At 37.4% G+C, this 57,671-nt stretch carries 49 protein-coding genes (1 of these 49 running past the window's edge); 22 read left to right on the forward strand and 27 right to left on the reverse strand.

Annotated features, from left to right (window positions below; translation table 11 throughout):
- Window positions 1–752 (forward strand): transposase (locus B5440_RS09020; protein ID WP_143533299.1); only part of this gene is annotated, 752 nt, incomplete at its 5' end.
- 313 nt (window positions 753–1,065) lie between these two features.
- On the opposite strand, the gene mqo is transcribed toward B5440_RS09020, so the two are convergent.
- The 8 genes from mqo to B5440_RS09060 all read right to left on the reverse strand — a co-directional run bounded on the left by mqo (window position 1,066) and on the right by B5440_RS09060 (window position 9,142).
- Window positions 1,066–2,577, reverse strand: a complete 1,512-nt coding sequence (gene mqo / locus B5440_RS09025; protein WP_394330408.1) for a malate dehydrogenase (quinone) — start codon at window positions 2,575–2,577, stop codon at window positions 1,066–1,068.
- A gap of 86 nt (window positions 2,578–2,663) precedes the next feature.
- Complete coding sequence (locus B5440_RS09030; RefSeq protein WP_070053307.1) at window positions 2,664–3,941, reverse strand: L-lactate MFS transporter; 1,278 nt, start codon at window positions 3,939–3,941, stop codon at window positions 2,664–2,666.
- A gap of 169 nt (window positions 3,942–4,110) precedes the next feature.
- Entirely contained in the window at window positions 4,111–4,872 is a 762-nt protein-coding gene (locus B5440_RS09035) for a DUF4369 domain-containing protein (protein ID WP_070053308.1), read from the reverse strand.
- A 143-nt stretch (window positions 4,873–5,015) separates the two neighbouring features.
- Window positions 5,016–6,281 carry a DUF819 family protein gene (locus tag B5440_RS09040; RefSeq protein ID WP_070053309.1) on the reverse strand — a complete coding sequence of 422 codons (1,266 nt, stop codon included), beginning with the start codon at window positions 6,279–6,281 and terminating at the stop codon, window positions 5,016–5,018.
- Window positions 6,282–6,342: 61 nt separating this feature from the next.
- Window positions 6,343–7,164: an HAD family hydrolase gene (locus tag B5440_RS09045; RefSeq protein ID WP_070053310.1), complete on the reverse strand. Its 822-nt coding sequence runs from the start codon at window positions 7,162–7,164 to the stop codon at window positions 6,343–6,345.
- Window positions 7,164–7,331, reverse strand: a complete 168-nt coding sequence (locus tag B5440_RS09050; RefSeq protein ID WP_070053311.1) for a type II toxin-antitoxin system antitoxin — start codon at window positions 7,329–7,331, stop codon at window positions 7,164–7,166. Before B5440_RS09050 ends, B5440_RS09045 begins: the two co-directional genes overlap by 1 nt.
- A gap of 1 nt (window position 7,332) precedes the next feature.
- Window positions 7,333–8,271 (reverse strand): alpha/beta hydrolase family protein, encoded by a 939-nt coding sequence (locus B5440_RS09055; RefSeq protein WP_070053312.1) that lies wholly within the window; start codon window positions 8,269–8,271, stop codon window positions 7,333–7,335.
- 10 nt (window positions 8,272–8,281) lie between these two features.
- Window positions 8,282–9,142 carry an SPFH domain-containing protein gene (locus B5440_RS09060; protein WP_070053313.1) on the reverse strand — a complete coding sequence of 287 codons (861 nt, stop codon included), beginning with the start codon at window positions 9,140–9,142 and terminating at the stop codon, window positions 8,282–8,284.
- A gap of 162 nt (window positions 9,143–9,304) precedes the next feature.
- Between B5440_RS09060 and B5440_RS09065 the strand changes: the two genes are divergently transcribed.
- Window positions 9,305–10,087 (forward strand): S1/P1 nuclease, encoded by a 783-nt coding sequence (locus tag B5440_RS09065; protein ID WP_070053314.1) that lies wholly within the window; start codon window positions 9,305–9,307, stop codon window positions 10,085–10,087.
- A 56-nt stretch (window positions 10,088–10,143) separates the two neighbouring features.
- Here B5440_RS09065 and B5440_RS09070 read toward each other — a convergent pair whose 3' ends face one another.
- Window positions 10,144–10,728, reverse strand: coding sequence for an alpha-ketoglutarate-dependent dioxygenase AlkB family protein (locus B5440_RS09070; RefSeq protein ID WP_070053315.1), 585 nt, complete (start codon window positions 10,726–10,728; stop codon window positions 10,144–10,146).
- Between the two features lie 3 nt (window positions 10,729–10,731).
- The gene (locus B5440_RS09075) at window positions 10,732–11,091 is read right to left on the reverse strand and encodes a DoxX family protein (protein WP_070053316.1); all 360 of its coding nucleotides are present in this window, start codon (window positions 11,089–11,091) and stop codon (window positions 10,732–10,734) included.
- Window positions 11,092–11,229: 138 nt separating this feature from the next.
- Here B5440_RS09075 and B5440_RS09080 point away from each other — a divergent pair, with 138 nt between their 5' ends.
- On the forward strand, window positions 11,230–13,443 hold the full coding sequence (locus B5440_RS09080; RefSeq protein WP_232755978.1) for a tetratricopeptide repeat-containing hybrid sensor histidine kinase/response regulator: 2,214 nt from the start codon (window positions 11,230–11,232) through the stop codon (window positions 13,441–13,443).
- A 197-nt stretch (window positions 13,444–13,640) separates the two neighbouring features.
- On the opposite strand, the gene htpG is transcribed toward B5440_RS09080, so the two are convergent.
- Window positions 13,641–15,527 (reverse strand): molecular chaperone HtpG, encoded by a 1,887-nt coding sequence (htpG, locus tag B5440_RS09085; protein ID WP_070053369.1) that lies wholly within the window; start codon window positions 15,525–15,527, stop codon window positions 13,641–13,643.
- A gap of 222 nt (window positions 15,528–15,749) precedes the next feature.
- Here htpG and B5440_RS09090 point away from each other — a divergent pair, with 222 nt between their 5' ends.
- Both B5440_RS09090 and B5440_RS09095 read left to right on the forward strand, forming a co-directional pair.
- The gene (locus B5440_RS09090; RefSeq protein ID WP_070053318.1) at window positions 15,750–16,418 is read left to right on the forward strand and encodes a TetR family transcriptional regulator C-terminal domain-containing protein; all 669 of its coding nucleotides are present in this window, start codon (window positions 15,750–15,752) and stop codon (window positions 16,416–16,418) included.
- Window positions 16,419–16,439: 21 nt separating this feature from the next.
- Window positions 16,440–17,750, forward strand: coding sequence for an ABC1 kinase family protein (locus B5440_RS09095; RefSeq protein WP_070053319.1), 1,311 nt, complete (start codon window positions 16,440–16,442; stop codon window positions 17,748–17,750).
- Window positions 17,751–18,067: 317 nt separating this feature from the next.
- Here the strand turns inward: B5440_RS09095 and B5440_RS09100 are convergent, their stop codons facing one another.
- Window positions 18,068–20,527 carry a S9 family peptidase gene (locus B5440_RS09100; protein ID WP_070053320.1) on the reverse strand — a complete coding sequence of 820 codons (2,460 nt, stop codon included), beginning with the start codon at window positions 20,525–20,527 and terminating at the stop codon, window positions 18,068–18,070.
- A 138-nt stretch (window positions 20,528–20,665) separates the two neighbouring features.
- Between B5440_RS09100 and B5440_RS09105 the strand changes: the two genes are divergently transcribed.
- Window positions 20,666–21,676, forward strand: a complete 1,011-nt coding sequence (locus B5440_RS09105) for a 3-oxoacyl-ACP synthase III family protein (protein ID WP_070053321.1) — start codon at window positions 20,666–20,668, stop codon at window positions 21,674–21,676.
- An 82-nt stretch (window positions 21,677–21,758) separates the two neighbouring features.
- Here the strand turns inward: B5440_RS09105 and B5440_RS09110 are convergent, their stop codons facing one another.
- The 3 genes from B5440_RS09110 to B5440_RS09120 form a co-directional block, all read right to left on the reverse strand.
- Window positions 21,759–21,950, reverse strand: a complete 192-nt coding sequence (locus B5440_RS09110) for a hypothetical protein (protein WP_070053322.1) — start codon at window positions 21,948–21,950, stop codon at window positions 21,759–21,761.
- Window positions 21,943–22,188 (reverse strand): putative signal transducing protein, encoded by a 246-nt coding sequence (locus B5440_RS09115; protein ID WP_057482023.1) that lies wholly within the window; start codon window positions 22,186–22,188, stop codon window positions 21,943–21,945. The genes B5440_RS09110 and B5440_RS09115 overlap by 8 nt, the downstream gene beginning before the upstream one ends.
- A gap of 77 nt (window positions 22,189–22,265) precedes the next feature.
- Window positions 22,266–22,994, reverse strand: coding sequence for a hypothetical protein (locus B5440_RS09120; RefSeq protein WP_232755979.1), 729 nt, complete (start codon window positions 22,992–22,994; stop codon window positions 22,266–22,268).
- Window positions 22,995–23,247: 253 nt separating this feature from the next.
- Between B5440_RS09120 and B5440_RS09125 the strand changes: the two genes are divergently transcribed.
- Together B5440_RS09125 and B5440_RS09130 are read left to right on the forward strand one after the other, a co-directional pair.
- Entirely contained in the window at window positions 23,248–23,802 is a 555-nt protein-coding gene (locus B5440_RS09125) for a fasciclin domain-containing protein (protein WP_070053324.1), read from the forward strand.
- 130 nt (window positions 23,803–23,932) lie between these two features.
- A complete protein-coding gene (locus tag B5440_RS09130; RefSeq protein ID WP_232755980.1) occupies window positions 23,933–24,520 on the forward strand; it encodes a DUF4136 domain-containing protein in 588 nt (195 codons plus the stop codon).
- A 161-nt stretch (window positions 24,521–24,681) separates the two neighbouring features.
- Here B5440_RS09130 and pheT read toward each other — a convergent pair whose 3' ends face one another.
- The 3 genes from pheT to recG form a co-directional block, all read right to left on the reverse strand.
- Window positions 24,682–27,108, reverse strand: coding sequence for a phenylalanine--tRNA ligase subunit beta (pheT, locus tag B5440_RS09135; RefSeq protein ID WP_070053326.1), 2,427 nt, complete (start codon window positions 27,106–27,108; stop codon window positions 24,682–24,684).
- Window positions 27,109–27,263: 155 nt separating this feature from the next.
- Window positions 27,264–28,178 (reverse strand): tetratricopeptide repeat protein, encoded by a 915-nt coding sequence (locus tag B5440_RS09140; protein WP_070053327.1) that lies wholly within the window; start codon window positions 28,176–28,178, stop codon window positions 27,264–27,266.
- Window positions 28,179–28,405: 227 nt separating this feature from the next.
- Window positions 28,406–30,505 carry an ATP-dependent DNA helicase RecG gene (gene recG / locus B5440_RS09145; RefSeq protein ID WP_070053328.1) on the reverse strand — a complete coding sequence of 700 codons (2,100 nt, stop codon included), beginning with the start codon at window positions 30,503–30,505 and terminating at the stop codon, window positions 28,406–28,408.
- A 119-nt stretch (window positions 30,506–30,624) separates the two neighbouring features.
- Here recG and B5440_RS09150 point away from each other — a divergent pair, with 119 nt between their 5' ends.
- The 3 genes from B5440_RS09150 to B5440_RS09160 are packed head-to-tail and all read left to right on the forward strand — an operon-like array spanning window position 30,625 to window position 34,568.
- Window positions 30,625–32,739, forward strand: coding sequence for a M1 family metallopeptidase (locus tag B5440_RS09150; protein ID WP_070053329.1), 2,115 nt, complete (start codon window positions 30,625–30,627; stop codon window positions 32,737–32,739).
- 3 nt (window positions 32,740–32,742) lie between these two features.
- Window positions 32,743–33,645 carry a patatin-like phospholipase family protein gene (locus B5440_RS09155; RefSeq protein WP_070053330.1) on the forward strand — a complete coding sequence of 301 codons (903 nt, stop codon included), beginning with the start codon at window positions 32,743–32,745 and terminating at the stop codon, window positions 33,643–33,645.
- The gene (locus tag B5440_RS09160) at window positions 33,645–34,568 is read left to right on the forward strand and encodes a patatin-like phospholipase family protein (protein WP_057482015.1); all 924 of its coding nucleotides are present in this window, start codon (window positions 33,645–33,647) and stop codon (window positions 34,566–34,568) included. Before B5440_RS09155 ends, B5440_RS09160 begins: the two co-directional genes overlap by 1 nt.
- On the opposite strand, the gene B5440_RS09165 is transcribed toward B5440_RS09160, so the two are convergent.
- Genes B5440_RS09165 through B5440_RS09175 form a run of 3 tightly spaced genes read right to left on the reverse strand, consistent with a single transcriptional unit; the run spans window position 34,565 to window position 37,988 of the window.
- Window positions 34,565–35,086, reverse strand: coding sequence for a DUF7935 family protein (locus tag B5440_RS09165; RefSeq protein ID WP_070053331.1), 522 nt, complete (start codon window positions 35,084–35,086; stop codon window positions 34,565–34,567). The genes B5440_RS09160 and B5440_RS09165 overlap by 4 nt on opposite strands.
- On the reverse strand, window positions 35,083–36,705 hold the full coding sequence (locus tag B5440_RS09170; protein WP_070053332.1) for an FMN-binding glutamate synthase family protein: 1,623 nt from the start codon (window positions 36,703–36,705) through the stop codon (window positions 35,083–35,085). Before B5440_RS09170 ends, B5440_RS09165 begins: the two co-directional genes overlap by 4 nt.
- A 2-nt stretch (window positions 36,706–36,707) precedes the next feature.
- On the reverse strand, window positions 36,708–37,988 hold the full coding sequence (locus B5440_RS09175; protein ID WP_070053333.1) for an amidohydrolase: 1,281 nt from the start codon (window positions 37,986–37,988) through the stop codon (window positions 36,708–36,710).
- A gap of 161 nt (window positions 37,989–38,149) precedes the next feature.
- Between B5440_RS09175 and B5440_RS09180 the strand changes: the two genes are divergently transcribed.
- The 4 genes from B5440_RS09180 (at window position 38,150) to B5440_RS09195 (ending at window position 42,374) form a co-directional block, all read left to right on the forward strand.
- Window positions 38,150–40,471: an ATP-dependent helicase gene (locus B5440_RS09180; RefSeq protein WP_070053334.1), complete on the forward strand. Its 2,322-nt coding sequence runs from the start codon at window positions 38,150–38,152 to the stop codon at window positions 40,469–40,471.
- 66 nt (window positions 40,472–40,537) lie between these two features.
- Complete coding sequence (locus B5440_RS09185; RefSeq protein ID WP_070053335.1) at window positions 40,538–40,750, forward strand: hypervirulence associated TUDOR domain-containing protein; 213 nt, start codon at window positions 40,538–40,540, stop codon at window positions 40,748–40,750.
- A gap of 65 nt (window positions 40,751–40,815) precedes the next feature.
- Window positions 40,816–41,436, forward strand: a complete 621-nt coding sequence (locus tag B5440_RS09190) for an L-threonylcarbamoyladenylate synthase (RefSeq protein WP_070053336.1) — start codon at window positions 40,816–40,818, stop codon at window positions 41,434–41,436.
- A 101-nt stretch (window positions 41,437–41,537) separates the two neighbouring features.
- Window positions 41,538–42,374 (forward strand): alpha/beta fold hydrolase, encoded by an 837-nt coding sequence (locus tag B5440_RS09195; protein WP_070053337.1) that lies wholly within the window; start codon window positions 41,538–41,540, stop codon window positions 42,372–42,374.
- A 72-nt stretch (window positions 42,375–42,446) separates the two neighbouring features.
- On the opposite strand, the gene B5440_RS09200 is transcribed toward B5440_RS09195, so the two are convergent.
- The 3 genes from B5440_RS09200 to B5440_RS09210 all read right to left on the reverse strand — a co-directional run bounded on the left by B5440_RS09200 (window position 42,447) and on the right by B5440_RS09210 (window position 44,831).
- Window positions 42,447–43,280 (reverse strand): OmpA/MotB family protein, encoded by an 834-nt coding sequence (locus B5440_RS09200; protein WP_070053338.1) that lies wholly within the window; start codon window positions 43,278–43,280, stop codon window positions 42,447–42,449.
- Between the two features lie 91 nt (window positions 43,281–43,371).
- Window positions 43,372–44,367, reverse strand: coding sequence for a glycosyltransferase family 2 protein (locus B5440_RS09205; protein ID WP_070053339.1), 996 nt, complete (start codon window positions 44,365–44,367; stop codon window positions 43,372–43,374).
- Complete coding sequence (locus B5440_RS09210) at window positions 44,364–44,831, reverse strand: type I restriction enzyme HsdR N-terminal domain-containing protein (protein WP_070053340.1); 468 nt, start codon at window positions 44,829–44,831, stop codon at window positions 44,364–44,366. The genes B5440_RS09205 and B5440_RS09210 overlap by 4 nt, the downstream gene beginning before the upstream one ends.
- Before the next feature lie 75 nt (window positions 44,832–44,906).
- Between B5440_RS09210 and holA the strand changes: the two genes are divergently transcribed.
- The 7 genes from holA to B5440_RS09245 all read left to right on the forward strand — a co-directional run bounded on the left by holA (window position 44,907) and on the right by B5440_RS09245 (window position 52,204).
- Window positions 44,907–45,911, forward strand: a complete 1,005-nt coding sequence (holA, locus tag B5440_RS09215) for a DNA polymerase III subunit delta (protein WP_070053341.1) — start codon at window positions 44,907–44,909, stop codon at window positions 45,909–45,911.
- Window position 45,912: 1 nt separating this feature from the next.
- On the forward strand, window positions 45,913–46,815 hold the full coding sequence (locus tag B5440_RS09220; protein ID WP_070053342.1) for a 1,4-dihydroxy-2-naphthoate polyprenyltransferase: 903 nt from the start codon (window positions 45,913–45,915) through the stop codon (window positions 46,813–46,815).
- 178 nt (window positions 46,816–46,993) lie between these two features.
- Complete coding sequence (locus B5440_RS09225; protein ID WP_070053343.1) at window positions 46,994–47,674, forward strand: metal-dependent hydrolase; 681 nt, start codon at window positions 46,994–46,996, stop codon at window positions 47,672–47,674.
- Window positions 47,675–47,701: 27 nt separating this feature from the next.
- On the forward strand, window positions 47,702–48,736 hold the full coding sequence (locus B5440_RS09230) for an o-succinylbenzoate synthase (protein ID WP_070053344.1): 1,035 nt from the start codon (window positions 47,702–47,704) through the stop codon (window positions 48,734–48,736).
- A 3-nt stretch (window positions 48,737–48,739) separates the two neighbouring features.
- Window positions 48,740–49,681 (forward strand): CPBP family intramembrane glutamic endopeptidase, encoded by a 942-nt coding sequence (locus B5440_RS09235; RefSeq protein ID WP_070053345.1) that lies wholly within the window; start codon window positions 48,740–48,742, stop codon window positions 49,679–49,681.
- A 61-nt stretch (window positions 49,682–49,742) separates the two neighbouring features.
- On the forward strand, window positions 49,743–50,840 hold the full coding sequence (locus tag B5440_RS09240; protein WP_070053346.1) for an AMP-binding protein: 1,098 nt from the start codon (window positions 49,743–49,745) through the stop codon (window positions 50,838–50,840).
- 11 nt (window positions 50,841–50,851) lie between these two features.
- Window positions 50,852–52,204, forward strand: a complete 1,353-nt coding sequence (locus B5440_RS09245) for a M24 family metallopeptidase (protein ID WP_079711112.1) — start codon at window positions 50,852–50,854, stop codon at window positions 52,202–52,204.
- Window positions 52,205–52,298: 94 nt separating this feature from the next.
- On the opposite strand, the gene B5440_RS09250 is transcribed toward B5440_RS09245, so the two are convergent.
- From B5440_RS09250 to ppsA, 3 genes are all read right to left on the reverse strand, one after another.
- Complete coding sequence (locus B5440_RS09250; RefSeq protein ID WP_070053371.1) at window positions 52,299–53,288, reverse strand: 2-hydroxyacid dehydrogenase; 990 nt, start codon at window positions 53,286–53,288, stop codon at window positions 52,299–52,301.
- Between the two features lie 10 nt (window positions 53,289–53,298).
- Window positions 53,299–56,217 (reverse strand): cation-translocating P-type ATPase, encoded by a 2,919-nt coding sequence (locus B5440_RS09255; RefSeq protein ID WP_070053347.1) that lies wholly within the window; start codon window positions 56,215–56,217, stop codon window positions 53,299–53,301.
- A gap of 73 nt (window positions 56,218–56,290) precedes the next feature.
- Window positions 56,291–57,671, reverse strand: the 3' portion of a protein-coding gene (gene ppsA, locus B5440_RS09260; protein ID WP_070053348.1) for a phosphoenolpyruvate synthase. It continues 1,001 nt past the right edge of the window; only the last 1,381 of its 2,382 coding nucleotides appear in the window; its start codon lies off the right edge, out of view; its stop codon occupies window positions 56,291–56,293.

The raw sequence follows: 57,671 nt of genomic DNA on the forward strand, positions 1-57,671 counted from the left end.
ACGCTACTTTTATGCGGATGAAAGATGATTATATGCAAAATGGGCAATTAAAACCCGGGTATAACCTTCAGGCCTCCACCAATAATCAGTTCATCACCAATTATACCTTAGCCCAAACCACCGCCGATACCACTACCTTAAAAGACCACTTGCAAGATCACATAAACTCCTACGATCAAACACCTCAAAGCCTTACCGCAGATGCCGGCTATGGCAGTGAAGAGAATTATACCGATTTAGAAGAAAAGCAAATTACTGCTTATGTGAAATACAACTACTTCCACAAAGAGCAACGCGATAAAAAGCACCGAGAAAACCTATTTCATCCAGACAATCTGTTCTATAATAAAGAAACCGATACGTATTATTGCCCGATGGGCCAGGCGATGAAGAAAGTAAAAAGTTATAAGAGTGAAACCACTACCGGTTTTAAGCAGCAGATCCATCGTTACCAGGCCGCCAACTGCAAGGGGTGCCCTTTGCGGGGCAGCTGCCATAAAGCTAAAGGGAACAGGACTATCGAACGTAATCACAACCTGATTCGCCACAAGGAAAAGGCCAGGAACCTACTACTAAGTGAAGCGGGAATAGCACATCGCAAAAGAAGGTGTTGGGATGTAGAAGCTGTGTTTGGAAACATCAAGCAAAACATGGGCTTTAAGCGGTTTATGTTGCGGGGAATGGATAAAGTAACTACTGAAATAGGATTAATAGCTATGGCGCACAACTTAAGAAAATTCAGTATAGCATAAGAGATGGGGGCTCATTGCCTTTTTTCATCAGAAAGAAAATTTACAAAAAGAAGAAGTGCTTCATCTCACAAAACTTTTATCAATAAAAAAAGGCCATCTAAATACTTTTTAGACAGCCTCTTTTTCATGGAATCCTTTAAACGTCATCCTGAATTTATTTCAGAGCTTGCCCCGATTTTTATATCGGGGATCTAAGTTGTAGCTAATCAAAACATGTTAGAAGCTGAAACAAGTTCAGCTTTACGGGTAGCTAGACTTTTATTATAGCTTCTTTTATATTGAAATATTCTGGTTGAAATTGCGTTGTGCCTATCTAATGCAAAACATCTAACTCCAGTTTTTCGGAAGAATTAGCCTGCACTTTTTTAAATTCAGCTTCATTACCTTCAATATTCTTATTCCAGAAAGGAATCATTTTTGAAAGTTTTTGTTGCCATTCATTAGATTTTACTTGTTCCGGAAAAGCAGTATTAATAACTTCCAGCATAATAGAAACCGCTACAGAAGCTCCCGGAGACGCACCAAGTAAAGCGGTAATAGAGCCATCTTTGCTATGTACTACATCGGTGCCAAATTCTAAAACGCCTCCTTGCTCTTCATCTTTCTTGATGATTTGAACTCTTTTACCGGCTACTTTCAACTCCCAATCTTCTGCCTTTGCGTCTTTTATAAATTTTCTAAGGTCGTCCATCCTGTCTGAATGATCCATGGTTACTTGTTTCATTAAATATTGGGTGAGTGGTAAGTTGTGCCAGAAAACACCCCACATAGAAGAAATATTATCTTTATTTATGCTTAAAGGAAGATCTAGTTTAGAACCTTCTTTTAGAAATTTAGTGGTAAATCCTGCAAATGGTCCAAAAAGCAACTCTTGTTTTCCATTTATATATCTTGTGTCTAAATGCGGTGTAGACATTGGTGGAGCGTCTGGTCCCGCTTTACTGTAAACTTTGCCTAAATGTTTTTCTATTACTTCCCGGTTTTTACATACTAACCACTGCCCATCTACCGGAAAGCCACCATAACCATCTTTTTCTTCAATCTCTACTTTTTGAAGTAAGGGGAGAGCGCCACCACCGGCACCAATAAACACGTGTTCTGCGTCATAATAAGTTACTTCTCCGGTGTCCAGATTTTGAGCTTCTACCGTCCACTCCAGGTTTTCATCTGGGTCTACATCTAAAACATGGGTATTTCTTAAAACGGGGACATCAAATTGTTCTTCTAAAATCTTGATATATTGTTGGGTGATCTCTTCAAAATTAACCTCAGTTCCAATTTCCATCCTCGTACCGGCCATTTTCTCGTTCTCTCGTCCTTCGACAATTAATGGGAACCATTCTTTTAATTTCTTCGGGTCTTCAGAAAACTTCATTTCTTCGAACATTGCTGTTTGAGTTAAAGCTTTAAAACGCTTTTTAAGAAATTCAATATTATCATTTCCCGTAACCCAGCTGTGGTGTGGTACCGAATGAATAAACTTTTTAGGATCTTTAACCAGGTTTTGTTCTACCAGGTAAGCCCAGAATTGTTTACTGGTTTCAAACTGGCTGAATATTTCAATGGCTTTGCTAATATCGATGCTGCCATCAGGTTTTTCTGGGGTGTAATTAAGTTCGCATAAAGCAGAATGGCCGGTTCCGGCGTTGTTCCACGCTCCAGAACTTTCTTTGGCTACCTCACCTAGCTTTTCAAATATGATTATTTTAAGCTTTGGATCAACTAATTTCAGCATTAAAGTGAGCGTTGCACTCATAATTCCACCGCCTACGCAAATAAGATCGTAGTTATTTTCTTCAAGTACTTTTTGATTCATGGTTTGGATTTTCTCAAATTTAGAAAAACAGAAAACCAATCTTAGCCAATAAAATATTAAAGCTCGAGAGTTAACAGAAACTCCGAAAGCATTAATTATTCTATGGTTGAGGTCTCGTATTGAAGTTTTTCCTCCTTGCTTTTAACTTTTTGAATACTTCTGTTTAATAATATGCTAATAACAAGGGCGATGATGATTAGCCCGGTAAAAACATAAAATACTGGGATATAACTTCCGGTTCTCGTGTAAATTTGTGAAACCAGGGTAGGGCCTATAAGTCCGCCCAAAGACCAGGTGGTTAAAAGATAACCGTGAATTGCTCCCAGTTCTTTAGTGCCGAAGAGATCTCCTATAAAGGCCGGAAGATTAGAGAATCCGCCACCGTAGCAACTTACCACTAAAAAGATGAAAATTTGAAAAATGAATGCGCTGGTAATGATGGGAAGTGTAATAAAGGCAACCAGTTGAATGATAAAGAAAATAATAAAAACTTTTGGGCGTGAAATATAATCTGAAGCTGCTGCCCAACCTAATCTTCCGCCGCCATTAAATATTCCCATAATTCCTACCATTGTGGCTGCCGCCCCGGCCGATAACCCAACGATGTTTTGTGCCATAGGAGATGCTACCGAAATCATCATAATCCCTGCGCTGGTATTTATAAGCATCATAGTCCATAACATCCAAAAATGTTTAGTCCTAACAGCTTCACCGGATGTTGCTTGGGATAAGTCTTTTTTTATTTTCCTGGTTCCGGCTTTGACAGCTGCCTTCATTCCTGCCGGCATCCAGTTTCTTGGGGGTGGTGCGATATAAGATGCACCAAGCATCATTAAAACAAAATAAGAGATCCCTAAAATATAGAAGGTGTAACTTATCCCTATAGATTCTATTAAACTTGCAGCTACCGGTGCTGTTATCAGTGCGCCGGTACCAAAACCAAGTACTGCCATTCCTGTTGCCAGTCCACGTTTATCGGGAAACCACTTCACTAATGTTGAAACGGGTGCTATATAACCAATTCCCAGCCCCAGGCCACTTAAAAGCCCGTAAGAGAGTAGAAATCCCGTTAAGGAATCCATAGAAATTGCGAAACCGGAGCCTGCCTGGCCCAGACCAAATAATACCGCGGCGAGCATAGCCGATTTTCTAGGACCACTTCTTTCTACAAATTTTCCGAATAATGCTGCGGAACCTCCACCAAGAACCATCATTATTGTAAACGCGGTGGTAACCGAAGCCATAGACCATCCTTTAGTTTCAACAAGAGGTTGCGTGTAAACGCTGTAAGCGTATGCCGCACCAATAGAAATATGAATAAAAACTGCGGAAGCGGCAATTAGCCATCGGTTTTTCGCGGTGGTGGTGTCCATTTATAGAGAATTTTTTAATGTTATAATGCTATTAAGCTGAATAAGATAACAAGTATAAGTTTTTATTGTGAAAATTAATATGAAATGACTGTATTCTTAGAAATGATATAATAAAAAAGCCCGCAATTTTTTAATTGCGAGCTTTTAGTTTCTTAAATAAAATGCTGAATTAACTTACGCTTTCTTCACTGCTGTCTGTTTCTTCAGTTTTAATATTTTCTATTTCTTTTTGTTCCTCTTTTCGCTCTTTCAGGAAATCTTTTAATTCTTTCCCGTACATAGATTTTTTCACCTTTGGTTCCAAAGAATTATAAATAGTATCCAGGTATTTAATATTAGCATCAAAAACTTCAGAAAGGGCTAAATAAGGAGCCACTTCCAGGTCTTTGTTGTTAATCGCGAAATTTACTGTGTAGAGGTATTTTCTTTTAAGCAAGCTTTCATATTGCTTATTTACTTCTATTAATTTTTCTTCATTTTCTTCTTTCTGTGCTTCAAAATTTTCCTTAATTAATTCCAGGTTTTTGTCATTGAAGCGTGTCATCATCTTGCGATATTCTTCCAGTTTTTCCTGGTTTTTTGCGCCGATTATCTCTGCATCGGTTACAAACTTTTCTAAAGTGGTATTAATGGTCACTTCTCCTTCTTCAGCAAAGAAATCTATGCGATCGTCATACTGAGAGTTGTCTACCTTTTTAAGATAAAGGTACATTACCTGCGGGCTTTCAATAAAAGTTTCCAGGCTTATATTAGCATTGCCGTTAACTTCTACCGAATCTACATCTACCATAAGCGTATCTTCTATCTTTTGAAGATAAACGGTTCCTTTTTTAAGGCCTTCAATATTAGCGTTTACGATAAGGTTGCTTTCTTTATTGTTACAAGAACTTAGGGCAATAATTGCCAGTAAAAGAATGCTAATTTTTTTCATTGTTTATAATTTTCTGTCGATGTAGGAATTTTCACAAGCTGATAAATATACTTCTGTGTATTCCCAATTTTTTGTATTCAGAATTTATCTGGTTTCAGGTTTCTGATTCAGGCGGCAAATATCTTATAATTTTCTTTTCTAAACTAACTCCCGGCCGCGATTTGCATTAAAATAGTAGTTAGAATTGCACCATAGGTACCTACTACGTATCCAAAAACCGCAAGTAACACTCCTACCGTGGCAAGGGATGGGTGGAATGCCGCCGCAACAACAGGTGCTGAAGCTGCACCTCCAACATTAGCCTGGCTGCCTACCGCAAGGAAAAAATAAGGTGCTTTAATAAGTTTGGCGGTACCAAATAGAAAAATCACGTGAATAGACATCCATATAAGTCCGATACCGATGAGGCCCGGATTGTCGAAAACCATTCCGAGATCCATTTTCATCCCAATGGTTGCAACAAGAATATAAATAAAAATACTTCCTAATTTACTGGCACCGGCGCCCTCGTACTTTTTAAATCTAGTGAAAGAAAGAGCTATACCAATGGCTGTTGCAATAGTGATCATCCAGAAAAAGGAAGAAGAAAAGGAGGAAAGCGCACTTTTGCTATCGTTGAAAATCTCAAAATTTGCTAATAAGTATGCCGAAATCTCATCGGCTCCCCAGTGTGCAAGTCCAACCGCAACAAAAGCAAGTCCCAACATCACCATATAATCTGGCAGGCTTGGATTTCGGGTTACGCTGTCAGCATAATTGGAAACTTTATTTTTAAGTTCAGTTATGGCCGAGTTATCTGCTTTTAGCCATTTATCAATTTTTTCGCTTTTTCCAATACCCATAAGTAAACCTGCCATAAGCAAGTTAGCTACTACGATATCTACCAGTACCATCCCACCGTACAGTTCTGGATTATACTCATATATTTCCAGCATTGCTGCCTGGTTAGCTCCACCGCCAATCCAGCTTCCTGCAATAGTAGAAAGGCCACGCCAAATGGCGTCTGGACCAACGCCGCCAACAGTTTCAGGAGAAATTGCTGAAACAATTAAAATGGCAAGCGGGCCACCAACGATAATTCCAACGGTACCTGCGAAAAACATAATAAGTGCTTTTGGCCCAAGGTTAAAAATGGCTTTTAAATCTATGCTAAGTGTCATTAAAACCAGGGAAGCAGGCAAAAGGTAGCGGCTGGCCACGAAATAGAGTTGAGAGGTGCTGTCGTCTATTAATCCGAGCGAATTAAAGATCGCCGGAATTAAATAGCACATTAGAAGTGCAGGAACAACTGCATAGAATTTCTTCCAGAAACCCTCTTTTTGGGAAGAAGTGACAAACACAAAACCCAGGGCGAGCATTAAAAGTCCGAATACTATCGCGTCATTGGTAAAAACAGGTGTATCTTGCATTAGAAAAGTTTTAAGCGGCGCCAAAATACAATTTTTCTTAAACTCTTCTTAAGGATTATCGCTAATCCTGTACATTGATTTTAAACAATTCTCTTAACCTATTTGCCACACCATCTTCCTTGCCACTTTGGGTAACAATATTGGCAACTTCCAGCACTTCTCTTCTGGCATTTCCAACTGCTACGCCCATACCTACGCCTTTTATCATTTCTACGTCGTTATAATTGTCACCAAAAGCAATAGTTTGTTCAGGGCTTAGATCAAAATGGTTTTTAAGCAGAAATTTAATTGCGGTAAGTTTTGAAATCTCTTTGTTAGCAATTTCCAGATAAGTGGGTTTAGAACGGTATAAATGCAATTGATCTTGGAAGTTTTGGGATAGAAAATCTTTAATTTCATCTATATGCGCTTCATCACCCATGGCCATAATTTTGTGCGCCCCTTTGTTATCTTTTTTCCAGGAAGAAAGCACATCGCTATTCGACTTAATGTCTGGTTTTACTTTAGTGTTGTTTTCTTCACGTGCAGCCCATTGATCATACTGCGGAACATACCATTCGTCACTATGGTAAAGGCTCAAATGGCAATTCATATTCTTATTGAAATCACAAAGATTTTCAAGCGTATTTATTGGAATTTCAGTAGAGCTCACCGCTTTTCCGTTTACTAAGATCAAGCCGCCATTGTAGCAAATTATGGGTTGTTCGTTTATATCCAGATCTTCCTGAAGGTGTCTCATTGCCGCCGGCATTCTTGCCGAAATGAGCACGAAGGGCAGCTTATCTTTTAAATTTTTTATCGTTGAAATTGTAGCAGGAGATAATGCCCTGTCGTGGTTTAATAAAGTCCCGTCAATATCTGAGAAAACTATTTTGTATTCCATTATTCTTCTTTTTTATTCTTTGGGTGGCGATTTGCTTCTTTAAGTGCTTTATTTAGCATCCACTCTATCTGCCCATTGGTGCTCCTGAATTCATCAGCAGCCCATTTTTCAATGGCTTTCAGCATCTTTTCGTCAACTCTAAGGGCGAATGCTTTTTTATTACTCATTTTATTTAATTTCCAGATTTTTAATAAAATCGGTTAAAACCGGAATTAATTCGGGATGCAAGGGTAATTCAGGGTTATTATAGGTCTGGTAGTTTTTAGTCAAATCATTAGAAACTATTTCACGAAAAACGTGGTTCATATTCTCCAATAATACTAATTCTGAATTAAGAGCCGCGTTATGCAGTATTTTGGCTTGTTCTTCTTTTACCTGTGCATCATTTGTTCCGTTTATCACCAAAACGGAAATTTTGAGTTTGGCAATTTCTTCTGAAGGATCATATTTCATCCAGGAAGATAAAAAAGCTTGATTTTTAGGATGAAAAACCATTTCCAAAATATTCGGATACTCTGAAGTATTACCGTTTATCTTAATTTCCTGTAGGTTTTTAGTGATCTCATTTTCTAGCTGAGGTAATTGTGCCGAAAGTTGTTCTACTAAAATATTGTCTATACTTTCTCCTGGGCCCGCGAGCGAGATAAAAGCATCTGCATTATCTTTTGCAGCAATCATTCCTATTAACGAACCCTGACTATGTCCTGCAATAACATATTTGCTGAAGTTTTCTTTTTTAAAGTAGCTAAGAATATTTTTTACATCGGTTATAAAGTCATCGAATGAAATTGCTTCCAGGTTTAATTCCTGTGCTTTAATACTCCTTTTATCGAATCTGAAACTTGCTATTTTATTTTCAGCTAATTGATGAGCAATTTTTTTTGAAAAATCACTCTGCATACCACTTTGGTTGCCATCACGATTGGTTAAGCCCGAGCCCTGAATAAAAATCACCAAAGGAGGATTTTCATTATTAGAAGGCAGCGTGAGAGTTCCATCGGTAAGTTTATCTATAGAAATCTCTTCTTCAGAAAATGTTGTTTCCTGGGCGAAGGAGAAACAACTTCCGAAGAAAATTAAGATTAAACTAAATTTTAAATTTCTCATCTCTGTTTTTTTAATGATTTAAAGTACCGGCGTTAACTACCGGTGTAGCATCTTTGTCACTGCAAAGCACAACCATTAAATTGCTAACCATTGCTGCGCGTCTTTCGGCATCAAGGTCTACTAATTCTTTTTCGTTTAGCTGATGTAAGGCCATTTCTACCATACTCACTGCACCTTCCACAATTTTATGTCGGGCAGCAACAATGGCTGTTGCTTGCTGGCGTTTTAACATAGCGCTGGCAATTTCGTTAGCATAAGCCAGGTAACCAATTCTAGCTTCAAGCACTTCAATTCCGGCAATATTTAAGCGTTCTTCCAATTCTTTTTCGAGAGCATCGCTAACTTCATTTACACTGGAACGCAGGGTAATATCTTCATCTAAACCTTCGTCGGCAAAATTATCATAAGGATAGAGACTGGCAAGTTTTCTAACCGCAGCATCTGTTTGTACCACTACAAAATTTTCGAAATTATCAACATCAAAAGAGGCTTTATAGGTATCACGCACGCGCCAAACCAGGATAGTGCTTATCATTACCGGATTTCCTAATTTATCGTTCACTTTTAGGCGTTCGCTGTCAAAGTTTCTGGCACGTAAAGAAATTTTCTTTTTGGTATAAAATGGGTTAACCCAAAAAAGTCCGTTCTTTTTTACAGTACCCTTATAATCGCCAAAAAGTAAAAGTACCCTGGAGCCGTTTGGGTTAACCAGAATAAGTCCGGGAAGGATAAATAATGCGATAATTATTCCAAGAATAAACCAGGGATTACTAAGTACAATAAAACCTATAATACTTCCGAAGAATAAAAATAGAAAAACAAACAACATAATATAGCCGTTTGCTGCTGTGAGATCTTTTTCCTGAGTCATGATGTTCTAAAATTGGTTGATATTAAATTGATATCATAAATATATTATATTAGTTTGAACCGGGAAAAGATTTAACATATAAAAAATATGGGCTTCATTATATTTGCAAAAACTATAATGGAGATAGGCTTTTATCTGCGTTAATCTTTAAAAAATCTATAGATGAAAAAATTACTGATGTTAGCTTTTGTATTATTAATGGGAAACACTGGTTTTGCCAATGATAATGACTGGGGGAAAACGGGACACCGTGCCACCGGAGAAATAGCCGAAAACTATTTAAACAAGAAAGCTAAAAAAGCAATAGATAAAATTTTAAACGGCCAGGGCTTAGCCTTTGTAGCAAATTATGCCGATGATATTAAAAGTGACCCAGATTTCAGAAAATATGGTCCCTGGCATTACGTGAATCTAGCACCTGATGAGGAAAAATATAATGAAGAAACCGCAAATCCTAAGGGAGATTTATACCAGGCAATTTTAAAATGTAAAGAGGTTTTAAAAGATGAAAATGCCTCTAAAGAAGAAAAGCAATTCTACCTTAAAATGTTGGTTCATTTTGTAGGTGATCTTCACCAGCCTTTTCACGTAGGAAGAGGAGCAGATAAGGGTGGAAATGATATACAGGTACGTTGGTATAATGAGGGTTCTAATATTCACCGGGTTTGGGATAGCCAAATGATAGACTCTTACCAAATGAGTTATACTGAACTTGCTGAAAATAGCCGCACATTAAGTAGAGCGCAAATAGAAGCTATTGAAAAAGGTGAGGTTATAGACTGGGTTTACGAGTCTCGAGAAATGGCAGATGAACTTTATGATTCAGTTGAATTAGGAGAGAAGCTGGGTTACGAATATATGTATGAACATTTACCAACTGTGCTGAAGCAATTACAAAAAGGCGGAATACGCTTAGCGAAAATATTAAATGAGATTTACGGGTAATTTTAAGCCTGAAATTTTAGAAAAGCCATTGTGGAGAACCATTCGCAATGGCTTTTTTAATTTATTTTTCTAAAAGTAAGATTGATCCTGGGTGCAACTTCTTTTTTGGTTTTGGGGAGTTGGTGTTTCCAAAAATGTTGCATACTTCCTTTCATAATTAGCAGGCTGCCGTGCTGTAGTTCAATACTTTCCTTTAAATCTTTATTGGTTTTGTGTTTAAATTGAAACCTTCTAATACCGCCCAAACTAATTGAAGCAATCACGGGATTTTTACCTAGCACCTTTTCATCATCGGCGTGCCAGCCCATACTGTCATTTCCATGCCGATAAAGATTGGCAAGGCAGGTGTTAAAATCAAAGCCTGAAAGTTCTTCGGTAGCTTGTTTTAATTTCCACAATTCAGTTGAAAAACTATTTGGTTTAAGCTGTAATCCTGAGTAAGTATAGGAAATTCCCTGTTCGGCATAAAATGCTGTTAGGCGTGGCTGCGGAATCTCTTTTCCGAAGAGCTTAATATTTTGCTGTTGCCAGGGGACTTCTTTTAGCAATTTATCCAACAATAGATCAGCTTTCTCTGTGTTTAGAAAATTGGGGAAATACTCCAGCTCTGCATCAGGTAAATTAAAAATTTCTGATTTCATCTTTTAAAATTGTAAATAGAACCAGGCCCAATACATAAGAAAAAATTGCAGTGGGATCCTTAGTAATAAAGCCCATTTGGGAATGCCTGCACCGGCTTTTTTTGAGGAAAGCATATAGAAATGTACCAGGAGAAAAACCAGTAACATTAAAATAATTCCGTAGATCGCAAGATCCTTTGTTTCAGGAAAAAATAGCATAAAGCCAAGAAATATCTCGGCCACGCCGCTGAGTAAAACCAAAGCTTTATGCGCCGGCAAATAGCGCGGCATAATGCGCATATACATTTTAGGTTTTATAAAGTGAATTGTTCCGGCTACGATATACATCGCGCCCATGAGATAAAGGTGCCAGGGGTATTGCATATTTTAAAGATAAAAATATATTTTCAGGATCGATTGTTTTTTTTAATAATATTATCTGTAAAAGACTGAAAATCTTGTGTATTTGGCAAAAATAAAGTAATTTTCGAGACCCTTTCTACAACTTAACTTATTGGAATATTGAAACATAATTACCTTCTACTTACTTTTTGTTTAATGGGTTTAAATTTGCTTTCTGCGCAAAGTATTGAACCTGTTTCTAAAGATAGTCTTGAGCATTTAACCGAGATTACTACAGAATATTTAACCAAATACAATTATAAGGATGGTATAGAGCATGCCTATATTCTGCTTGAACACGCCGAAAATTTGGGAGATGATTATTATAAATTCCATGCTCATAATTACCTGGGTATTGCATACCATGAATTAAAGGATAACCCGCGCGCAAAATCTAATTATTTAAAAGCGCTTGAGATTGTCCATGGGCTGGAAAACGATACTCTATTAATTTATATCTATAATAATTTAGGCAATATATATTCTGAAGAAAAGGGTAATGAGGAAAAGGGTATTGCATATTATAATAAGGTAATTGGTCTGGCCGATAGTTTAAAAGTTCCAAAAGAAAAATTAACCCCCACCGTTAACATTGCCTGGACCTATATGGATGAGAAAAAATATTCGCAGGCGTACCCTTATCTTAATGAATCTCTCAAGCTTTTAGAGGGGGAGCAAAATAATAATGCGCGTTCTCAACTTTATATGTTATTGGGAAAATATCACCATAAAACTAATGAACTTGATTCTGCTGAATACTATTTTACCCAGGGTTTAAAACTGGCAGAAAAAGATTCTTTGATATTGCCGGCCTCTTTAATTTGTAAAGATTACGCCGCTATGTTGTTTGAAAAAGGGGAGTTCGAAGCGGCTTACAAAAGCCTGGAAAAATATGATAGTTATAATGCTCAACTTTTTGAAAAAGATAAATTAGCACAAATTGAAGCTGCCAATGCCCTGTTTGATGTAAATGAATATCGCCGTAACCTGGAAATATCTAAGAAAGAGCAGGCTTATCAGGATGAATTAATAGCAAAATCTACCGAAAAAATTCTCATTATGGTAGTTGCTTCTCTTATTCTAATTATCATTCTTTTGATCCTGAATAAAATTAACCAGGATAGAAAAAAGCTTATTCACCAGCTAAAGGAAAAGAACAATCAACTAAGGGATTCCCGGGATAATGCAGAACGTCTTTCTAAATTGAAAACAGAATTCCTTTCTACTGTAAGTCATGAGTTGCGAACGCCACTATATGGTGTGGTGGGACTGGCGTCTTTATTATTAGATGATAAAAGTCTTAAAAAACATGAAAGTGATCTAAAATCACTAAAATTTTCAGCCGATTATCTTTTGGCGCTTATCAATGATGTGCTACAAATGAATAAAATGGAGTCTAACCAGGTGAAACTGGAGAATATTCCGTTTAATATTAAGGAGTTGGTGCTAAGTATTGTAAATACCTTCGAGTTTACCCGTCTTCAGAATAAAAATAAGGTACATTATCATATAGACGAAGATATACCGGTAGATCTAATCGGTGATCCTGTGCGTTTGTCTCAAATACTCATGAACCTTGTGGGGAATGCGGTAAAATTTACAGAGAATGGTAATGTTTTTATTAGTGTAAAATTACAGGCACGGGTAGAAGACCGGTCTGTAGTTTATTTTGAAGTAAAAGATGATGGTATTGGGATTCCAAAAAGTAAGCAGAAATTAATTTTTGAAGAATTTTCGCAACTTAAATCTTCTAATTATAATTACCAGGGCACCGGACTTGGGTTGCCTATTGTGAAACGTTTGCTGGAATTGTTTGATTCCCAAATTCATTTAAAAAGTAAGGAAGGCGAGGGCTCATTGTTTTGTTTTAGTCTTAGTCTTAAAGAAGATCAGTCTCCTACCAAGAAAGCCGGATTTGCGCACGAGGTTTATTTAGATAATTTAAAGGAAGCACAGAAAATTCTTGTGGTAGATGACAATAGAATTAACCAGGTGGTTACCCGCAGAATTCTGGAAAAACAGAATTTTGAATGCATAGTGGCTTCCAATGGAGTAGAAGCTATAGAAAAAGCATCTTCTGAAAATTTTGACCTTATTCTAATGGATTTGAATATGCCGGGAATTAATGGAATGGAAACTACTAAACGTATTAGGCAGTTCAATAAACACGTGCCTGTAGTGGCATTAACCGCCGTAGAAATAGAAGAGGTTAGAAACGAAATTCACGCTTCTGGGATGAATGATATTATTGTTAAGCCTTACGATGTAGAAAGATTTTATCAAATTATTAAGCGGAATTTAAGTGCAGGTGTAGAATCTGTCCCTAAGAATTAAGCTTTTTTATTTACAACACATCTTCTCAAATTTCTAGTTTATATAAAATAAAAAGGCCTGGAAAGCTGTTTTTTTCGTCATCCTGAACTTGTTTCAGGATCTAAGATGTTAGAAGCTGAAACATCCCGAAGTTTCGGGACAGCTTGACGATTACAAGACTTTCCAGGCCTTTTCTAGAATTTCCTCCTAAGAAGAAATTACTTTACCATGTCGAAACTACGTTTCACGAAATTAGTAAGCTCTTCTCCTTTAAGCAGGTTTTGAGATAATCTCGCAAGGTCTAGAGAATGCTTAATTAAGCGTTCTTGTTTCTTCTCAGTTTTAGTATTTAGAATCTCAGAAATTAATGGATGATTGGTATTTACCACCAGGTTATACATTTCTGGCATATTACCCATTCCAAACATTCCGCCGCCACCGGTTTGCTGCATTTCCTTCATGCGGCGCATAAACTCTGGTTGCGTGATTAGCAATGGCGCTGCATCGCTATCCATCGCTTCCATTTGTACGGTATATTTTTCCTTCGGAATTACTTTTTCAAAGTCTCCTTTTAGTTTCTCTTTTTCTTCTTCAGAAAGTTTTGAAATCTTCTCTTCGTCTTTTTTGATGAGGTTATCTACCTGATCTGAATCTACACGAACAAAAGAAATCTTCTCTTTATCACCTTCCATTTTTTGAAGTAGGTGAGAGATAATTGGAGAATCTAATAATAATACCTTATAACCTTTTGCTTTAGCCGCATCAATATAACTATGTTGCTCATCCTGGTTAGAAGCATAAAGCACTACAAGATTGCCATCCTTATCGGTCTGGTTATCTTTTAATTTCTCCTGAAGTTCATCAAAAGTATAATACTCGTTATCTACCGTTGGGTAAAGTGCAAACTTCTGCGCTTTTTCGTAGAATTTATCTTCAGAAAGCATTCCGTATTCAATAACGATCTTAATATCATTCCATTTTTTCTCAAAATCTTCACGATTGTTATTAAAAAGAGATTTCAGCTTATCTGCTACTTTACGAGTAATATAGCTGGAGATCTTTTTAACGGCACCATCTGCCTGAAGATAAGAACGGGAAACGTTCAACGGAATATCTGGAGAATCTATAACCCCGCGAAGCATGGTTAAGAATTCTGGAACAATTCCTTCAACATTATCGGTTACAAAAACCTGATTTTGATAAAGCTGAATTTTATCCTTCTGAATATTCATATCCTGCGTCATCTTAGGGAAATAAAGAATTCCGGTAAGATTAAACGGATAGTCTACATTAAGGTGAATATGAAATAATGGATCCTCAAATTGCATTGGATACAATTCGCGGTAAAAATCTTTATAATCCTGGTCTTCTAAATCTGTTGGCTGTTTGGTCCACGCCGGTTCAGGATTATTGATAATATTATCTACCGTTTTGGTTTCTGCTTCTGCATCTTCAGGAGCGTCTTCCGGAAGCGGTAAAGTTTCTTCCTTGGTACCAAACTTAATTGGGATAGGCATAAACTTGTTATACTTCACCAATAATTCCTGGATCCTGTTTTCTTCTAAAAACTCTTCGTCTTCTTCGTTTATATGAAGAATGATCTCGGTTCCTCGCTCTTTTTTATCGGCGTCTTCCAGAGTGAAATCAGTAGTACCTTCACAAACCCAATGTGCAGCCTGGTCATCTTTGTAAGACTTGGTAAGGATCTCTACTTTGTTGGCCACCATAAAGGCAGAATAGAATCCAAGACCAAAATGCCCAATAATTCCGCTGTCTTTAGCAGAGTCTTTATACTTTTCAAGGAATTCTTCAGCGCCAGAAAAAGCTACTTCGTTAATATACTTTTCAACTTCTTCCTTCGTCATTCCAACTCCCTGGTCTATAACGTGAAGTTTTTTACCCTCTTTGTCAATCTTTACCTCAATTACCGGATTACCATATTTTACATCGGTTTCGCCAATATCGGTAAGGTGTTTTAATTTTAAGGTTGCATCTGTCGCATTGGAGATTAACTCCCTTAGAAAGATTTCGTGGTCACTGTAAAGGAACTTCTTTATCAGTGGGAAAATGTTCTCTACAGAAACATTAATTTTTCCGGTTGCCATATATGTTTGTTTTAATAATATTTTACGTTGCTTTTTTATAGTCAAAAAAAATACCATTAAAACTCCGCTGACAAACTGACATAAGCTGTAATGTAAAATGCAGCATAGCGTCTAACTTTCTGAAACACAATTTAACCACTGAATATTTTTAACAAACATTTTGTTTAATATTATGAATTAAAACTTAAACAAAAGTGTATCTTTGAAAAAGAAATAACAATTATGGCTACAACTAAAAAAAATACAACCAAGAAAGTTTTAGATAAAGACAAGCTTATTTCAATGTATATGGATTATGTATTGGAAGAAGAGAAACGTCCTAAAACAGTTTATAAATTTTGTAAGGAAAATAAGATCAAGGAAGAGGAATTCTACAACTTCTACGGAAGTTTTGAAGGATTGCAAAAAGGAATTTGGGAAAGATTTTACGAGCATACTATTACCGTGCTTCACAAAAGTCCCGAATTTGAGACTTTCACCAACCGTGAAAAGATGCTCACTTTCTACTATACTTTCTTTGAAATGCTAACTGCAAATAGAAGTTATGTGCTATTCTCACTAAAGGAACACGAAAGTCAACTTAAAAATCTTCAGCAATTAAAAGGATTAAGAAAAAGAGTAAAATCTTTTGCTAGAGATCTAATCCAGGATGGTAATGCAGATAAGGGAGTTCAGGCTTTACAGCAATCAGAAAAAATATTTTCTGAAGCAGCCTGGGTGCAACTAATGTTCCTGATGAAATTTTGGATGGATGACAATTCTGCTCAATTTGAGAGCACCGATGTTGCGATAGAGAAATCAGTAAACACTGTTTTTGATGTGTTCGATAATACCCCTCTAGAAAGGGTTATAGATTTAGGAAAATTCCTATGGAAAGAAAAAATGGCTTAATAAAGTCTACCTCAAAATATAATGAAAACAATAGATAACATACCAACAGGCAAAATTGGCCGAACTTCAAAACTGATGCAAACCGGAGTGAAGTTAGGAGGCAATTACCTTAAATATTATAGTAAAAAAGCCTTTAATTCTGAATTTACCAGAGATGAATTAGATCAGGATAATGCCGAAGATATTTACGATAGCCTTAAGAGTTTAAAGGGAAGCGCGCTTAAAGTTGCGCAAATGCTTTCTATGGAAAAAAGCCTTTTGCCAAATGCCTACGTAGAGAAATTTAGTTTGGCGCAATTTAGCGTGCCGCCGCTCTCTGCACCTTTGGTTAGAAAAACATTTAAGAAGTACAACGGAGCTTACCCTGAAGAATTATACGACAAATTTGCGAGCGAATCTGTGAATGCTGCCAGTATTGGCCAAGTTCATAAAGCCGAAAAAGATGGGAGAAAACTTGCTGTGAAAATTCAATATCCCGGCGTGGCAGATAGTATAAGTTCAGATCTAGCGATGGTTAAACCTATTGCTACCAGGATGTTCAACCTTCAGGGTAAAGATTCCGCAAAATATTTTAAAGAAGTTGAAGGGAAATTACTCGAGGAAACCGATTATATACTGGAAGTAAAGCAGAGTAAAGAAATTTCTGAAGCCTGCTCACATATTCCTAATTTAAAGTTTCCTAAATATTATGAAGATTTATCCAGTGAGCGAATTATCACTATGGACTGGATGAATGGGAAACATTTAAGTGAATTTGCAAAAGAAAATACCGACCAGGAAAAAGCGAATAAGGTAGGGCAGGCACTTTGGGATTTTTATATGTACCAAATGCACGGTTTAAAAGAAGTGCACGCTGATCCTCACCCGGGAAACTTTCTTATCGATAAAGATTCAAATCTTATCGCTATAGATTTCGGGTGTATCAAACAGGTGCCAGACGACTTTTATGTACCTTATTTTGAATTGGCGAAAAAAGAAAATATTGATAATCCTGAATTTTTCAATGAAAAACTTTTTCAATTAGAAATTTTAAGGGAAGATGATTCGGAAAGAGAAATCGAATATTTTTCGGAGTTATTTTATGAAATGCTGAGCTTATTCACGGGTCCGTTTCACGAAGAGACTTTTGATTTTGCCGACGAAAGCTTTTGGAATTCAATTACAGCACTCAGCGAAAAATATAGTAAGGATACAGAATTGCGAAAAATGAATGGAAATAGGGGAAGTAAACACTTTCTTTATATAAACCGCACATTTTTTGGATTATATAATTTACTGCACGATCTCAAAGCGAAGATCGAGGTTAATAGGTTCCGCGATTATATGTCATAATTGTTGGTTTTATTTATTGGTTAGGTTGTGAAAGAGCGTTATTACCGTCCCTATAGTAATAGCGTTTTTTCTATTTTTAGACGATAAGTTAGATGCTAAATTCTTCGTTTTAAATTGGAGTTTTCAAATAAGATTTTCTAATAAATTTTCTGAGTAAATGCTGAAATAAAAAAAGCTGTTTGAAAAGCTCTTTTTTCGTCAAGCTGTCCCGAAGCTTCGGGATATTTCAGCTTCTAACAACTTAGATCCTGAAACAAGTTCAGGATGACGATTTTAAGATTTCTCAAACAGCCTAATTAAGGTATAAAGTCTAAAATTTAATCTTTCATTTCTTCTGAAGTTTCAATATTTCCGGCTACTTCTTTATTTTTCACATATTGTTCCAGCCATTGGTCTTGCTCCCAAAGTACGTGTAGAACAGATTCTTTCGCGCTGTAACCATGACTTTCCTTTGGTAGCATTACCAAACGCGCAGTAGCGCCAAGTCCTTTTAAAGCATTAAAATAACGTTCACTTTGCATAGGGTAAGTTCCAGAATTATTATCTGCTTCTCCATGGATCAATAAAAGAGGAGTTTTCATTTTATCAGCATGCATAAAGGGAGACATATTGTAATAAACCTCCGGAGCTTCCCAATAGCTTCTCTCTTCACTTTGGAATCCAAAAGGAGTTAGGGTTCTATTATATGCTCCACTTCTGGCAATTCCGGCCGCAAAAAGATTAGAATGCGATAAAAGGTTTGCCGTCATAAACGCACCATAACTATGGCCACCCACCGCAACGCGATCACGATCTATATAGCCCATTTCGGCAACAGCATCAATTGCTGCTTTTCCGTTTGCAACCAGTTGTTTTCTAAAGCTATCATTTGGTTCTTCTTCGCCTTCTCCAATAATTGGGAAAGAAGCATCGTCTAATACTACATAACCTCGATTTACCCAATAGATTGGCGAACCATAATAAGGATAAGTGAAATCGTTGGCGTTTGAAGTATTCTGTGACGCCGAATTTTTATCCTTGTATTCTCTCGGGTAAGCCCAAACGATCATAGGATGTTCTTCAGGATTCTCTTTATCAAAACCGGCAGGGAGATAAAGCGTTCCGTTTAGTTCCAACCCATCTTCGCGCTCGTAAGTAATTACTTCTTTACTCACGTTTTCCAGACTTTTAAAAGGATTTTCAAAAGAAGTAATTTGTGTTAGGTCTTCTTTATCATCTATGTCTCTAATGTAATAATTAGGATACTCGGTAGCCGATTCTATTCTTACCAGAATTTCTCCATCTTCAATATCTAAAGCCTCTACAAGAGTTTCTTTCTTATCGTTGTATTCAGATTGATATAAGCGTTCGGTTTCACCATCTTCCAGGTTAATTTTATCTACAAAAGGAAATTGTCCTTCCTCGCTATAACCGTCACCAAGCAGAAAAGCATCTTCACCATCCAGTTTTAAAATGCTCTGGCCAAAATCATTTTTTGTGGTCACAAAACTTCCAGGATCACTGTAACGATCCTGATAATTTCTGTCAAAGATCACTTCAGGTTCTTCTGAAGCATCAGATGGGTTAAAAACATAGGTTTTTGTGTTCCGGGTATTCCACCAGTAATCATAAGCAATAGCAATTTCATCATCTCCCCATGTAATTCCTGAGAAACGATCCTGGGTTTTCAGAATAGAATTTCCTTCCCCGCTAAATGGAGCTTCTAAAACAAAAACTTCATCTCTAAAATCAACTTCAACTTCAGGATCACCTTCATCCAAAGCTTTTACGTAAACCAAAGTAGAAGGTTTGTCGCTGCGCCACTGTACATTTCTTCTGCCGGTTTGAGTAGACATAAAACCTTTGGGTAGATCTTCTAATAAAGGCTCATCGTTTACCTGGTTTACCAAATCTCCATCAGCGGAGTAAATATTTGTTTCTGAAGGGAACCTGTAATAAGGAACCAAATAAGAAAATGGCTTTTTAAGGTGATTTACCATCACATATTCACCGCTTGGAGAAAATGAAACACTGTTGTACATTTTAGCGTCCATCCATTTCTCTGAAGTGCCGTCTAGATTTACTTTTACTAATTCTGAACGAGCTAATTGTTCAAAATTATATTCATCGTTAGGATTTTTAAGTAAATCCTGGTAGGTACGGTTTTGGGCTTCTTTCCCATCACTTACCGAAATTGTAGGTCCTGTTGGAATAGCAGTTTCAGTATTGATTAGATCTTTACGATCTTCAGGGAGCATTTTAACTAGAACCGAAGAATTATCTTTAAACCAGTTAATCACATCGCGCATATTCGCGTTAAGATTAGCTTCGGTCAACTTTCTGGCCTGGGCATTTTCAAGATCCATAACCCAAAGTTCTACCCCGTTATTTGTAGAGTGGGTAAAAGCTATTTTTGTTTCATCTGGAGACCAGTTAAAATTTGCCAGGCGGGCATTTTCGGGTAAACCTTTTACCTGAGTTGGAGTTTCGGCATCAATAGGTTTAACTTCCAGGTTATTATAATACCTGGCGCGACTACTAATATTTGTTACCGGGTTGATTCGTAATCCGCCAAGTCTTAGTTCCTCTTCACTAAGTTCAGCAATAGATTTATATTGATCACGATATAGAAATACCATCATTTCACCATCGCTATCTAGAATTGTAGAAGGAGCTAGTGGTACATCTACCAGTTCAAGGATTTCTTCGGGTGGTTTTTGGTAGGTTAGATCTTCCTGAGCAAAGAGAGCAGGAAAACTCAGCATTAAACTGAAAATACTTAAAAAAATTTTTCTCATAATAATGTGGTTTTTGGAAATGAAAATAAAAAGGGGCTATAATCGCAGTAATGTTAATCTTTACTATATTGCGGACCCGTTTTTATTAAATGCTTAAATTTAAATTGAATAAGGTCTAAATATACTAAACAATAGAATATGTATCAATCTAAAATAGCCGGAGTTGGGAGTTATGTGCCAGAGAATGTTGTTACTAATGATGATTTGGCCAAAATTATGGATACCAGCGATGAATGGATTCAGGAGAGAACCGGTATCAAAGAACGGCGTCACATTAAAAAAGGCGATGGTAATTCTACCGCTATAATGGGGGTGAAAGCTGCCAAAATTGCTATTGAGCGCGCTAAAATTGATAAAGATGATATAGACCTGATCGTTTTTGCAACCCTTAGTCCAGATTATTATTTTCCTGGTTGTGGAGTGCAGGTTCAGGAAATGTTAGATATAAATACCTGTCCCGCTTTAGACGTGAGAAACCAGTGTAGCGGATTTATCTATGGCCTTTCTACTGCCGATCAATTTATAAAAACCGGGATGTATAAAAATGTACTGGTTATTGGTAGTGAGAATCACAGTGGCGGACTTGACTTTACAAGCCGTGGGCGTTCGGTTTCCGTTATTTTCGGTGATGGTGCAGGAGCAGTGGTTTTAACCAGGAGTGATCATAATGGTGAAGGAATTCTGTCTACTCATTTACATTCTGAAGGAAAACACGCCTTGGAACTTTCTCTAAAAGGACCTAGTACTGAACATTGGGTTCCTGAGATTATTGCTGAAAACCCTCAGGGAGATGATATTCCTTATTATCCTTATATGAATGGTCAATTTGTTTTTAAAAATGCGATTCAGCGTTTTTCTGAAGTGATCATGGAAGGTTTAAAAGCCAACGGACTCGAAGTTAAGGATATTGATATGTTGATTCCGCACCAGGCCAATCTACGTATTTCACAGTTTGTGCAGCAAAAATTTGAATTAAGAGACGACCAGATCTATAACAATATTCAGAAATACGGAAACACTACTGCAGCCTCTATTCCTATTGCTTTATGTGAAGCCTGGGAGAAAGGAAAAATTAAAGATGAAGATGTTGTAGTATTAGCCGCCTTTGGTAGCGGATTTACCTGGGCAAGTGCCGTGATTAGCTGGTAATTATAACCAAACTCAAAAAAAAAGGTCATTCTATAAAAGAAATGACCTTTTTTATTTTTATATGTTTAGCACATTTTATTTTCTATACTTTTCTAAAATATCTAAAGAGATCATAGATTCCAAAGACAATAAAACCTACTGCCAGGATAGATCCAAAATTATCGGTTTCATCTGCAGTTAAGTGGGTGTAGAGACGGTAAGTACCATATACAAGAAAAATAATTCCCAGTATTAAATACCATTTGTTGCGTTTTCCTCCTTTGAGGTTACTCATCTTTATAATCTTTTGGGAAGGTTGTTTTTGCGATCTTTAAGGCTTCATCGTAATGATTTTTTACCACAAATAGCTGAACCTGTCCCGGTAAACCACCGCCAAATCCGGCGCGTAAACCTGAATCAAAATCGTTTCTAACCCGGGAAGAAATTCCTGCTTTACCAAAAAGTTCCTGTAGGTATTGAACATTGGTATCAGAACCCGTATATACTCGCTCGTAAGATTCGTCTGAACTCATAATTTATAGTTTTTAGTACTATCTAAAATACGAAGTATAATATAGCTTAACGGCCATTTTATACAGAGTTTAACGTTCTAGGCATTATAGTATTTACTGCGCCAAATAGCCGAACTAAAATTCTTTCCTTTTTTAAATCCGTAGAAAATAGAAAGGCCGGCAACCCATTTAAATGCAAAGAAAAAAATCATTAAAAACTGCGTGGTGGTTTGTTGCGGTGAGAAAAGTCCGTCGGGAATTAATAGTGCAATTAAAAAACTAAGAACCAGCAGTAAAGCAATAAAATTTTCTAAATGCTTAAAAGGCCACATCATTAACTTTCTAAAAGGATGCAGATCATTACCCCATTTATGAATTAGGTAGAAATAATCGTTCCCCATAGGAGCGAAAAGTAAAGGGTCATCGGCATTTTCAAGTTTAAAAAGTTTAGAAGGCGCTACAATTTTAAAACCTTTTAAAGATATTTGTTGCTCCTTTTCTAAGGCTTTAATTTTAGAGAGGGCTTCGTAAGGAATTTCTCCTTTAAAATAAGTGCTGTCTAAGAAACGCAGGCGATAATCAATAGAAAGCTTTTCAATATCTGAAAGATGAAAAATTCTATTGCTTTCTAATAGATCCAGGTTAAAATTATTAATTCCGGCGTCTCCATTATGAATTTCATTTAGAATTTCATCATCCTTTCTTGCTTCATTTTCAAATATTTCCTGTACTTGTTGTAAAATGTTTACAGTAGAAATTCTTTTTTCGCGAGACTTATGCAACTGCACTTCCAAATTAGTGCGGGGCAAGTTTAAATTCAACTTCATTTTCCTTTTCTTTAGCATCTGTCACTAAATTAAGTAATTAAGATGATTCATGCAATCCTATTTTTTATTCTAAACCTTTCGATGTTCAATCTATCCTAATTGGATATTTTTAAATACTGTTCAACTAAAATATAATTAAATTAAACAAAAATTAAAATGAACGAGTTCTTAAGTAAATGCTAAATCGTAAACTAATAAAAACCGAAGCACTCTTAATCTCGTTTATTTAATAAACCATTTAAAAATTATTGTTATGAGAAATTTAAAACTATTAGGAATTTTTTGTTTCCTATTTATTGGCGGGACTTTAATGGCCCAAAACGGATCTACTATGGTTGGAGGTGCAGAAATGTATCCTAGCAAAAATATTGTAGAAAACGCCTCGCAATCTAACGATCACACTACTTTGGTAGCTGCAGTAAAAGCTGCTGGATTAGTGGAAACTTTACAAAGTGAAGGTCCTTTTACCGTATTCGCACCCACTAACGCAGCTTTCGAGAAGCTGCCAGCAGGCACGGTAGAAAGCCTTTTGAAGCCAGAGAACAAAGAGCAACTACAGGCTGTTCTTACTTACCATGTAATTACCGGTAATTTTGGAGCAAAAGATGTTGTTGCTGCAATTGAGGAAGGTGATGGGAAAGCTACTTTTGAAACCGTGCAAGGTGGAAAACTTTATGCCATGATGGAAGATGGCAAAGTAAAGCTTAATGATGCTTCAGGTAATGATGCTACGGTAACTACAGCAGATGTAAACCAGTCAAATGGAGTTATTCATGTTATAGATACAGTAGTGTTGCCGGGGAAATAAATTGCTATTGAAAAAGAAGAATTAAAGAGCGGTCAATATGGCCGCTCTTATTTGTTAATTAAATATCAAAAAAGTTATATCCTTTTTCTAGTTCTCGAGAAAGACTTATTTTGAATGAAAATTGAAATTTATGAAGAAAGTAAAATTACTTATCACGTTAATTATGGCGGGAGCCTTTATGATGTCTTGTGGCTCTGGAAGCAATATTTCTAAAGACTCTGCCAAAAAAATAGAGAAATACAATACGTATTCTTATTTACCTAATAAGGATACTATTAAAGATACGGGTTATGATAATGATCGCATTCACCAAGTGATTATATCTACCATCAACAATAATATGTCTTCCGAAGGTTATGCTATAGATAATAGCCGGCCAGATGTGTTAGTTTATGTTCACGCAATGTTTGACGAAAGAATAGCAGATGTAAATGCAGATCCTGTTTATACCAATTTTTCATACTATCGCCCCGGACTTTATATAGGGCCATATTATGAAGATTATACTTATGACAACTATTTCACCGTGCAGCGAATTACCGCAGCAGAGAAGGTTAAACAACTGCCTTATAAAGAAAAATCTATTGTTATAGATCTAATTGACAGAAGAACAAATCAAATCCTATGGCGTGGAACTGCCGATGAGGAAATTGGTTCAAAAAGATTAGAAAGAGATATAAGAGATTATGTAGATGAGATTTTTAAAGAATTTCCATAATTCTCTTTAGCAGAAAATAAAAATTGGCTGTTTAAATTTCCATTGTACGTCAACCTGAATTTATTTCAGGTTCTAACTTGAGCTAAGTTCAATTTAGCTTAGACTCTGAAACAAGTTCAGAGTGACGTTAGGAGCGTTTAAACAGCCAATTTTATATGTAATTACCTCAATTCGGCCTGAAGTTCTTCTTCAAACCTGTGCTGAAGCTTTTTCATCATTTTATCTACCTGCTTATCGGTAAGGGTTTTATTTTCATCCTGAAACTTAAAACTTACGGCATAACTCTTCTTTCCTTCAGGGAGATTATTTCCCTGGTAAACATCAAAAAGATCTACTTCCTTAAGAAGTTTTTTCTCCGTTTTTAGAGCGATTTGCTCAATTTCTTCATAAGAAACATTGTTATTCAATAACAGGGCAAAATCACGTCTAACCGCAGGATATTTAGGAATAGCGCTAAAGCTGGTCTTTCTGGCCTTGGTAACTTCCAATAACGCATCCCAGTTAAAATCGGCATATAATACTTCCTGTTCAATATCAAAATGCTTCAATACTTTTTTGCGAATTACCCCAAATGCAACCAAATTATTTTTAGCTGAAGAAAATATAAGTCCTTCAGAAAACACATCAGATTTTACTGGGGAAGGTTTTAAATTTTCAATGCCTAACCTTTGAAAAATAGATTGAATAACACCTTTCAATAAAAAGAAATCGGTTCTCCCAGAAGTTGAATTCCAGCGTTCTGCATTTCGGTTTCCACTAATAAAAATAGAAAGATGTTTGTTTTCAACGCGGCTACCGTTAAAATCGTGATAGGTTTTTCCGAATTCAAATAATTTTAAATCGCTGCGTTTTCTGTTAATATTATAACTCACAGATTCAAGTCCAGAGTACAACATAGATTGACGTAAAACCGATAAATCCTGACTTAAAGGATTCAGCATTTTTACATTTTGGGAAGCATTCAATTGCTCACTCAAATCGGTATATGCTGGTGTGGTTAGTGAGTTAGCCATAGTTTCGTAAAAACCTTGGCCCACTAGCTGGTTTGCGATTAAATTTTGAAGTCTGTAATCTTCAAATTTTGAAGAATTAGCTACCGAAGCATTTAACTTCTCACCAAACTTAATATTGTTGTAACCATAAACTCTTAAGATCTCTTCAATTACATCGGCTTCGCGCTGTACATCTACCCGGTAAGATGGAATAGTAAGACCCATCCCGGTTTCGGTAACATTATTTACACGAATTTCAAGAGAAGCGAGTATAGATTTAATAGTTTCCTGCTGAAGGTTCTCGCCAATAAGCTTGTTTACCTTATCAAAAGTTAGAAAAACCTGGAAGTCTTCAATTTTCTTCGGATAAAGATCATCAATATCACTGGTTACTTCGCCGCCGGCAATTTCAGTAATTAAAAGCACGGCCCGTTTTAAAGCATATTCGGTGATATTAGGATCAATTCCGCGTTCGAATCTAAAAGAAGCATCGGTATTTAAAGCGTGTCTTTTAGCAGTTTTTCTAACATTTACCGGGTTAAAATAAGCACTTTCCAGGAAAATTTGTGTGGTAGCTGAGGTGACTCCGCTTGAGGCTCCGCCAAATACACCGGCGATACAAAGCGGTTTCTCGGCATCACAGATCATCAGATCTTCCTCGTTAAGTTCACGTTCTACATCATCTAAGGTGGTGAATTTTGTTCCTTTTTCTAATGTTTTTACATTGATTTCATTTCCGGTAATTTTTCCGGCATCAAAGGCGTGTAGCGGTTGCCCAAGCTCATGCATTACGTAATTAGTAGCATCTACCACGTTATTCTTTGGGCCAAGGCCTATTGCTTTTAGTCTATTCTGAAGCCATTTTGGTGATTCTTCAACCTTAAGACCTGAGATCGTTACTCCGCAATATCTTGGAGCAAGCGCCGAATCTTCAACCTGTATCTGAATCTTAAGACTTCTATTGTCTACATGAAAACTACTAACCGAAGGAGTGATAAGTTCCAGGTTTTTCCCTTGTTGGGTATATCCGGCTTTAAGATCCCTGGCAACGCCCCAGTGGCTCATAGCATCGGCACGGTTTGGCGTTAGTCCAATTTCAAAAACCTGGTCGTTTTCTACTTCAAAAATTTCGGCTACGGGAGTTCCGGGAATAAGGTCATCTTTCATCACCATAATTCCTTCGTGGCTTTGGCCAAGCCCAAGTTCTTTTTCAGAACAGATCATTCCAAAACTGGCTTCACCTCTAATCTTCCCTTTTTTAATAGGCCAGGCTTCACCATTTTCGTCGTAAAGGGTAGTGCCAATAGTTGCAACCGGAACCATTTGTCCTGCTGCAATATTAGGCGCTCCACAAACAATTTGCACCTGCTCGCCATTGCCCAGATCTACATTGGTAAGTTGTAATTTATCGGCATTGGGATGACTTTTACATTCTAAAACATGGCCAACTACAATTCCTTCCAGACCACCTTTAATACTTTGAAAACCGTCCAGGCCTTCCACCTCAAGTCCAAGATCAGTCAGTAGTTCTCCGGTTGCTTCTGGAGCTTCAGGGAGTTTAATGAATTGTTTAAGCCAGTTATATGAAATTTTCATGTCTCAATATTTTCAGTTCGCAAAGATAGTATTACGAATAGTTTTGGCATAATTTCAAATTTTAATTTTATGTCTTATTTTGGTAATTCCTGTAAAAGAAAAAAGGAGCAACCTAAGTTGCTCCTTTCAAACGCTAATTAAACTTAAACTAATAATTAAGCTTCTCTTTTAAATTCCATTTTATTTACGAGTTCCCAGTCCTGGCTGCCTTCTTTTGGTAAGTAAACATTCCATTCTATATGGTCGTTATCTTTTTTCAGGATTACGTGTTTGGCTTGTTTCTTCTCATTATTTTGAATGTAATCTTCCATAAACTCAAATTCCCCGTTGCCTTTATCGGTTATAGAAATATCAGAAACCTCAATACCGTTAGGGTTAATTGCATTAACATAAGCCATTTGGTAAGTGTCATCCATAGCATCGTAAGCTACTATTCTTTCGCAACAAGCAGCATTTCCTTCCTTGGTATGGGTTATTCTTAAAACCGATTCCCCGGGTAAGTAAGTAATATTTTGTGTGCTTTTGGGTGCATCTATCGCCTGGCCATCTCTATAACCGGTTTGTGTTATTTCCCATTCTCCCGCTAGAAAATCTAACTTTCGATGCTTATTTTCTAAACGAGCTAATTTTGAAAGCGAAGCTTGTTTCATTTCAGTTTTTTCTGCTTCGTCCTCTATATTTTCCGCTAATTTTGCAGCTTTCTTAAAATTCTCTTTGGCTTTCTCATTCTCTCCTTTTTCCAATAATAGATCACCATAAGAATCATAAGGATTGGCTTGTTCTGGATATTCTTCAATTTGTGCTTTAAAAACCTGCTCTGCAGTTTCCAGGTCTTTATCCTCCATCATCAACTTGTAACCCAGGAGATTTAAAGGTTCCTGCAAACCTTGGTATTCTGCAGTTTTATGCTTTTCATACATTTTCATGGCTTTATCAAGCCCGTTACTTTTATACTCTTCATATAATTTCTCTTCCAGCACTGTTTCATTTTCTTCCTGCGCAAACAGCAAGCCACCGCATAAAATAAGCATCAAGCTTACCAATCTTCTTAAAACTATTCCCTCTTTCATAATGTTTGACGTTTTGATTATGTATTTAAATTTACACAATAATGTGACTAAAATTTTTTCATGGATCATTGTTAAATACTGTAAGTCAGTCATTTGTTTGGTTTTAGATTGTTGGAAAGCCTTGGTTTTACTAAGAAAATAGTATTGAAGAGGGACAGACTAATGATTCTGATTTAGGTAAAAATTAGGGGAAATTCAGTAGAGTGTTTTTGGAGCAAAAATGATTTCTAGCTAATATAATTCCAGATATTTTTATGTTTTGCGAGTTGCGCATAAGTGAAACGCAGCACTTTATTTTTTTCAAGGGAAAGGCTGGGGTCCCCTTTTAAAATTCTCATCGCATGATGGCGCGCCAATTTTAGGATGTCATTATCCTTTACAATATCGGCTATCTTAAGATTTAAAACACCGCTTTGCTGGGTGCCCATAATATCGCCGGGGCCACGTAATTTCAAATCAACTTCGGCAATTTCGAAACCATCGTTAGTGGCGGTCATGGTTTCCAGCCTGATTTTACTGTCGTTGGATAGTTTGTGACCGGTCATTAAAATACAGAAACTCTGTTCCGCACCACGGCCTACACGGCCTCTAAGTTGGTGAAGTTGAGAAAGGCCAAATCGCTCGGCACTTTCAATAATCATGACACTGGCATTTGGCACATTTACTCCAACTTCAATAACCGTGGTAGCGACCATAATCTGGGTTTCACCGCGAACAAAACGATCCATTTCATAATCTTTAGCGTCAGATTTCATCTGGCCATGAACTATAGAAATTTGCTCATCTGGAAACTCGCGGGCAATACTTTCATACCCATCCATTAAATCTTTATAATCCATTTTTTCCGATTCCTGGATCAATGGATAGACCACATAAACCTGCCGACCTTTTTTTATCTCGTCTTTTATAAAAGCGAAAACTTTAAGTCGGTTGCTATCATAGCGGTGTACGGTTTTAATAGGTTTTCTGCCAGGCGGTAATTCATCTATTACCGAAATGTCTAAATCGCCGTAAAGACTCATGGCCAGAGTTCTGGGAATTGGCGTTGCCGTCATTACTAAGATATGTGGTGGTACCTGGTTTTTTCGCCATAATTTTGCGCGTTGCGCTACACCAAATCGGTGTTGTTCATCTATAACGGCCAATCCTAAATTTTTAAATTTCACCTTGTCTTCTAGTAAAGCGTGGGTGCCAATTAGGATATCTATTTCTCCGTTCTCCAGCGTTTCGTGAATTTCCCGCCGGGCTTTAGTTTTGGAAGAACCGGTAAGCAAATAAATACTGGTGTCCAGATCCTTGCAAAGTTCTACAAGACCATTATAGTGCTGAATTGCGAGAATTTCGGTGGGCGCCATCAGACAAGCCTGGAAACTATTATCTAAAGCAATAAACATGGACATTAGTGCCACAATGGTTTTACCCGATCCTACGTCACCTTGAAGTAAACGATTCATTTGCGCACCACTACCAAGATCAGCCCTAATTTCTTTGATTACCTTTTTTTGAGCGCCGGTAAGTTCAAAAGGAAGATGGTTTTTATAGAATTCGCTGAAATTTTGCCCAATTTCTTCAAAAACAAAACCTTTTATCTTTTGCTTTTGCAGCATATTTTTAATCAGCAATTGCAACTGAATATAAAATAGTTCTTCAAACTTTAAGCGGAATTGTGCCTTAGCCAACAATTCCTGGCTCTGCGGAAAATGAATATTGAATACCGCTTCTGCCTTAGGAATCAGTTTTAATTCTGAAGTAATTTCTTCAGAAAGCGTATCGTAGAATTTCCCTTTAGTTTCAATAAAAAGCTGTTGCATCAGTTTATTGATAACCCGGTTGGTGATACCCGATTTTACTAACTTTTCTGTAGAAGGATAAATAGGCTGCATCGCAGTGCGCAGTTGTTTTTTATATTCTTCCACCGATTCCATTTCGGGATGCGGCATACTAAAAAGGCCGTTAAACCAATTGGTCTTTCCAAAGATCACATAAGGCGTATTGATCTTTAAATTCTCCCGAATCCATTTTTGGCCACGAAACCAAACCAGTTCCATTTTTCCCGTTTCGTCTATAAAATCTGCTACCAGGCGCTTGCCGCGTTTTTGCTCTACACTTCTTATATGGGTGATTTTTCCAACCACCTGAACTTCAGCTGAATTTCGTTGTAATTCGTTTATTTTATAAAAACGGGTTTTGTCCAGATATCGATTAGGGAAGAAATTCACTAGATCCTGGTAGGTATGAATGCCAAGTTCTTTCCGCAGTAGATCAGCGCGGTTTGGGCCGACTCCTTTTAGGTAATCTATGGGTGTTTGCAGAATATTAGCGTTCATGAAAACGAAGATATTAAAATCAGGTTTTTTAGGTTGAATTTCCTATAAAAATAAACCTGAATTTTTCTGAAGCCAGAATTTTATGAAGATTTCGTAATTTGCGAGGGTAGATTTTTATTATGAGATACCCCCTTATCATCCTCTTTTTTTGTTTTGGCTGGAATACTTACAGCCAGGCGCCATTAGCTGATTCGCTGGATCAGATCAATAGTATAGATTTTAAAAAAGCTGAAGCCGAAATCCGAGTTATACCTGAGGAAAAGCAGGTTTCCGGTACAATAGAATATAATTTTCAGATTCTAAAAAGCATTGATTCGTTTTATGTAGATGCCAGAAATATGAATTTTGATGAGGTGCTGCTGAACGAAAAATCGGTAGCTTTTAGAAATACCGACCAGCGCATTTGGATAAAGAATGAATTATCACCTTCGGAAAACAATTCCCTTCAACTGAAATATTCAGTAGAACCAAAGAAAGCAGTTTATTTTATCAACTGGGAACTTCCTGATTCTATAGATGCACCAAAGCAAGTCTGGACGCAAGGGCAGGGAAGGTACACTTCCAATTGGTTGCCATCTTTTGACGATCAGCGAGAAAAAGTAGAATTTGATATTTCGTATCAATTTCCCCAAAACCTCGAAGTGATGGCGAATGGTGAACTCATCGCAACTTCTTCAAACGATTCTTTAAAAAATTGGAGTTTTGATATGCAGCGGCCTATGAGTAGCTATTTGCTGGCTTTTGCTGCGGGAAATTATTTAATGGAGGAAACCGAATCTTCTTCAGGAGTTGCATTGCAATTTTATATGCCGGTTTCAGAAAAAGCAAATTTGGAACCCACTTACCGGCATACCAAAACCATTTTTGATTTTCTGGAAAATGAAATAGGAGTAGCATATCCGTGGCAAAATTACAAGCAGGCACCGGTGCGAGATTTTCTATATTCTGGAATGGAAAATACCACAGCTACTATTTTTGACCACGCTTTTATTACCGATTCGATTGCTTTTAAAGACCGGAATTATGTGAGTGTAAATGCACACGAAATGGCTCACCAATGGTTTGGGAATTTGGTGACTGCAGAAACCGCTAACGATCACTGGTTACACGAAGGTTTTGCCACTTTTTACGCTTTATTGGCAGAACGGGAAATTTTTGGAGATGATTATTATTACTGGAAGCTTTACCAATCTGCCGAGCAGTTAAAGGAATTAAGTGATCAAGGCAAAGGCGAACCGGTAACTAAAGCTAACGCAAGTTCGCTTACCTATTATCATAAAGGTGCCTGGGCTTTGCATATTTTGAGAGAAAAAGTGGGCAAAGAAGCTTTTAACACAGCGGTAAAGAATTACCTGGAACAATATAAATTTAAAACAGCCACCACTAGTAATTTTATAGCCGAAGTTGAAGCAGCTGCCAATGTAGATTTGCCCGATTTTATTGCGAAGTGGTTAAACCAAACCGCTTTTCAGGGATTTGCAGCCTTAAATTCTTTAAAAAATTCTGAATTTATAAAGAAACATTTAGAAATTCTGGCTCTAAGAGAAACTCCGCTAGAGAAAAAAGAAGAGCTTTTAAGTGCAGCCTTAGATTTTCCGGTAAGTGATTATACCGGGCAGGAGGTAGTTTACCAATTGGCAGATGAAACTTCAGAAACAGCGATAAACCTTTATAAAAAAGCATTTAAAACCAATAATATTTATGTTCGGCAGGCTATTGCTACCAGCATGAAAAGAATTCCGAAGCAACTTAAAAGCGAATTTGAATCTTTGCTTGACGATAAATCTTATCTCACAAAAGAAGTAGCGCTACTAAAATTATGGATGAATTTTCCGCAAAAGGTTTCCACTTATTTGAATAAAACCAGGGGAGTTGCCGGTTTTACCAATAAAAACGTGCGAATGCTCTGGTTAACCTTGAATCTTATAACTCCAGATTATGAGCCTGGAAAACAACAGGAAATTTACCAGGAACTTTCGAGGTATACCGCTACCTACTATCCTATAGAAGTAAGAGAAAACGCTTTTGGTTATTTATATCAAATAAATAGTTTTACTAATCAAAACTTACTGGATCTAATGCAGGGAACACAGCATCACGCTTATAGGTTTAGGGATTATAGCAGGCAATTGCTAGACGAGTTGCTAAAGAAGGAAGAATATCGGCAAAAATTCTTAGCTTTAGATGATCGTCTTTCTCAAAAAGAGCAGGATTATTTGCAAACTAAACTTTAATTAATGCGGGCATTAGTAATATCTGGTGGAGGTAGCAAAGGCGCTTTTGCCGGCGGTGTTGCCCAATATTTAATTGAAGAATTAAAACGGGATTACGATCTTTACCTGGGAACTTCAACCGGTAGTTTGCTAATTTCTCACCTGGCTTTGAATAAGTGTGAGAAGATAAAGGATATCTACACTTCGGTGAATCAGTCTAGTATCTTCAGTAATCGGCCTTTTCTTATTAAACGACGTCACGGCTACGATCAAATAAGCATAAATCACTTTAATGTAATTCGTAATTTTATTCAGGGGAAGAAAACTTTTGGTGAAAGTAAAAACTTGAAAAAACTCATTCAAAACACCTTAACCAAAGAGGAATTTTTGAGCTTAAAATCCAGTAAAAAGGATATCGTGGTTACTGTTTCCAATATTTCCCTTAATACAGTAGAATATAAATCGATTAAAGATTTTGAATACGAAGAATTTTGTGAATGGATCTGGATTTCGTGTAATTACACACCTTTTATGAGCCTGGTGCAAAAGGATGGTTGTGAATATGCCGATGGTGGCCTGGGAACAATGGTGCCTATTGAAGAAGCTATTAAAAGGGGAGCAACCCATATAGATGCTGTTATTTTACAAACCGAAGCTACTTTTTATAATAGAATGCCTTCAAAAAACGTTTTTGGATTGATCACTAATTTGTTTCGGTTTATGCTAGATAGAATAGAGAAGCAGAATATTCAAATTGGGAAATTTGCCGCAGCCAATAAAAATACGACCATAAATTTTTACTACACACCTACGGTATTAACTACCAATTCCCTTATTTTTGATGAGAAACAAATGAAATCCTGGTGGAAAACTGGCTATACTTATGCCAGAGAAAAAAGCGAGGAAATGAACCAAATTGAACCTTAATGCGTGCACTGGTAATATCGGGCGGGGGCAGTAAAGGCGCTTTTGCAGGCGGCGTTGCCCAATATTTAATTCAGGAAGAAGGCAAGAAGTACGATTTATTTCTGGGCACTTCTACCGGAAGTCTTTTAATTCCGCACCTTGCTATGGGAAATATAGACAAGGTCTATGACATTTACACCAATGTAAACCAGCGTAAGATTTTTAATGTAAATCCTTTTGTAGTAAAGCGAAAGGAAGGTAGGGAGTATGTGACGATCAATTATTTTAACATGTTCTGGCAATTTGTTCGGAAGAAAAGGACGTTTGGAGAAAGTCAAAACCTACGAAAACATATAAAGCGTAATTTTTCTGAGGAAAATTTCGATCATCTTAAAAACCAGGTGGAAGATGTAGTGGTTACCGTTTCTAATTTGTCTAAAAACCGGGTAGAGTATAAATCGATTAACGATTTTACTTACGAAGATTTTTGTGACTGGATCTGGATAAGCTGTAATTATATTCCTTTTATGAGTTTAGCCAAAAAAGACGGATTTGAATATGCCGATGGAGGATTGGGTTGTGTAGTGCCAATTCGGGAAGCAATAAAGCGTGGAGCTACAGAAGTTGATGCTATTATTCTGGAAGCCGAAAATATGGAATACAACAAGGTTTTAGGTAAAAACCCATTTTCTTTAATGATCAACCTTTTTGGGTTTTTGCTGGACCAGGTAGAATATCATGATATCGTAGAGGGAAAACTTGCCGCGCTAAATAAAAAAGTGAAATTAAACACTTATTATACCCCTACAAAGCTTACAGAAAACTCCCTTGTTTTTAATAAGAAGCTTATGGGAGAGTGGTGGCAGCAAGGTTACGATCACGCAAAAGAAAAGCATTTACAATACCTGGCTACTAAGAGAAAAGGTTTTTTCGGCTTGTTTTAGATAAAGCGTTTTACTTCATTTTTTAGATAAGCAATTGCAGCTTCGGTAGGTGATTGTTTTTCTATGAGATTTTTTAAGATTACTTCTCTTAATTTATCGGCATCGGTTACACTTTCCTGTTGATTGGCTTTTCTAATGATACCGATGGTAGCGTTTTTAGCCGTTTTTATATAATCCCAGGATTCTGTAGAAAGATAGATTTGTTGGGCCAGGTTATGCTCAAATTCCTGTTCTATAGTATTGATCAATAAACGCTCGTAAGCTTCTTTATCATCAGAATTTGGTTTTACCCTGAATAAGATTTTACCGGGAGAAATTCGCTCTAAAAATAGCGTCATTCTTTCGTAAGCCTGCAATTTAAGGGGAAGCGCTGTTTTTTGATTTTCTCTATGTAATAGAAAGCGTCTTCTATTTTCTTCATTTTTGTTATACGAACTAAAAAAATAAAAGGCTACTACACCAACAATTAAAGCCGGCAGAATAGCTAAAAGTATTTGGGAAAGTTCTATCTGATTCATTCGTTCTTATTATGTGGAGAGGTTTCCTCGGTTTCAGCTTCTTTGGTCGTCACTTCTTTTTGCTTATGAATTCCGCCCAGATGTGGGCAATCCATATGCGATTGAATATCGCCGAAAGGTACTTTTTCTTTATGATATGCAAAAGTGGTCGCCAGGGTTTTTGCCAGATTCTTGTCGCTTAAATTTATCTCTACATCATCCATAGTAAATTGTGACGGATGCTCGTAACCGCAGGCGTGGGTAATCTCTAACAACTCTTTTCTGAACTTAGTGAAGTAATAGTTCACTCGGCGAGCTTTATCTTTCACATTTATTCCTGCCTGCAACCATTTGTTTTGTGTAGCAACTCCGGTAGGGCAGGTGTTGTTATGGCAGGCTTGCGCCTGTATACAGCCAATACTCATCATTGCTTCCCGGGCAACATTTATACAATCTGCTCCCAACGCAAAAGCCATAGCTGCTTTTGCCGGAAAACCGAGTTTCCCACTGCCAATAAATACAATTCTATCGGTAATTCCTTCATTCAGGAATATTTTGTAAACATCGGTAAATGCGTAAATCCAGGGTAATGAAACGTGATCTGCAAAACTTGGCGGCGCGGCGCCGGTACCACCTTCACCACCGTCAATTGTTATAAAATCCGGGCCTCGTTTGGTTTTTGACATAAGCGCAGCGAGTTCTTCCCATTGATTTAATCTTCCCACGGCCGATTTTATGCCGACCGGAAGTCCGGTCGCTTCAGCGATTTCTTCAATAAAATCTAACAATTCGGGAATATTGCTAAAAGCTGAATGATTTGGTGGAGAAAGTACGTCCTGACCCATAGGGACGTGCCGAATTTCAGAAATTTCTTTGGTGATTTTTGAAGCTGGTAATACTCCGCCTTTTCCTGGTTTGGCACCCTGTGAAAGCTTGACTTCGATAGCTCGAATCTGAGGATTCTCTTTTACGAGTGCCACCATTCTATCCATAGAAAAGTTTCCATTTTCGTCCCGAACTCCAAAATATCCAGTTCCAAAATGAAAAACCACATCGGCTCCTTTTTGATGGTATTGTGAAAGTCCTCCTTCTCCAGTATTGTGATAAGCACCGGCTTCTTTGCAACCCTCATTTAAAGATTCAATAGCCCTGGCTGAAAGAGAACCAAAACTCATAGCAGAAACATTGATTATCGAGGCCGGTCTAAAAGGGCGTTCTCTTTTGTTATATTCTCCCATCACTTTCCCGCAGGCAATAAAATTTGGGTCTATTGCATTAGGATGCTTTTCATCTAATTTATAAGGAATCATCGCATTATTGATAAAGATATAATGCGTTGAAAAAATATCCTGATCGGTTCCAAAACCCTCGTAATTATTTTCATTTTTGGCCGAAGCATAAATCCAGCCGCGTTCAACCCGGTTAAAAGGTAATTCCTCCCTGTTGCTAGCCACGATATACTGGCGTAATTCCGGGCCAATTCCTTCTAAAAAATAGCGTAAATGCCCAACCACCGGGAAATTGTGCTTAATAGTATGTTCCCGGCTGAAGAAAATATCTTTAATAGCGATAAAAACAATAACAATTAAGATCCATCCCCACCATTCAATTGAAGCCAAAACATCAAATACATTTTCCATAATTATTGATTTAGGTAATCTATAGCCAGCTGAGACATAGTTTTTACCCCCAGTAACATTCCGCTTTCATCTATATAAAAGTCGGGAGTATGATGAGGTGCCGGTTCGGTAGAATCTAAAGGTTTTCCGCCAAGGAAATAGTAAAAACCGGGTACTTCCTCCTGAAAGAAAGAAAAATCTTCCCCACCGGTGGTGGCTTTAGCTAAAACTACATTTTCTTCTCCTGCTATAGCTTGTAAAGTAGGCAGCATTCTGCTGGTTAATTCAGGGTCATTATAGGTAATCGCAGTATTATTTTGAATTTCTACGGTAGCTTCCCCGCCATATGCTTTAGCGATGGCCGGAACCATTTCGTTCATTCTTTTTAAAATCAATTTTTTCATATCTGGATCCAGGGTTCTTATCGTCCCAATCATTTCCGAGGTTTCAGGAATTATATTAAAACGTACACCACTCGTGATTTTTCCTACCGTAATTACTGCGGCGGCATCTATCAGTTTAGATTCCCGGCTAATTATGGTTTGTAAACCATCTATGATTTTTGCTGAAATGAGAATGGGATCTGTACCGCTCCAGGGTGCAGAGCCGTGAGTTTGTTTTCCTTTTACGTTTATTACAAAGCGTTCTACCGCAGCCATAGTTCCTTCGGGTTTGTATCGAATGGTTCCCACCGGTGTTTCCGAATTTATATGAAGCCCGAAAATTGCATCTACATCAGGATTTTTTAATACACCTTCCTTAATCATGAGAGAGGCACCGCCTTCTTCACCCGGTGGCGGACCTTCCTCGGCGGGTTGGAAAATAAACTTTACCGTGCCATTTATTTTATCTTTATTCTTTGAAAGAACTTCGGCAACACCCATCATAATAGCAATATGAGTATCGTGACCACAGGCGTGCATTACCCCGGTTTCTGAACCCAAAAATTCTGTTCTTACTTCAGATTTAAACGGGAGATCATTTCTTTCGGTTACCGGGAGCGCATCAATATCTGCTCTTAAGGCCACCGTTTTCCCTTCATTATCACCTTTTAAAATTCCTACCACACCGGTTTTTGCGATTCCGGTAGTAGTTTCAATTCCCAGGCTTTGTAAATGGGCTGCAATTTTTTTAGCGGTTTCGGTTTCCCGGTTGGAAAGTTCGGGATGCTGGTGAAAGTCTCTTCGCCACTCGATCACCTGTTCTTCTATTTCTTCAGCAGAAGTATTGATCTCTGAATCAATTTCTTGGGCGGTTAAAGTAAAACTGAAAAGCCCAAGCAGGCTAAAAATAATTCTTTTCATAGCTTTTGTTTCGCGTTGAAGCTGGTTTGTAGAATTTTAAAGATATTAAAAACTTAAGCAATCGCTCCCAGCCAATCTTAGTTTGTTTAAAACAAAGTGGATTTCGGGTTTATAAATTGTCTCGTTTTGGTTAATTTCACGCATTTAAAAAACTGAAAAGATTGGAAGCTTATTTAGCCGAATTAAATGACGCACAACGCGCGCCTGTACTGCAAAAGGATGGCGCAATGATTGTAATTGCCGGAGCAGGATCTGGGAAAACCCGGGTGCTTACCTACCGTATTGCTTACCTTATGAGCCAGGGCGTAGATCCTTTTAATATTTTATCGCTCACCTTTACTAATAAAGCGGCCCGGGAGATGAAAACCCGTATTTCTAAAATTGTTGGTAGTAGCGAAGCGAAGAATTTATGGATGGGGACCTTTCATTCTATTTTCGCTAAAATTTTACGGTTTGAAGCGGATAAATTGGGCTATCCTTCAAATTTTACCATTTACGATACACAAGATTCGCAAAGCGTGATTAGGGCGATTATTAAAGATATGCGCCTCGATAAAGACGTTTATAAATACAAACAGGTTTACAGCCGGATTTCTTCTTATAAAAACAGTTTAATTACCGTAAAGGCTTATTTCCAAAACCCGGAATTGAAGGAAGCCGATGCAATGTCTAAAAAACCACGTTTGGGGGAAATCTACCAGGAATATGTGGAACGCTGTTTTAAAGCTGGCGCGATGGATTTTGATGATTTGCTGCTGAAAACAAACGAGCTTTTAAATCGATTTCCAGAAGTGCTTCATAAATACCAAAACCGGTTTAGGTATATTTTGGTAGATGAGTACCAGGATACCAACCATTCACAGTATTTAATTGTAAAAGCACTCTCAGATAAATTTCAGAATATATGTGTAGTAGGGGATGATGCGCAGAGTATTTATGCATTCCGCGGAGCGAACATTAATAATATTTTGAACTTCCAGAAAGATTACGAGAATGTGCAAATGTACCGCCTGGAGCAAAATTACCGTTCTACCAAAAACATTGTAAACGCCGCCAACTCCATTATTGAAAAGAATAAAACCAAGCTTGAAAAAGTAGTTTGGACGGCTAATGATGAAGGGCCAAAAATTGTAGTAAATCGTTTGCTTACCGATGGGGAAGAAGGCCGTTTTGTTGCAGGTTCTATTTTTGAAAATAGAATGCAAAATCAAATGAGTAATGGCGATTTTGCGATTCTTTACCGAACCAACGCCCAGAGTAGAGCGATGGAAGATGCGCTGAGGAAAAAGGAAATTCCGTATAGAATTTACGGCGGACTTTCATTCTACCAGCGAAAGGAAATTAAAGATGTACTGTCTTATTTAAGACTTCTGATTAATCCGAAAGATGAGGAAGCACTTAAGCGGGTAATTAATTATCCTGCTCGTGGAATTGGGCAAACTACGATGGATAAATTGAGCATTGCCGGGAATCAATATGGGAAGACCATTTTTGAAATTATTGAGAATATAGATCATCTGGATCTAAAGATCAATAAGAGTACGCGTACTAAGCTGGATAATTTCGTGAATATGATTAAGAGTTTCACGATTCTTGCTGAAAATGCCGATGCTTTTACTGTTGCTGATACCGTAACCAAAAAGACTGGTTTAGTTCAGGAATTAAAGAAAGATGGTACTCCGGAAGGAATTGCCAGGATTGAAAATATTGAAGAATTATTAAACGGGATCAAGGATTTTGTGGAAGGTCAAAAGGAACTGGCAGATGCCGATGGTTCTCTGGCTGAATTCCTTGAAGATGTAGCGCTTGCTACAGATATGGACAAAGATACCGGAGATGATGATCGTGTTGCCTTAATGACTATTCACCTGGCAAAAGGTTTGGAGTTCCCGTATGTATATATTGTTGGCCTGGAAGAGGATCTTTTCCCTTCAGGAATGAGTATGAATACCCGAAGCGAGCTGGAAGAAGAACGCCGATTATTCTATGTAGCACTTACCCGTGCCGAAAAACAAGCTTACCTAACTTATACCCAGTCCCGTTACCGTTGGGGGAAACTGGTAGATGCAGAGCCCAGTAGGTTTATAGAAGAAGTGGATGAGCAGTATGTGAATTATATGATTCCACAAGATGATTATAAATACAAGCCCCTAATTGATACCGATATTTTTGGTGATGAGGTTGATAAAAGTAAACTGCGCCAAACCAAGCCTAAAAAAGGAACTCCGCCGCCTGCACATAAACCAAGCGAATCTCAGTTAAGAAAACTTCGAAAATTAAAACCCGCCAGCCCGGAGCCCGAAAAAGCTACAAATGCTATAAAACTGGAAGCCGGCAACGTGGTGGAGCATATGCGTTTTGGAAAAGGAAAAGTTCTGGCTATAGATGGAGTTGGGCAGGATAAAAAAGCCGAAATAGATTTTGTGAATGGAGGAATTAAAAAGTTACTGCTAAGGTTTGCTAAATTGAAATTGATCTCCTAGATCTCGTTAAACTTCTGTTATATAAAGCCGCTTCACGCGGCTTTCTTTTTATCTTCAAGAAAAAATATGATTAAGGAAGGGAGTAATGTAAAGTGGAAATGGGGTAATGGTGAAGCAAAAGGAAAAGTAACCAAAACTTATGCTGAAGAAGTTACAAAAACCATAGATGGAAGCGAAATTATCCGAAAAGGGGAAGAAGGGAATAAAGCACTTTTTATAGAGCAGGAAGATGGTAGTAAAGTGCTGAAGCTGGAAAGTGAAGTTTCTAAATCAGATTAATTGAACCAATTTAAAAAATATCTGCTCGAAAATTTGTAAATTCTCGGGTATTAAAATTTATAACTATGGCTGAATTACTTAGAATTTATGACGAAAACCCAAGTCAGAAACATATTAATAAAGTAGTAGAAACTTTAAGAAACGGCGGACTTATAATTTACCCTACAGATACCGTGTATGGTCTAGGATGCGATATCACCAATACCTCAGCATTAGAAAAAATTGCTCAAATTAAAGGGGTGAAACTGGAAAAGGCTAATTTTTCTTTCGTTTGCGAAGATCTTAGCAATCTTTCGGATTATGTGAAGCAAATAGATTCTGCCACCTTTAAGGTTTTAAAGAGAAATCTTCCCGGGCCTTTTACTTTTATTCTTCCGGGGAATAATAACCTTCCAAATGTGTTTAAAAAGAAGAAAACAGTTGGGATTAGAGTGCCAGATAATGCTATTTGTAAAAGTATTGTGGCCACTTTGGGAAATCCTATTGTTTCCACTTCAATTTACGATGAAGATGAAGTACTGGAATACACCACAGATCCAGAATTGATAAAAGAGAAATGGGATCATTTAGTAGATCTTGTTATTGACGGTGGTTATGGAGATAATATACCATCTACGGTGGTAGATCTTACCACGCCGCAACCAGAAGTGATAAGAGAGGGGAAAGGAAGTATCGAAAACTTATAGTTTTAAATAAAATTTTTGATAACACGTTAAAAGCCTGCTAAATGCAGGCTTTACTTTTTTATAGCGAGCTATAGTCCATAACTTAATAAAAAAAACACGCAATGAATTATATTAAAACTAAGAACGAAGAACACGAAAATAAGACAAAGCTATTTTACGAAGATTATGGCGAAGGGCAACCGGTTATATTAATTCACGGCTGGCCTTTAAGTCATAAAATGTGGGAATACCAGGTAGAGAAAATCGTAGATGCCGGGTTTAGATGTATAAGTTACGATCGTCGCGGATTTGGTGATAGCGACAAACCCTGGGAAGGCTACGATTACGATACTTTAGCCTCAGATTTAAACGATGTTATTACTGCACTGGGACTTTCTGATACAATTATTGTAGGTTTTTCTATGGGTGGAGGAGAAGTTGCCCGATTTATAGGGAAATATGGAACCGCTAATGTATCTAAAGCTGCATTAATCTCTGCAGTACCACCTTTTATGCTGAAAACCGATGATAATCCTGATGGGCTTGAGAAAGAAGTTTTTGAAGGATTTAAAGAGGAAATTCGAAAAGACCGCGCAGGTTTCTTAGCTGGATTTGGAGATAAATTTTACAATTACGATAAAAACAAAGATCGTATTAGTAAAGATCAAAAACATTACGATTGGAGTATTGCCTGCAGAGCTTCTTCTAAAGCAACTTTGGATTGTGTAGATTCTTTTGGTTTGACAGATTTTAGAGAAGATCTAAAGCAGTTTGATGTACCAACGCTAATAGTTCACGGAGATGATGATGAAATTGTGCCGATAGATATTGCCGGTAAGAAAAGTAAAGACCTAATTAAGGATAATACTTTTGAAATAATTGAGGGCGCACCACACGGATTGGTAATGACGCACAAAAAAGAGTTTAATGAGATCTTACTGCGATTTTTAAAGCAATAAAATATCGTCGTATTAGAAAATAAAAAACCCCGCAATTGCGGGGTTTTTCTATATTTAAAAGAATCAAAAAGCTTATTTAGCAGATTTCATTCCTTCTTCGATCATTCCGTAGAATTGGTCAAGTTTAGGAAGAACTACAATTCTTGTTCTTCTGTTTTTAGCACGACCTTCAGCAGTTTCGTTTGTAGCAACAGGAACATAGTAACTTCTACCGGCGGCAGTCATTCTAGCTGGCTCTACACCAAACTCATCCTGAAGAATTCTAACTACAGAAGTAGCTCTTTTCACACTAAGATCCCAGTTATCTTCGAACATTGAAGTTTTGATAGCTTTATCATCAGTATGTCCTTCTACCATAAATTCGATGTCTGGCTTGTTTTTAACTACAGTAGCAACTTTACCAAGTACTTCTTTAGCACGATCGGTTACATTATATCTTCCACTGTCAAATAAAAGTTTATCTGAAATAGAAACGTAAACTACACCTTTTTCAACATTAATTTCAATGTCTTCATCAGCCATATTACCCAAAGCACCTTTTAAGCTTGTTACAAGCGCTAAAGTTACAGAGTCTTTTTTGCTGATTGCATTACGCATAGATTGAATAGCCAAATCCTTTTCTTTGATGCTTTCAAGAGAACGCTCAAGGTTTTCAGCTTCTTTCTTAGAAAGCGTAGCAAGGTCACCTACGTTGTTTAGCAATGCCGCGTTGGTATTGTTAAGTCTTGAAATTTGTTGATTCAGGTTTTGTTTATCCTCTAAACACGCATTTAGTTTAATGGTTGCAGTGTTTAACTCATCCTGGGTTTGTTTTTGTTGTTCTTCAAGCTCAGCATATTTTTTATTAGATACGCAAGAGGAAAACAAAAGAACGGCGGTAGCCGATAAAAGCATAATTCGTTTCATAATCTCGTAATTGTTATTAATGTTAGATGTTTCAAAAGTATCAAAAAAATGTAAAGCGGAAAAAGAAGCTTTAGCATAAGTTTGAATCCTTTTATTTTAATTTAGAAAATTCTTTTTTGCTTAAACAAAAATAAGACCAAATAATAGATTTTAACTGAAAATATCTGATGTTTTTTGGAACTCTTTTTCGCTTTGAATGAATTTTTTTGAAGTTACCATAAAATGCGGTATGTGCTTGAAGAATAGCATATAAATGTGAGAATTTACCTTCGGCAATAAATTTAATTCCCGCAACGCCATCGAGGATCATCCTAATAAATAAAATGCCATAAACATTTGGTGCGGGCACATTTTTTAACAGCATATACAAGCTATTTCTAAAATTGAAAAAAGTCTTTCTTGGGTTCATACTATCTAAAGTAGCGCCACCCACATGGTAAACGGTGGAAATTCCACAAGATTTTATTTGATAGCCTAAATTATGAATGCGCCAACATAAATCTATTTCTTCCTGGTGAGCAAAAAAATCCTCATCTAATGCACCGGCTTCCCAGTAAACGTTTTTTCTTATCACCATACAGGCTCCGCTGGCCCAAAAAATAGGAACATCGTTATTATACTGTCCGTGGTCTACTTCTAAAGTATCAAAGATCCTCCCACGGCAAAAAGGATACCCGTATTTGTCTATATATCCTCCGGCAGCCCCGGCATATTCAAAGTAGTTTTTTCTTTTAAAATCGAGTATTTTAGGTTGTACCGCGGCTGTTTTAGGTTGATTTTTAAAGATTTCCAGTATCGGTTCTAACCAGTTTTTGGAAACTTCTACATCGCTGTTTAGCAATACAAAAATATCTTCGGTTAAATGGGAAAGGGCATCGTTGTAACCTTTGGCGAATCCGCCGTTCTCTTTATTCTGAATAATTTTTACCTGCGGAAAATTTTCCCTTAGAAATTCTACTGAATCATCGGTAGAAGCATTATCGGCTACATAAATATTGGCTCCTTCAGAAAAACGAATTACCGAAGGCAAAAACTGCTCCAGTAAGCTCCGTCCATTCCAGTTTAAAATTACTACTGCCGTGCTCATGATCTTTCAGAAGTTTTAGAAGAAATATAATCGGGGATTTCAGGTAGAAAATGATATTTTTCTTCTTTATAATCCAGTTTGCAGAAGTAATGTTGCAATCCGTTGGTGAGCATTAAATAATCGGCTTTTAAACTCAAATTATACCTGGCGATTTGGTCAAAAACTTCCTGGGTTATTTTTATATGCGGGGCTTTACATTCTACCACTACTTTTATTTTTCCGTCAGGATAAAAAACTACCACATCATAGCGTTTAGTAAGTTTTCCCAGTTTTAATTGTTTTTCAACATTAATATGGTTCTTAGGGTAATTCTTATCTAAAGTAAGGAATTTAACCACGTGTTGTCTCACCCATTCTTCGGGAGTTAAAACCACAAATTTTTTCCGGAGTTCATCAAAAACGGCTATTTTATTTTCACTATTTTTGAACCGGAACGAGTATTTTGGAAAATTAAGCGCTAACATAGGCCAAAAGTAAAAAAGAAAACCACAGCGCAGCAAGCTTCAGTTTAATTTAAAAATCAAAAATCCTTCACCTTAATGGAAGAAGCAAAAGAGATTGTAAATAATATTCAAAAAGGTAGTGTGTCGCCGCTTTACTTTTTAATGGGTGAAGAACCTTATTATATAGATAGGATCTCAGATTTTATAGCGCAGAATTTACTGGCGGAAGAAGAAAAAGGTTTTAACCAAATCATTATGTATGGCCGAGATACCAATATTGATGAAATTGTGAGCAATGCCAAGCGCTACCCTATGATGGCCGAAAGACAGGTGATTATCGTTAAAGAAGCACAAGACCTTTCCAGAAGCATAGAGAAACTGGTAGATTATGCCGAAAATCCGCAGCCTACCACCACTTTGGTTTTTTGTTACAAATACAAAAGCCTTGACAAACGTAAGAAACTTTCTAAAGTCCTGAAGAAAAGCGGAATTTTGTTTGAAAGCAAACGCCTTTACGAAAACCAGGTGGCCGACTGGATCATGAAAACTCTGAAAGCCAGAAACTATACCATTTCTCCTAAAGCAGCACAAATGCTGGTAGAATTTTTAGGAATTGATCTTGGGAAAATTGATAACGAATTAAATAAACTTCAGCTTATCACACCAGAGGGTACTCAAATTACCCCAGAGCTTATTGAGCAAAATATAGGAATAAGTAAAGACTTTAATAATTTTGAGTTGCGGAAAGCAATTGGAATGCGAGATTCTTTAAAGGCGCATCGCATTGTAAATTATTTTGCCCAGAACCCAAAAGACAATCCAATGGTAGTTACCATTTCGCTATTGTTTTCTTATTTCTCACAAATTATGCAATATCACGGGCTGCCAGATAAATCTAAAGCTAACGTAGCGAAACAGCTTAAAGTTCACCCTTATTTTGTGGGAGATTATGTGGTAGCAGCAAAAAATTATCCAATGAAAAAAGTGAGTCAGGTAATTGGTTTGTTGCACGAAAGCGATGTTAAAGGAAAAGGTGTGGGAGCGGTGAATATCTCTCACGGCGATTTACTCAAAGAATTAATGGTTAAGATCTTAAATTAATATGAGTAAAATAAATTCGTGGATAGGTGCTGCCAGATTAAGAACATTACCCTTATCAATTTCAGGGATTATTGTGGGAACTACCATTGCGGTTAGCGAAGGTGTGTTTAGCATTATTATTTTTAGTCTTGCACTAGCTACCACTTTAGGATTACAGGTGCTATCAAATTTTGCCAACGATTATGGCGATGGTGTCAAGGGAACCGATAACGAAGATAGGGTAGGACCGCAACGGGCTTTACAAAGCGGGCTAATTACCCAAAAGGAAATGCTTCAGGGTATTATAATTACAGCAATTGTTACCTTGCTTTTTGCCATTCTACTTATTTATGTAGCTTTTGGAAAAGAAAATTTAGGCTATGCGCTATTTTTCTTTCTACTGGGAATAGCTGCAATTGCTGCTGCTATAAAATACACGGTTGGTAAATCGGCATACGGTTACCGAGGGCTTGGAGATGTTTTTGTATTTATTTTCTTTGGGTTAGTTGCGGTATACGGTTCTTATTTTTTATATGCACACCAATGGAATTGGCTCGTATTGCTTCCGGCATTTAGTATTGGGTTTTTAAGTATGGGTGTTTTAAATCTCAATAATATGAGAGACCGGGCTTCTGACGAAAAAGCGGGTAAAATTACCTTAGTGGTAAAACTTGGCGCCAAAAACGCGAAAAACTATCATTATGCCCTCATTCTGGGAGCTATTCTTTGCCTGGTTTTATTCACGGTACTTAGCCTGGAAAGTATAAATGATTTTCTGTACCTGCCAGCTTTTATTCCTTTAATTCTGCATCTTAAAAGAGTGGTAGAAAATGAAAATGCTACCCTGCTGGATCCTGAACTAAAGGTTTTAGCACTTTCTACCTTTGCCACGGCAGTTCTTTTTGGACTGGGGCAGATCTGGTAGTAAACCACATGGAGCAAGCTCAAGAAGCATTATTATTAGAAAATATCATTTGATTTGGAAACAAGCCTGCGAGCATTTAATCTCGATTATCGAGTAAGTTTAACAAAATTATATATTCGGTAAGTTGAAGCTTCTTTTGTCGAATTCTTAAATTAGGGAAAACCATAAAAATTAAGTTATGAAAATCACTTTTTACGGACAGAGTTGTTTGGGAATTAAAATAGGAGATATCAATGTTTTGGTTGATCCGTTTATAACCGGAAATGATCTGGCCAAAGATAAAATCAATATCAAAGATTTAAAGGCCGATTATATATTATTAACCCACGCACACCAGGACCATACTTTAGATGCTGAAGAAATTGCGAAAAATACGGGAGCGGTAATCGTAAGTAATTTTGAAATCGCTAATCACTATGAGGAGAAAGGCATAGAAGTGCACCCTATGAATCATGGGGGTAATTGGGAGTTCGAATTCGGAAAAGTGAAATACGTAAATGCCATACACACCAGTTCTTTTCCAGATGGGAAATACGGTGGGCAGCCGGGTGGTTTTGTGATAGAAGGAGAACACAAGAATATCTATATTGCCGGCGATACCGCACTTACTATGGATATGAAATTAATTCCGCATCATACCACTTTAGATTTGGCAATTCTTCCAATTGGAGACAATTTTACCATGGGGGTAGAAGATGCTATTATTGCCAGTGATTTTGTTGAATGCGATAAAGTTTTAGGTTGCCATTATGATACCTTTGGCTACATTGAAATAGACCACGAAGAGGCTAAGAGAAAGTTTTTTGATGAAGGGAAAGACCTTATGCTTCTTGAAATTGGAGAAAGTCTGGAACTTTAGTTTCGGCCTGGCCAAATAATAAAATATATGCAGGCAGATTATAAAAAGTATATCTTAAATTTTAAACGCCCCAGCGGAACTTCGCGGGGCGTTCTTACTACTAAAGAAACCTGGTTTCTAAAAATCACCGATGGTGATAAGGTTGGCTACGGCGAATGTGGAATTCTTAGAAGTCTAAGTATAGACGATAGGCCAGATTACGAAGAAAAATTGCGATGGGTTTGCAACAATATTAATTTGGGAGAGACCATGCTTTGGGAAGAATTAAAAGAATTTCCAAGCATTCAAATTGGGATAGAAATGGCTTTTAGATCATTAAAGGCTAAAAATCCGTTCGAAATATTTCCTTCTGAATTTACGGATGGAAAAGCTACAATACCCATTAACGGGTTAATATGGATGGGAGAAAAATCTTTTATGAAATCTCAAATTCAGGAAAAAATTGAAGCCGGTTTTGATTGTATTAAAATGAAAATTGGTGCGATAGATTTTGAAACCGAATTAGAGCTTTTAAAATATATAAGAACCGAATTTTCTTCCGAAGAAATAGAATTACGCGTAGATGCAAATGGAGCTTTTAAACCTACTGAAGCTTTAGAAAAACTGAAGCGTTTAAGTGAGTTTCACTTACACAGTATAGAGCAACCTATAAAGCAGGGACAATGGGAGAAAATGAGAGATTTGTGTGAGAAAACACCGCTTCCAATTGCTCTGGATGAAGAACTTATAGGAGTTTTTGATGTAACTAAGAAGAAAGAATTACTACAAACAATAAAGCCGCAGTATATTATTTTAAAGCCGAGTTTAATCGGTGGTTTTAAAGGTACACAAGAGTGGATTGATCTTGCGGAAGAACAAAATATTGGTTGGTGGATTACCAGTGCTTTAGAAAGCAATGTGGGCCTCAGCGCAATTTCGCAATTTACTTATACTAAATACAGTAAAATGCCACAGGGACTGGGTACCGGAAGTTTGTATACTAACAATATAGAGAGTCCGTTAGAAGTGACGAAAGGAAATATTCAATATAATCCGGCTAAAAGCTGGGAATTTAATTTTTAGTAAATGTATATAGCTGAAGCTTTTAAATATCGTTATGATTTTTGGCGATATATTATTGGAACTTTATTGGTTTTTATTGGTGTTGTTATTGGGCAAATTCCTTTAGGTATAGCTGTTTTTCTGGAACGGGGAATGGAAATAGCCGAAATGACTGAAGGAGAACTTATGCAGGTTTTAGATTCTAACTTCACATTTTTTCTAATCTTGCTCACTTTTGCTGCAGGTCTTGGCGTTCTTTTACTAGTTGTAAAATTATTGCATAATCAACCTATAAAATCGCTTACCACCAGCCGAAAAAAGGTTGACTGGGGGCGCGTTTGGTTTGGTTTTGGTCTTGTAGCTGCTTTTACTATTATCGTTACGCTAATAGAGTATTCGGTAAATCCTGAAGATTTTCTGATAAACTTTCAGCCGGTTCCGTTTGCCATTTTGGTAGGGATCGCCATTATAATGATTCCGCTGCAAACCAGTTTTGAAGAATATTTATTCCGCGGATATTTTATGCAGGGGCTTGGCACACTCGTTAAAAATCGTTGGGTGCCTTTAATAGTTACTTCAGTATGTTTTGGGGGCTTACATTTCTTTAACCCCGAAGTAACCCAAATGGGGAACTTGATTATGATCTATTATATCGGTACCGGATTTTTATTGGGAATAATGACATTAATGGATGAAGGTATGGAACTGGCTTTAGGCTTTCATGCCGGCAACAACCTTACTGCCGCTCTGCTCGTTACCGCCGATTGGACAGCGTTTCAAACAGAATCTATTTTTAAGGATATTTCAGACCCAACTGCGGGAATTGACGTTCTGGTGCCCGTATTTATAATTTATCCCCTTTTCTTATTTATTATGGCTAAAAAATATGGTTGGAGTGACTGGAAGAATAAACTCTTTGGAAAGGTAGAAAAGCCTGAAACCCTAAAACTTTCTGAAGAAAGTTAAATTTATCATTACAATTTGCTAACTTTCAATAGAGAGAAATGTAACATATTTGGTTTTAAATATGGCAGATAAGTATAAAGTACCGGAAACCCATCCCGATTTTAGATTGAATAAACGTCATTTTACTAATGCCGAGCTTCATCTAGTGGCCTATAGCTTTATTAAAGAAGGAGAAGCATTTGAAGAAGAAGTAGGAAGTTTCTTATTAGACTGGATCAAACCTGCTAAATATATTGAGGTACAAACTTCTGGCTCTACCGGAAAACCAAAAACCATACGTATTAAAAAGGAGCATATGATCAATTCGGCCATGGCTACTTCCCGTTTCTTTGAATTACCCGAAAAAACTACAGCCTTATTATGTTTACCTGCTACCTATATTGCCGGAAAAATGATGCTGGTTCGTGCCATGTTTTTGGGATGGCAGTTAGATATGGTTCCGCCTTCTTCCAATCCCCTGGACCAGGTCTTTAAGCGTTATGATTTTTGTGCAATGACGCCGTTTCAGCTGGATAATTCTGTTGGTCGCTTACACCTTATAAAAAAACTTATTGTTGGCGGTGGGGCAGTTTCTCCACGACTTCAAAAGATGGTAAAAGAAGTTAGCACCAAAGTTTATGAAACCTATGGAATGACGGAAACCGTTACCCACATCGCGGCCAAAAGACTAAATCCATCAAAAAACAAGAAAAAATCACGAGTATTTAAGGTGCTGCCAAACATTAATATTTCGAAAGATGATAGGGGTTGTTTAGTGATTAAAGCGCCTAAACTTTCAGATGAAATTATTACCACAAATGATGTAGTTGAAGTTCTTACTTATAAAAAATTTCAATGGAAGGGTAGATTAGATAATGTGATCAATTCTGGTGGCATAAAACTTCACCCTGAACAAATTGAAAAGAAGCTTTCCAAAATTATAGATCAGCGGTTATTTGTAACGGCGATGCCAGATGATGCCCTTGGTGAAAAATTGGTGCTTTTTGTTGAAAATGAATTTTCAGAAGAACTTTTGAAACAATTGGAGAAAGAAATTAGTGAGTTGAAGAGCCTTGAAAAATACGAGCGTCCTAAAAAGATCTATTTCATAGAAAAATTTGAAGAAACCCATACGGGGAAAATTCACAGGGAAAATACTTTTAAAAGCAAGGTTAACTAAGCTTTCATTTCATGAGAAAATTAATTGAATTCAGGGTTTGGATATGCAAGCCTATCTTAATAATATTTTTATTAGCTTTTTGTTCTCCAGCTACAGCTCAAATATTACCAGAACGTGAACGCGCACAACTTATGGAAGAAATACAACAGGATAAATTTGATAATCTTCTTCCCAAACTAATGGATCGCGCCGAAATTGATATGTGGCTGGTAATCGCGCGAGAATATAACGAAGATCCCGTTTTACGAACTATGCTGCCGCCTACCTGGTTAAATGCCCGCCGCCGAACCATTCTTGTATTTTACAGAAACGAGGAACAGGATACTTTAGAGCGTCTCGCAGTAGCGCGATACGATGTGGGAAATAATATAAGATCGGCCTGGAATCCTGAAAAGCAACCTGAACAGTGGGAAGCCCTGATAGAAATAATAAAAGACCGAAATCCTGATAAAATTGGTTTAAATTATTCTGAAATGGACGGGATTGCAGACGGACTGGTAAAAACGGACTATGATAAATTTATGGAAGCCCTTCCTCAAGAATTTCATTCCAAAATTGTTTCGGCAGAAAACCTGGCGGTAAGTTGGATCGAAACCAGAACAGAGATGGAAATGGAAATTTATCCGGAATTGGTGCAAATCACCAAAGATATCATTCAGGAAGCATTTAGCGATAAAGTAATTACTCCCGGGAAAACCAGCACAGAAGATGTGGTTTGGTGGCTTCGACAAAAAGTAACCGATCTGGGACTGGAAACCTGGTTTCATCCAACTGTATCAATTCAGCGTGACGAAGAAGCCCTTAAAGATCACGTAAGCGCCTTTTCTTCAGCAAAAGAAAAAAAAGTGATTATGCCGGGAGACCTTATTCACTGTGACTTTGGGATTTCTTACCTGGGACTTAATACAGATTGCCAGCAGATGGCTTACGTTTTGAAAGCAGGAGAAAGTGAAGCCCCAGAATTTCTTTCAAAAGCCTTTAAAAAAGGAAATCAATTACAGAATATTCTAACCGATAATTTTAAAACCGGTAAAACAGGAAATAAGATACTCTTAGAAAGTTTGGGACAAGCTAAGAGCAGCGATCTAAAACCTATGATCTATACCCATCCTTTAGGCTTATATGGGCATTCTTCGGGTACTACCATAGGAATGTGGGATTCTCAGGAAGGAGTACCAGGAAGAGGTGATTATCCTTTGCACGAAAACACCGTATATGCCATTGAGCTTAACACCAGTGTATTTTTGGAAGAATGGGATCAGGAGGTGAGAATAATGCTGGAAGAAGCCGGATTCTGGGGGCCGCAAGGTTTTCGCTATGTAAATGGAAGGCAAAATGAACTTTTGCTAATTTCAGACAATTAGAATTTGAACCCATTTCTAAATTGTTCAGTTCAATACCATTTTTTAGTGTTTATGATACTGCTAGTCCTGTAAATATGCTGGCTGTATCGAACAATTATTCTACCTCATTTTTGGCTTCCTTAGCATTTGACCAGGATTCAAGATTTTTTAAGGTAGCTTCTATGTTTTCCTTTAAAGCTTCGTTTGTCAGAAAAGCCTGATGAGCTGTAATTAACACATTTTTAAAGCCTATCAGGCGAACAAAAAGATCATCCTGGATCAAATCTGTAGAATGATCTTCAAAGAAAAGATCTTTCTCGTATTCATATACGTCAAGTCCAAGGGAACCTATTTTGCCATTTTTAAGTCCTTCTATAAGATCTTCGGTTTTGCAAATTGCTCCGCGGGCAGTATTGATTATCATCACACCTTCTTTCATAAGACTGATATTTTCTTTGTTGATGAGGTGTTTGGTGTCTTTAGTGAGTGGTGCATGAATGGTAATGATGTCGGAATTCTTACAGAGCTCTTCCAGTTCAACATATTTTGCATCATATTTTTCAATAAGGTCCTGGTCTTTTTTTACATCATAAATCATTAATTTACAGCCAAATCCATGCAGAATTTTTGCGCTTACCGCCCCAATTTCTCCCGCTCCCAACATTCCTACAGTTTTGTTGTGCATATCAAAACCAACCAGGCCATTTAAACGAAAATTATAATCCTGAATTTTTCTGCTGGCGGGAATCAGTTTTCTGTTGAGTGCCAGCATAAGGGATAGACTGTGTTCTGCTACACTGTGAGGGGAGTAATGTGGCACATTGGCCACTTTAATGCCCAGATCCTTTGTTTTTTCCAGGTCTATATGGTCAACGCCCATGCTACGCGTTGTAATATATTTTATCCCTGTTTTCTTTAATTCCTCCAGCACTTCTGCCGAAGCATCATCATTGGTGAAAATTGAGACCGCTTCGCTTCCTTCAGCCAGAGAAACTGTTTCTTTGCTAAGTTTTTCTTTGCGGTAGTTTAACTCAATGCCATTTTTGTTTTGTTTTTCCAAAAATGGCTTTTCATAAGGCGAAAGACTGTAAACTGTTGTTTTCATAATATGTTTTTTAAAATAGTTCTTTTTTGAATCGGAGGTACTTATATAATTCACCCGCTCCTAAAATCGCAGACGAAATTAGAATGAGTATACAAATGTCAAGAAAAGGCAGCTCTTCAAATCTCAGGAGATCCTGGAAAAAAGGAATTTTGACTACAATAACCTGGAGTATTATAGCCGCTATAAAAGCGATATTGACCCATCGGTTTCCAAAAACCCCAATTTCAAAAACCGATAAGCGTAGCGAGCGCATATTGTAGGCATTAAACAACTGTGTTGAAGAAACAACAATAAAAGCCGCTGTTCTGGCCATTACCTCGCCCTGGGGCAGATAGTGCCAAAAGGTTAATAAGGTTAAAGTAACCATGACGAGTGACACAATGATTATAAAAGGTGCTATATCCCACTTTAAAATTTTTTCGCTTTTCTTTACGGGAGGTTGCTTCATTATATTGCCGTGTCCCGGTTCTGTAGCCAGGGCTATATCCATAATACCGTCTGTGATTAGATTTACATAAAGTATTTGTGCAGCAGTAAAAAGAAGTGGCCAGCCAATTGACATACCAAAAATAAAAGCAATTGCGAAAGCGAAATTAGTAGTTAGCAGAAAGTAACTTGTTATTTTTACGTTATTGAAGACTATACGCCCTTCCCTTATGGCATTAACAATACTACTAAAGTTATCATCCTGTAGAACAATTTCGGAAGCATCTTTAGCCACATCGGTACCTCTTACTCCCATAGCAATGCCCACATCTGCGCGCTTTAGTGCCGGGGCATCGTTTACTCCATCGCCTGTCATGGCTATCAATGTTTCTTTTGCCTGCAGTCTTTCAGCAATACGAAGTTTGGTGTCAGGATTCATTCTGGCGAAAACATTTATATTATCAATATATTCATCAAATTTTTCATCATCAACATCCAGTGCTTTGGTAGTTATTGAAGGTGGGTACTTTTCTTTATCTTTAGCATCCTCCCTTTCTTTTAATATTCCAATATCCCTGGCAATGGCTGCGGCTGTTTTTTTATGATCTCCGGTAACCATCACTACTCTTATCCCTGCTGTATTACATTCTTTAATAGATTCTGCAACTCCTTTTCTAGGGGGATCGATAATTCCTGTTATCCCAACCCAAACCAGATCTTTTACATCCTGACGATCAATGCTTTCTTTTTCGGTTTTTTTGTAACCCAGGGCTAAAACCCTCATCGCCCCGTCTGCCCATTCATCCATTTTATCCTGAAGTTCTTTTCTTTTCTCGTTATCCAGGTCTTTAGTGCCTTCAGGAGTTAAATATTGCGTACTTAATTCCAGAATTCGCTCCGGGGCTCCGATGGTAAAAATTTCAGGACCTTTCTCTGTTTCGACCAGGGATGCACGAAATTTTTGTTCAGATTTAAATGGAAGATCGTCAAGCAGTTTGTAATTTTTATAGGGTTCTCTTTCTTTAATTTTGGCTTTTTTACCAATTACAAACATAGCGGCCTCGGTAGGATCTCCCGTTACTTCAGGACCTTGTTCGCTTTCCTGGTCGTCTTCATTTCTTTCCTGTTCCTCTTCTTCTTCAAACAGAATTTCTTCCTCTTCTTCCTCCTCTTTTTTGGAAGCAGGTGCGCCTGTTTTTTGTTTCCCTTGCTTTTCTTTGGTTTCAGAAGATGCTTTTTCTTTTTTCTTTTCCTTTTTTTCTTCCTGAGGACTTGAATTTTTTGAAGTTTCTATATCATCTGCTTCTCCTTTTATTCCAGCGTCATTACAAAAAGCAGCAATGGCAATGAGTTTCTGTTCTACCGGGTTTTCTTCCAGATTCAATTCACGATCGTTTTCTTTGAATTTTCCTTCCAGCTGATAACCATTATCCGTTACTGCTACTTCCTTATCGTTACCCGTAAATAACTTTTTGATCACCAAAATGCTCTGGGTGAGCGTACCGGTTTTATCGACTAGAATTACAGAGACAGAGCCCATCATTTCTGTAGCTGTAAATTCCCTGATTAAGGCATTTTGTTTTGCCATTCTGTTAGCCCCAATAGCCAGTACAATCGAAATCACCGCCGGTAGTCCTTCGGGTATAGTCGAGACCAGCACAGCAATGGTCACCAGAAGAATTTCCTGAAATTCGTAATCCTGAACCCAATAGCCAAGCCAAAAAATGATAATGGCAGTGCCGATAGCAATAACAGCCATTTGCTTACCTAAGAGATTGGTTTTTTTCTTGAAATTGGAATCCTGCATTTCCATTTCTCCCATGGATTTGGCGATCTTCCCTATTTCTGTGTTGTTCCCTATAGCCGTTACAACAGCTTTGCCTTTTCCGTTAACCACATTGGTGCTCTTCCAGGCCATGTTTTTTCGGTCTCCAACCGGTGCATCTTCTTCTACAGGATCTAATTCCTTGTCTATGGGCATAGATTCTCCGGTAAGCGAAGCCTCCGAGGTGCGCAATTCATTTATTTCAATAATGCGCCCATCTGCGGGAATTGTACGTCCTTCCTTAAGAATTATGATATCGCCAGGAACAACATCTTCAACATCTATTTCCTTTTCTTTGCCATCTCGTAACACCAGGGCGCTTTTTTGTTGCATCTCTTTGATGGACTGAATTGCTTTCTCTGCTTTGTACTCCTGGGTGAAACCCATAATGGCATTGAAGAGTATAACAGCCAGAATGATATACACATCGGCCATTTGATCGGCCCACCAGGCGACTCCAGCAGCAATAAAAAGAATGAATATGAGAAAATCCTTGAACTGTTTCAGGATCAGTAGCAGGGGGTTTGTTCCTCCTTTTTCCGGTAATTTGTTCTTTCCGAATTTCTCCTGTCGTTTTTTAGCTTCATCAGAAGATAGCCCTTCCTCTTTTGCAGAAACTTTTTCTAAAGTTTCTTCCTGGCTCAAACTATGATAAGGATGTTTTTGATCTATATCCATAGAGGATTATATTTATTTTTGGGAATAAAGGATGCAAAATTTATAAAGTTCTATTATCTTTTTTAAAGTGATTTTATCGTTTATTTTCTGCTTTCAGGATGTTTTTAATTCCTTTTGCCACCGCATCAGGATTAAAAGAAATACTGTTTATTCCCTGTTCTACCAGGAAACCGGCAAAATGAGGAAAATCGCTGGGAGCCTGTCCGCATAGTCCTATTTTACGACCTTTTTTCTTTGCCTTTTCAATGGCCATGCTTATCATTTTCTTTGAAGAAGTGTTATTTTCATCAAATAATTCATTAACCAATGCAGAGTCGCGATCGAGTCCCAGGGTGAGTTGAGTGAGATCATTTGAACCTATGGAGAATCCGTCAAAAATTTCGGCAAATTCTTCGGCCTGGAGTACGTTTGAAGGAATTTCGCACATCACATATATTTCAAGATCATTCCAACCTTGCTTCAAGCCATAATCTCCCATAAGATTTATAACTTTTTCGCCTTCTTCTACGGTACGGCAAAACGGGATCATAAGCTTCACATTGGTAAGTCCCATTTCGTCTCTTACTATTTTCATGGCTTCGCATTCCATTTTAAAGCCGTTGCGGTATTGCTCGCTGTAGTATCGGGAAGCTCCTCTAAACCCGAGCATCGGATTTTCTTCATCAGGTTCGAATTCCTGGCCACCTATAAGATTTGCATATTCGTTTGATTTGAAATCGCTCATTCTTACTATAACATCGCGAGGATAAAAAGCAGCGGCAATAGTAGCAACACCTTCGGCCAGCTTTTCAATAAAAAAAAGATGTTTTTCTTCATAAGTGGCCGTAAGTTCTTCGATTTTCTTTTTTGCATCTTTGTCTTTTAATTTATCATAGTGGAGTAGTGCAAGAGGATGAATTTGAATTGTATTGTTTATTACAAATTCCAGCCGCATAAGGCCAACGCCTTTTACGGGATAATTGCTGTAACTATAAGCCATTTCAGGATCGGCCAGGATTAGCATGACCTCGGTTTCAGGTTCTTCCTGTTTACTAAAATCTATATCTTCTTCATCCCATTCTAAAAAGCCTTTATACACTTTTCCGATATTGCCTTCAGCACAGGCCACCGTTATTTCCTGCCCGTCTTTAATGGTTTCAGTACCATCTTCGGTGCCAACAACGGCAACAGCGCCTAACTCTCTGGCAACAATGGCTGCGTGACTCGTACGGCCACCACTATTGGTGATAATTGCCGAAGCTTTTTTCATCACATTATCCCAGTCGGGATTTGTGATTTCTGTCACCAGTACGTCTCCTTCCTGCAGTTTATCGGCTTCATCTGGTGAACTAAGGATGCGGCTTACGCCTTTTGTGATTTTTTCGCCAATTCCCGTACCGCTTGTGAGAATTTCTCCCTCGCTTTTAAGCTTAAATTCTTTGATCTTTGATTTTTCTTTACCTGAATGTACTGTT

Source organism: Salegentibacter salarius (genome assembly GCF_900168265.1).
In the GTDB taxonomy this organism is placed as follows: Bacteria; Bacteroidota; Bacteroidia; order Flavobacteriales; family Flavobacteriaceae; genus Salegentibacter; species Salegentibacter salarius.

Bases quoted from the DNA above. Each gene is read 5' to 3' on its own strand.
- B5440_RS09030 (WP_070053307.1), bottom strand. From the start codon at position 3,941: ATGGACACCACCACCGCGAAAAACCGATGGCTAATTGCCGCTTCCGCA.
- B5440_RS09035 (WP_070053308.1), bottom strand. From the start codon at position 4,872: ATGAAAAAAATTAGCATTCTTTTACTGGCAATTATTGCCCTAAGTTCT.
- B5440_RS09040 (WP_070053309.1), bottom strand. From the start codon at position 6,281: ATGCAAGATACACCTGTTTTTACCAATGACGCGATAGTATTCGGACTT.
- B5440_RS09045 (WP_070053310.1), bottom strand. From the start codon at position 7,164: ATGGAATACAAAATAGTTTTCTCAGATATTGACGGGACTTTATTAAAC.
- B5440_RS09050 (WP_070053311.1), bottom strand. From the start codon at position 7,331: ATGAGTAATAAAAAAGCATTCGCCCTTAGAGTTGACGAAAAGATGCTG.
- B5440_RS09055 (WP_070053312.1), bottom strand. From the start codon at position 8,271: ATGAGAAATTTAAAATTTAGTTTAATCTTAATTTTCTTCGGAAGTTGT.
- B5440_RS09060 (WP_070053313.1), bottom strand. From the start codon at position 9,142: ATGACTCAGGAAAAAGATCTCACAGCAGCAAACGGCTATATTATGTTG.
- B5440_RS09065 (WP_070053314.1), top strand. From the start codon at position 9,305: ATGAAAAAATTACTGATGTTAGCTTTTGTATTATTAATGGGAAACACT.
- B5440_RS09070 (WP_070053315.1), bottom strand. From the start codon at position 10,728: ATGAAATCAGAAATTTTTAATTTACCTGATGCAGAGCTGGAGTATTTC.
- B5440_RS09075 (WP_070053316.1), bottom strand. From the start codon at position 11,091: ATGCAATACCCCTGGCACCTTTATCTCATGGGCGCGATGTATATCGTA.
- htpG (WP_070053369.1), bottom strand. From the start codon at position 15,527: ATGGCAACCGGAAAAATTAATGTTTCTGTAGAGAACATTTTCCCACTG.
- B5440_RS09090 (WP_070053318.1), top strand. From the start codon at position 15,750: ATGGCTACAACTAAAAAAAATACAACCAAGAAAGTTTTAGATAAAGAC.
- B5440_RS09095 (WP_070053319.1), top strand. From the start codon at position 16,440: ATGAAAACAATAGATAACATACCAACAGGCAAAATTGGCCGAACTTCA.
- B5440_RS09100 (WP_070053320.1), bottom strand. From the start codon at position 20,527: ATGAGAAAAATTTTTTTAAGTATTTTCAGTTTAATGCTGAGTTTTCCT.
- B5440_RS09105 (WP_070053321.1), top strand. From the start codon at position 20,666: ATGTATCAATCTAAAATAGCCGGAGTTGGGAGTTATGTGCCAGAGAAT.
- B5440_RS09110 (WP_070053322.1), bottom strand. From the start codon at position 21,950: ATGAGTAACCTCAAAGGAGGAAAACGCAACAAATGGTATTTAATACTG.
- B5440_RS09115 (WP_057482023.1), bottom strand. From the start codon at position 22,188: ATGAGTTCAGACGAATCTTACGAGCGAGTATATACGGGTTCTGATACC.
- B5440_RS09120 (WP_232755979.1), bottom strand. From the start codon at position 22,994: ATGAAGTTGAATTTAAACTTGCCCCGCACTAATTTGGAAGTGCAGTTG.
- B5440_RS09125 (WP_070053324.1), top strand. From the start codon at position 23,248: ATGAGAAATTTAAAACTATTAGGAATTTTTTGTTTCCTATTTATTGGC.
- B5440_RS09130 (WP_232755980.1), top strand. From the start codon at position 23,933: ATGAAGAAAGTAAAATTACTTATCACGTTAATTATGGCGGGAGCCTTT.
- pheT (WP_070053326.1), bottom strand. From the start codon at position 27,108: ATGAAAATTTCATATAACTGGCTTAAACAATTCATTAAACTCCCTGAA.
- B5440_RS09140 (WP_070053327.1), bottom strand. From the start codon at position 28,178: ATGAAAGAGGGAATAGTTTTAAGAAGATTGGTAAGCTTGATGCTTATT.
- recG (WP_070053328.1), bottom strand. From the start codon at position 30,505: ATGAACGCTAATATTCTGCAAACACCCATAGATTACCTAAAAGGAGTC.
- B5440_RS09150 (WP_070053329.1), top strand. From the start codon at position 30,625: ATGAGATACCCCCTTATCATCCTCTTTTTTTGTTTTGGCTGGAATACT.
- B5440_RS09155 (WP_070053330.1), top strand. From the start codon at position 32,743: ATGCGGGCATTAGTAATATCTGGTGGAGGTAGCAAAGGCGCTTTTGCC.
- B5440_RS09160 (WP_057482015.1), top strand. From the start codon at position 33,645: ATGCGTGCACTGGTAATATCGGGCGGGGGCAGTAAAGGCGCTTTTGCA.
- B5440_RS09165 (WP_070053331.1), bottom strand. From the start codon at position 35,086: ATGAATCAGATAGAACTTTCCCAAATACTTTTAGCTATTCTGCCGGCT.
- B5440_RS09170 (WP_070053332.1), bottom strand. From the start codon at position 36,705: ATGGAAAATGTATTTGATGTTTTGGCTTCAATTGAATGGTGGGGATGG.
- B5440_RS09175 (WP_070053333.1), bottom strand. From the start codon at position 37,988: ATGAAAAGAATTATTTTTAGCCTGCTTGGGCTTTTCAGTTTTACTTTA.
- B5440_RS09185 (WP_070053335.1), top strand. From the start codon at position 40,538: ATGATTAAGGAAGGGAGTAATGTAAAGTGGAAATGGGGTAATGGTGAA.
- B5440_RS09190 (WP_070053336.1), top strand. From the start codon at position 40,816: ATGGCTGAATTACTTAGAATTTATGACGAAAACCCAAGTCAGAAACAT.
- B5440_RS09195 (WP_070053337.1), top strand. From the start codon at position 41,538: ATGAATTATATTAAAACTAAGAACGAAGAACACGAAAATAAGACAAAG.
- B5440_RS09200 (WP_070053338.1), bottom strand. From the start codon at position 43,280: ATGAAACGAATTATGCTTTTATCGGCTACCGCCGTTCTTTTGTTTTCC.
- B5440_RS09205 (WP_070053339.1), bottom strand. From the start codon at position 44,367: ATGAGCACGGCAGTAGTAATTTTAAACTGGAATGGACGGAGCTTACTG.
- B5440_RS09210 (WP_070053340.1), bottom strand. From the start codon at position 44,831: ATGTTAGCGCTTAATTTTCCAAAATACTCGTTCCGGTTCAAAAATAGT.
- holA (WP_070053341.1), top strand. From the start codon at position 44,907: ATGGAAGAAGCAAAAGAGATTGTAAATAATATTCAAAAAGGTAGTGTG.
- B5440_RS09220 (WP_070053342.1), top strand. From the start codon at position 45,913: ATGAGTAAAATAAATTCGTGGATAGGTGCTGCCAGATTAAGAACATTA.
- B5440_RS09225 (WP_070053343.1), top strand. From the start codon at position 46,994: ATGAAAATCACTTTTTACGGACAGAGTTGTTTGGGAATTAAAATAGGA.
- B5440_RS09230 (WP_070053344.1), top strand. From the start codon at position 47,702: ATGCAGGCAGATTATAAAAAGTATATCTTAAATTTTAAACGCCCCAGC.
- B5440_RS09235 (WP_070053345.1), top strand. From the start codon at position 48,740: ATGTATATAGCTGAAGCTTTTAAATATCGTTATGATTTTTGGCGATAT.
- B5440_RS09240 (WP_070053346.1), top strand. From the start codon at position 49,743: ATGGCAGATAAGTATAAAGTACCGGAAACCCATCCCGATTTTAGATTG.
- B5440_RS09245 (WP_079711112.1), top strand. From the start codon at position 50,852: ATGAGAAAATTAATTGAATTCAGGGTTTGGATATGCAAGCCTATCTTA.
- B5440_RS09250 (WP_070053371.1), bottom strand. From the start codon at position 53,288: ATGAAAACAACAGTTTACAGTCTTTCGCCTTATGAAAAGCCATTTTTG.
- B5440_RS09255 (WP_070053347.1), bottom strand. From the start codon at position 56,217: ATGGATATAGATCAAAAACATCCTTATCATAGTTTGAGCCAGGAAGAA.